52 protein-coding genes and 2 pseudogenes are annotated in these 55,278 nt (G+C 75.0%); 27 read left to right on the top strand and 27 right to left on the bottom strand.

What is annotated here, in order from left to right; translation table 11 throughout:
- The 4 genes and pseudogenes from AB0N76_RS23985 to AB0N76_RS23970 all read right to left on the bottom strand — a co-directional run.
- A pseudogene (locus tag AB0N76_RS23985) lies at positions 1 to 579 on the bottom strand (hypothetical protein); the annotation flags it as partial.
- A gap of 237 nt (positions 580 to 816) precedes the next feature.
- Complete coding sequence (locus tag AB0N76_RS23980) at positions 817 to 1,263, bottom strand: DUF6113 family protein (protein WP_363560090.1); 447 nt, start codon at positions 1,261 to 1,263, stop codon at positions 817 to 819.
- On the bottom strand, positions 1,260 to 2,234 hold the full coding sequence (mshB, locus tag AB0N76_RS23975) for an N-acetyl-1-D-myo-inositol-2-amino-2-deoxy-alpha-D-glucopyranoside deacetylase (protein ID WP_363560088.1): 975 nt from the start codon (positions 2,232 to 2,234) through the stop codon (positions 1,260 to 1,262). The genes AB0N76_RS23980 and mshB overlap by 4 nt, the downstream gene beginning before the upstream one ends.
- 31 nt (positions 2,235 to 2,265) lie before the next feature.
- On the bottom strand, positions 2,266 to 2,460 hold the full coding sequence (locus AB0N76_RS23970) for a DUF2304 family protein (protein ID WP_344344199.1): 195 nt from the start codon (positions 2,458 to 2,460) through the stop codon (positions 2,266 to 2,268).
- 360 nt (positions 2,461 to 2,820) lie between these two features.
- Between AB0N76_RS23970 and AB0N76_RS23965 the strand changes: the two genes are divergently transcribed.
- From AB0N76_RS23965 to AB0N76_RS23945, 5 genes are all read left to right on the top strand, one after another.
- Positions 2,821 to 4,974, top strand: coding sequence for a prolyl oligopeptidase family serine peptidase (locus tag AB0N76_RS23965; protein ID WP_363560086.1), 2,154 nt, complete (start codon positions 2,821 to 2,823; stop codon positions 4,972 to 4,974).
- Between the two features lie 159 nt (positions 4,975 to 5,133).
- Positions 5,134 to 6,084, top strand: coding sequence for an ABC transporter ATP-binding protein (locus AB0N76_RS23960; RefSeq protein ID WP_363560084.1), 951 nt, complete (start codon positions 5,134 to 5,136; stop codon positions 6,082 to 6,084).
- A complete protein-coding gene (locus tag AB0N76_RS23955; RefSeq protein WP_363560082.1) occupies positions 6,084 to 6,806 on the top strand; it encodes an ABC transporter permease in 723 nt (240 codons plus the stop codon). Before AB0N76_RS23960 ends, AB0N76_RS23955 begins: the two co-directional genes overlap by 1 nt.
- 8 nt (positions 6,807 to 6,814) lie before the next feature.
- Positions 6,815 to 8,071: a histidine kinase gene (locus tag AB0N76_RS23950; RefSeq protein ID WP_363560080.1), complete on the top strand. Its 1,257-nt coding sequence runs from the start codon at positions 6,815 to 6,817 to the stop codon at positions 8,069 to 8,071.
- Between the two features lie 49 nt (positions 8,072 to 8,120).
- On the top strand, positions 8,121 to 8,303 hold the full coding sequence (locus AB0N76_RS23945) for a hypothetical protein (RefSeq protein WP_363560078.1): 183 nt from the start codon (positions 8,121 to 8,123) through the stop codon (positions 8,301 to 8,303).
- Here the strand turns inward: AB0N76_RS23945 and AB0N76_RS23940 are convergent.
- Together AB0N76_RS23940 and AB0N76_RS23935 are read right to left on the bottom strand one after the other, a co-directional pair.
- Positions 8,263 to 9,012 (bottom strand): GNAT family N-acetyltransferase, encoded by a 750-nt coding sequence (locus AB0N76_RS23940; RefSeq protein WP_363560076.1) that lies wholly within the window; start codon positions 9,010 to 9,012, stop codon positions 8,263 to 8,265. The two genes, AB0N76_RS23945 and AB0N76_RS23940, sit on opposite strands and share 41 nt — an antisense overlap.
- A gap of 257 nt (positions 9,013 to 9,269) precedes the next feature.
- A complete protein-coding gene (locus AB0N76_RS23935; protein ID WP_363560074.1) occupies positions 9,270 to 10,217 on the bottom strand; it encodes a MerR family transcriptional regulator in 948 nt (315 codons plus the stop codon).
- A gap of 76 nt (positions 10,218 to 10,293) precedes the next feature.
- On the opposite strand from AB0N76_RS23935, the gene AB0N76_RS23930 reads away from it, so the two are divergent.
- Positions 10,294 to 10,926 (top strand): response regulator transcription factor, encoded by a 633-nt coding sequence (locus AB0N76_RS23930; protein WP_363560072.1) that lies wholly within the window; start codon positions 10,294 to 10,296, stop codon positions 10,924 to 10,926.
- A gap of 13 nt (positions 10,927 to 10,939) precedes the next feature.
- Here the strand turns inward: AB0N76_RS23930 and AB0N76_RS23925 are convergent, their stop codons facing one another.
- On the bottom strand, positions 10,940 to 11,818 hold the full coding sequence (locus AB0N76_RS23925; RefSeq protein ID WP_363560070.1) for a transglutaminase-like domain-containing protein: 879 nt from the start codon (positions 11,816 to 11,818) through the stop codon (positions 10,940 to 10,942).
- A 96-nt stretch (positions 11,819 to 11,914) separates the two neighbouring features.
- Positions 11,915 to 12,937: a GNAT family N-acetyltransferase gene (locus AB0N76_RS23920; protein WP_363560068.1), complete on the bottom strand. Its 1,023-nt coding sequence runs from the start codon at positions 12,935 to 12,937 to the stop codon at positions 11,915 to 11,917.
- 130 nt (positions 12,938 to 13,067) lie between these two features.
- Here AB0N76_RS23920 and fdxA point away from each other — a divergent pair, with 130 nt between their 5' ends.
- Complete coding sequence (gene fdxA, locus AB0N76_RS23915; protein WP_030459925.1) at positions 13,068 to 13,394, top strand: ferredoxin; 327 nt, start codon at positions 13,068 to 13,070, stop codon at positions 13,392 to 13,394.
- Between the two features lie 20 nt (positions 13,395 to 13,414).
- Entirely contained in the window at positions 13,415 to 14,572 is a 1,158-nt protein-coding gene (gene dapC, locus AB0N76_RS23910) for a succinyldiaminopimelate transaminase (protein WP_363560066.1), read from the top strand.
- Between the two features lie 759 nt (positions 14,573 to 15,331).
- Here the strand turns inward: dapC and AB0N76_RS23905 are convergent.
- Positions 15,332 to 15,448: pseudogene (locus AB0N76_RS23905) on the bottom strand (ATP-binding protein); the annotation flags it as partial.
- 384 nt (positions 15,449 to 15,832) lie between these two features.
- Positions 15,833 to 16,846, bottom strand: coding sequence for a hypothetical protein (locus AB0N76_RS23900; RefSeq protein WP_363560064.1), 1,014 nt, complete (start codon positions 16,844 to 16,846; stop codon positions 15,833 to 15,835).
- A gap of 145 nt (positions 16,847 to 16,991) precedes the next feature.
- Between AB0N76_RS23900 and dapE the strand changes: the two genes are divergently transcribed.
- Positions 16,992 to 18,065, top strand: coding sequence for a succinyl-diaminopimelate desuccinylase (gene dapE / locus AB0N76_RS23895; protein ID WP_363560062.1), 1,074 nt, complete (start codon positions 16,992 to 16,994; stop codon positions 18,063 to 18,065).
- A gap of 112 nt (positions 18,066 to 18,177) precedes the next feature.
- A complete protein-coding gene (locus AB0N76_RS23890) occupies positions 18,178 to 18,987 on the top strand; it encodes a TIGR00730 family Rossman fold protein (RefSeq protein ID WP_363560060.1) in 810 nt (269 codons plus the stop codon).
- A gap of 14 nt (positions 18,988 to 19,001) precedes the next feature.
- On the opposite strand, the gene folP is transcribed toward AB0N76_RS23890, so the two are convergent.
- Entirely contained in the window at positions 19,002 to 19,814 is an 813-nt protein-coding gene (gene folP / locus AB0N76_RS23885) for a dihydropteroate synthase (protein ID WP_363560100.1), read from the bottom strand.
- 156 nt (positions 19,815 to 19,970) lie between these two features.
- Here folP and AB0N76_RS23880 point away from each other — a divergent pair, with 156 nt between their 5' ends.
- Both AB0N76_RS23880 and AB0N76_RS23875 read left to right on the top strand, forming a co-directional pair.
- A complete protein-coding gene (locus tag AB0N76_RS23880; RefSeq protein WP_363560058.1) occupies positions 19,971 to 20,426 on the top strand; it encodes a DivIVA domain-containing protein in 456 nt (151 codons plus the stop codon).
- Entirely contained in the window at positions 20,423 to 21,040 is a 618-nt protein-coding gene (locus AB0N76_RS23875; RefSeq protein ID WP_363560056.1) for a DNA-3-methyladenine glycosylase I, read from the top strand. Before AB0N76_RS23880 ends, AB0N76_RS23875 begins: the two co-directional genes overlap by 4 nt.
- Before the next feature lie 66 nt (positions 21,041 to 21,106).
- On the opposite strand, the gene AB0N76_RS23870 is transcribed toward AB0N76_RS23875, so the two are convergent.
- Positions 21,107 to 21,907: an enoyl-CoA hydratase-related protein gene (locus AB0N76_RS23870; RefSeq protein ID WP_363560054.1), complete on the bottom strand. Its 801-nt coding sequence runs from the start codon at positions 21,905 to 21,907 to the stop codon at positions 21,107 to 21,109.
- Between the two features lie 299 nt (positions 21,908 to 22,206).
- Between AB0N76_RS23870 and AB0N76_RS23865 the strand changes: the two genes are divergently transcribed.
- Positions 22,207 to 22,374 carry a DUF3117 domain-containing protein gene (locus tag AB0N76_RS23865; protein WP_014137929.1) on the top strand — a complete coding sequence of 56 codons (168 nt, stop codon included), beginning with the start codon at positions 22,207 to 22,209 and terminating at the stop codon, positions 22,372 to 22,374.
- Between the two features lie 114 nt (positions 22,375 to 22,488).
- Here the strand turns inward: AB0N76_RS23865 and AB0N76_RS23860 are convergent, their stop codons facing one another.
- Entirely contained in the window at positions 22,489 to 23,121 is a 633-nt protein-coding gene (locus AB0N76_RS23860; RefSeq protein ID WP_363560098.1) for an O-methyltransferase, read from the bottom strand.
- A gap of 240 nt (positions 23,122 to 23,361) precedes the next feature.
- Between AB0N76_RS23860 and sigE the strand changes: the two genes are divergently transcribed.
- The 4 genes from sigE (at position 23,362) to AB0N76_RS23840 (ending at position 26,739) form a co-directional block, all read left to right on the top strand.
- Positions 23,362 to 24,216 (top strand): RNA polymerase sigma factor SigE, encoded by an 855-nt coding sequence (gene sigE, locus AB0N76_RS23855; protein WP_363560096.1) that lies wholly within the window; start codon positions 23,362 to 23,364, stop codon positions 24,214 to 24,216.
- On the top strand, positions 24,213 to 25,253 hold the full coding sequence (locus AB0N76_RS23850) for a zf-HC2 domain-containing protein (protein ID WP_363560052.1): 1,041 nt from the start codon (positions 24,213 to 24,215) through the stop codon (positions 25,251 to 25,253). Before sigE ends, AB0N76_RS23850 begins: the two co-directional genes overlap by 4 nt.
- A gap of 132 nt (positions 25,254 to 25,385) precedes the next feature.
- Positions 25,386 to 25,859 (top strand): sec-independent translocase, encoded by a 474-nt coding sequence (locus AB0N76_RS23845; RefSeq protein WP_363560050.1) that lies wholly within the window; start codon positions 25,386 to 25,388, stop codon positions 25,857 to 25,859.
- 202 nt (positions 25,860 to 26,061) lie between these two features.
- A complete protein-coding gene (locus AB0N76_RS23840) occupies positions 26,062 to 26,739 on the top strand; it encodes a hypothetical protein (protein ID WP_363560048.1) in 678 nt (225 codons plus the stop codon).
- Positions 26,740 to 26,811: 72 nt separating this feature from the next.
- On the opposite strand, the gene AB0N76_RS23835 is transcribed toward AB0N76_RS23840, so the two are convergent.
- The 4 genes from AB0N76_RS23835 to AB0N76_RS23820 form a co-directional block, all read right to left on the bottom strand.
- Positions 26,812 to 27,972 carry an Mrp/NBP35 family ATP-binding protein gene (locus tag AB0N76_RS23835; RefSeq protein WP_363560046.1) on the bottom strand — a complete coding sequence of 387 codons (1,161 nt, stop codon included), beginning with the start codon at positions 27,970 to 27,972 and terminating at the stop codon, positions 26,812 to 26,814.
- A gap of 56 nt (positions 27,973 to 28,028) precedes the next feature.
- On the bottom strand, positions 28,029 to 28,574 hold the full coding sequence (locus AB0N76_RS23830) for a DUF1003 domain-containing protein (protein WP_363560094.1): 546 nt from the start codon (positions 28,572 to 28,574) through the stop codon (positions 28,029 to 28,031).
- A gap of 90 nt (positions 28,575 to 28,664) precedes the next feature.
- A complete protein-coding gene (locus tag AB0N76_RS23825; RefSeq protein WP_363560044.1) occupies positions 28,665 to 29,960 on the bottom strand; it encodes a CBS domain-containing protein in 1,296 nt (431 codons plus the stop codon).
- A gap of 148 nt (positions 29,961 to 30,108) precedes the next feature.
- Entirely contained in the window at positions 30,109 to 30,690 is a 582-nt protein-coding gene (locus AB0N76_RS23820) for a hypothetical protein (RefSeq protein WP_363560042.1), read from the bottom strand.
- A gap of 261 nt (positions 30,691 to 30,951) precedes the next feature.
- On the opposite strand from AB0N76_RS23820, the gene AB0N76_RS23815 reads away from it, so the two are divergent.
- Entirely contained in the window at positions 30,952 to 31,797 is an 846-nt protein-coding gene (locus tag AB0N76_RS23815; RefSeq protein WP_363560092.1) for a DMT family transporter, read from the top strand.
- A 22-nt stretch (positions 31,798 to 31,819) separates the two neighbouring features.
- Here the strand turns inward: AB0N76_RS23815 and corA are convergent, their stop codons facing one another.
- A complete protein-coding gene (gene corA / locus AB0N76_RS23810; RefSeq protein ID WP_363560040.1) occupies positions 31,820 to 32,944 on the bottom strand; it encodes a magnesium/cobalt transporter CorA in 1,125 nt (374 codons plus the stop codon).
- Positions 32,945 to 33,436: 492 nt separating this feature from the next.
- On the opposite strand from corA, the gene AB0N76_RS23805 reads away from it, so the two are divergent.
- Positions 33,437 to 34,078, top strand: coding sequence for a suppressor of fused domain protein (locus AB0N76_RS23805; RefSeq protein WP_363560038.1), 642 nt, complete (start codon positions 33,437 to 33,439; stop codon positions 34,076 to 34,078).
- A gap of 224 nt (positions 34,079 to 34,302) precedes the next feature.
- Here the strand turns inward: AB0N76_RS23805 and AB0N76_RS23800 are convergent, their stop codons facing one another.
- The 5 genes from AB0N76_RS23800 to AB0N76_RS23780 all read right to left on the bottom strand — a co-directional run bounded on the left by AB0N76_RS23800 (position 34,303) and on the right by AB0N76_RS23780 (position 39,932).
- Positions 34,303 to 35,163 carry a PHP domain-containing protein gene (locus tag AB0N76_RS23800; protein WP_363560036.1) on the bottom strand — a complete coding sequence of 287 codons (861 nt, stop codon included), beginning with the start codon at positions 35,161 to 35,163 and terminating at the stop codon, positions 34,303 to 34,305.
- 146 nt (positions 35,164 to 35,309) lie between these two features.
- On the bottom strand, positions 35,310 to 35,948 hold the full coding sequence (locus AB0N76_RS23795; protein ID WP_363560034.1) for a DUF6758 family protein: 639 nt from the start codon (positions 35,946 to 35,948) through the stop codon (positions 35,310 to 35,312).
- Positions 35,949 to 36,303: 355 nt separating this feature from the next.
- Positions 36,304 to 36,450 (bottom strand): hypothetical protein, encoded by a 147-nt coding sequence (locus AB0N76_RS23790; protein ID WP_350563393.1) that lies wholly within the window; start codon positions 36,448 to 36,450, stop codon positions 36,304 to 36,306.
- Between the two features lie 390 nt (positions 36,451 to 36,840).
- A complete protein-coding gene (locus tag AB0N76_RS23785; RefSeq protein ID WP_363560032.1) occupies positions 36,841 to 37,797 on the bottom strand; it encodes an alpha/beta hydrolase in 957 nt (318 codons plus the stop codon).
- Positions 37,798 to 38,090: 293 nt separating this feature from the next.
- The gene (locus tag AB0N76_RS23780) at positions 38,091 to 39,932 is read right to left on the bottom strand and encodes a DEAD/DEAH box helicase (RefSeq protein ID WP_363560030.1); all 1,842 of its coding nucleotides are present in this window, start codon (positions 39,930 to 39,932) and stop codon (positions 38,091 to 38,093) included.
- A gap of 706 nt (positions 39,933 to 40,638) precedes the next feature.
- Here AB0N76_RS23780 and AB0N76_RS23775 point away from each other — a divergent pair.
- On the top strand, positions 40,639 to 41,370 hold the full coding sequence (locus AB0N76_RS23775) for a ferritin-like fold-containing protein (protein WP_363560028.1): 732 nt from the start codon (positions 40,639 to 40,641) through the stop codon (positions 41,368 to 41,370).
- A 30-nt stretch (positions 41,371 to 41,400) separates the two neighbouring features.
- Here the strand turns inward: AB0N76_RS23775 and AB0N76_RS23770 are convergent, their stop codons facing one another.
- From AB0N76_RS23770 to AB0N76_RS23760, 3 genes are all read right to left on the bottom strand, one after another.
- Positions 41,401 to 41,718: a hypothetical protein gene (locus AB0N76_RS23770; RefSeq protein ID WP_363560026.1), complete on the bottom strand. Its 318-nt coding sequence runs from the start codon at positions 41,716 to 41,718 to the stop codon at positions 41,401 to 41,403.
- Between the two features lie 204 nt (positions 41,719 to 41,922).
- Positions 41,923 to 42,150, bottom strand: a complete 228-nt coding sequence (locus AB0N76_RS23765) for a DUF3107 domain-containing protein (protein ID WP_363560024.1) — start codon at positions 42,148 to 42,150, stop codon at positions 41,923 to 41,925.
- 176 nt (positions 42,151 to 42,326) lie between these two features.
- Complete coding sequence (locus tag AB0N76_RS23760; RefSeq protein WP_363560022.1) at positions 42,327 to 42,968, bottom strand: TetR/AcrR family transcriptional regulator; 642 nt, start codon at positions 42,966 to 42,968, stop codon at positions 42,327 to 42,329.
- Positions 42,969 to 43,213: 245 nt separating this feature from the next.
- Here AB0N76_RS23760 and AB0N76_RS23755 point away from each other — a divergent pair, with 245 nt between their 5' ends.
- The 5 genes from AB0N76_RS23755 to moeZ all read left to right on the top strand — a co-directional run bounded on the left by AB0N76_RS23755 (position 43,214) and on the right by moeZ (position 50,262).
- The gene (locus AB0N76_RS23755; protein WP_363560020.1) at positions 43,214 to 44,158 is read left to right on the top strand and encodes an alpha/beta hydrolase; all 945 of its coding nucleotides are present in this window, start codon (positions 43,214 to 43,216) and stop codon (positions 44,156 to 44,158) included.
- Positions 44,159 to 44,546: 388 nt separating this feature from the next.
- Entirely contained in the window at positions 44,547 to 46,547 is a 2,001-nt protein-coding gene (locus tag AB0N76_RS23750) for a DUF3492 domain-containing protein (protein WP_363560018.1), read from the top strand.
- Positions 46,547 to 47,707, top strand: coding sequence for a hypothetical protein (locus AB0N76_RS23745; protein ID WP_363560016.1), 1,161 nt, complete (start codon positions 46,547 to 46,549; stop codon positions 47,705 to 47,707). The genes AB0N76_RS23750 and AB0N76_RS23745 overlap by 1 nt, the downstream gene beginning before the upstream one ends.
- A gap of 123 nt (positions 47,708 to 47,830) precedes the next feature.
- Positions 47,831 to 48,832 (top strand): NAD-dependent epimerase/dehydratase family protein, encoded by a 1,002-nt coding sequence (locus AB0N76_RS23740; protein ID WP_363560014.1) that lies wholly within the window; start codon positions 47,831 to 47,833, stop codon positions 48,830 to 48,832.
- Positions 48,833 to 49,083: 251 nt separating this feature from the next.
- Entirely contained in the window at positions 49,084 to 50,262 is a 1,179-nt protein-coding gene (gene moeZ, locus AB0N76_RS23735; RefSeq protein ID WP_363560012.1) for an adenylyltransferase/sulfurtransferase MoeZ, read from the top strand.
- Between the two features lie 58 nt (positions 50,263 to 50,320).
- Here moeZ and AB0N76_RS23730 read toward each other — a convergent pair whose 3' ends face one another.
- On the bottom strand, positions 50,321 to 53,092 hold the full coding sequence (locus AB0N76_RS23730) for a lysylphosphatidylglycerol synthase transmembrane domain-containing protein (protein ID WP_363560010.1): 2,772 nt from the start codon (positions 53,090 to 53,092) through the stop codon (positions 50,321 to 50,323).
- A 134-nt stretch (positions 53,093 to 53,226) separates the two neighbouring features.
- Here AB0N76_RS23730 and AB0N76_RS23725 point away from each other — a divergent pair, with 134 nt between their 5' ends.
- Both AB0N76_RS23725 and AB0N76_RS23720 read left to right on the top strand, forming a co-directional pair.
- Positions 53,227 to 53,583, top strand: coding sequence for an MGMT family protein (locus AB0N76_RS23725; RefSeq protein ID WP_363560008.1), 357 nt, complete (start codon positions 53,227 to 53,229; stop codon positions 53,581 to 53,583).
- A gap of 115 nt (positions 53,584 to 53,698) precedes the next feature.
- Positions 53,699 to 55,278, top strand: a 1,580-nt coding sequence (locus AB0N76_RS23720; RefSeq protein ID WP_363560006.1) for a UvrD-helicase domain-containing protein, incomplete at its 3' end; no start/stop codon positions are given.

Raw genomic sequence — 55,278 nt, 5'->3', positions numbered from 1 at the left:
CTTGGCGCCGGCCGGGGCGGCGGGTCCGGCACCGGCGGCGGGGGCGGCCGGAGCGGCCGGGGCGGCCGTCGCGCCGACCGGGGCCGGGGCGGGGCCGTCGGCCGGGCCCTTCTTCTGCCGGGGGCGGAACCACGCGCCGGTCGACTCGGCCTCGGAGGTGGCCGGCGGGATCTCCCACTCCGGCGGCAGGTTCGGCGGAGTGGCGGCGCGCGCGCCGCCGTCCACCACGCCGAGCACCGGGGAGGTGGGCGCGGCGGAGCGGTGCCGGGGGCCGGCCGGCTCGGCGGGCGCCGGGGCGTCCTCGGCGGTGCCGTCCTCGTTCTTGACCGTGCTGCGGACCACCACCGGGGGGATCGGGCGCGAGCCGGGGATGTTGATCCGGACGCGGGTGGTGAGGGTGGTCTCGGTCTTGGGGGCGTCGTCCTCGCCCTCCGGAGCCGAGCCGTTGGCGGTGCCGGCACCCGTCCGGTCGCCGTCGGCGAAGCCCGGCGTGCCGTAGGGCGGGGTGCCCGACGGGTAGGCGTCCGGGCCCGTGCGCCGAGGCGTCGGGTGGGCGTTCTCAGATTCGCGGCTGCTCAATGCTGCTCTGCTCCGGGTTCGCGGGCCGGGCCGTGCGGCGCGACCGCGGTTCGTCGGCGCCGGGCCTCACGGGCGGCGTCGGGTACGGCGTTCTGCGGCACCACCATACTGGGAAGAACCGAGCGGTGAACCGGTTCGGATAGAACCCGATACGTCCGGTTCTTCCGGTATGAGAGTACGACCGGGTGGTCCTGACTGCTCGTCGTACCGGCCACCGTACGCGGCGGCCGGTACGGGTCAGCGCGGCGGGCCCGGCACCCCGGGGAACCAGCTGGTCCGGGTGGGCAGGGTGGCGCAGATCACGCCCAGGATCGAGCCGACGAACAGCCAGGCGAGCGACGTGGCATTGGTCCAGAGCACGTTGTCCCCCTCCGGGCGGGGGACCATCACCAGCAGCAGTGCCAGGAACCAGCCGGCCGCGGGCACCGCCGCGCCGAGCCGGGTGCCGGTCACCCGCAGGCCGCCGTAGAAGGTGGCGGCGGTGGCGGCGAGCGCCAGCAGTACCCCCACGGGTGGCCACAAGGCCTGCACAAATGCTCCGCATACCGACACCGCGATGCCGAGCAGGAAGAACAGGACATAAGCCGCGATCCGTGCGAGGCGCGGGGGCTGGGGCTCGTTCAGCCGCTCGTCCCGGGTGCCGAGGACGGCCGCCGGGATCGAGCGGCGCGCGGGCGGGGTCATCGGGCGTGCTCCTCGACGGTGTCGGTCGGCGCGGTGCCGGTCGGCGCGGTCCTGTCCGGGGCCGTCCCGGCCGGGACCACCTCGTCCGGGGCCGCCTCGGCCAGGCCGGCGAACAGGTCGGTCTCCGGCAGCTCCGGCCCGGCCTGGCCGTGCACCAGCTGGTAGTACTCGGTGCCGAGCAGCGGCTGGCCGAGGTGGTTGGAGAGCCCGAACGACGCCCCGCGCACGGTGATCTGGGTGGCGTGCGCGGCCATCGCGGCGGCCTTGCGGTCCGCGTACGCCTCGCCGTCCAGCACGGTGGTGACCACCTCGTCGGCGACCACCCCCGGGATGTCGGCGGGCCGGGCCACCCCCGGGAACGCCGCCTGCGCGGCGGTGGCGGCGAGCGCCCGGTCGAGCACCGAGCGGGGCATCCGGTTCCAGTACACCTTGGCGATCCGCCAGGCCGGGCCCAGCTCGGGCCGGTACGCCGGATCGGCGGCCAGCTCGTGGGCGCGGGTCGCGACCCGGTGTGCCTGGATGTGGTCGGGGTGCCCGTAGCCGCCGTCCGGGTCGTAGGTGACCAGCACCTGCGGGCGCACCTCGCGGACCACCGCGACCAGCCGGCCGGCCGCCTCGTCCACGTCGGCCCGCCAGAAGCAGCCGGGCGCGTCGTTCTCGGGCACGCCCATCATCCCGGAGTCGCGGTAGCGCCCCGGGCCGCCCAGGAAGCGGAAGTCGGCGACCCCGAGCTCGGCCATCGCCGCCGTCAGCTCGCCGATCCGGTGCCCGCCGAGGGTGTCGTCCCGATCGGCCGTCAGATGGGCCAGCTCCGGCGGGATCACCTCGCCGCCCTCGCCGAGGGTGCAGGTCACCAGGGTGATCTGGGCGCCCTCGGCGGCGTACCTGGCCATGGTGGCGCCGTTGTTGATCGACTCGTCGTCGGGGTGCGCGTGCACCAGGAGCAGGCGGCGGCCGGTAGTCGAGGTCATGGGGGGAAGCCTAACGACCGGCCGGGGAGGGTCAGAGCCTCAGACCGTTGATCATCCCGGCCAGGTTGCTGGTGACCTGGCTGATCGAGGGAGCGATGGAGCTGGACGCCAGGTAGAAGCCGAGCAGCGCGCAGACGATCGCGTGCGCGAGCTTCAGGCCGGAGCGGCGGATCAGCACCACCACGATGACCAGCATCAGCATGGCTGCGGAGATGGACAGGGCCATGGCGGCTCACACCCCTTTCCGGGTGCACCGCCCTCCGGCGGAGGGACGGCGGTCGGACCGTGCGGGACTCGCGGTCGGGTGACGGGGTCGCGTCGGGTGACGGTCTTCGCGTCGGGTGACCGTTTCGCTTCGGGTGACCGGGGCCCGGGACGGGGCCTGGCGATCACTCGTGCACCAGTCATACCCGATGGGTGAGGGTGTCATTACGGTCGGTGAGTCCGCACACCCCGGGGCACGGTGGCACCGGTGGGGCGCATGGGCCGGTCGGAGGGGGTGCGGACCCCTTCCGGGCGTACTTGCGCCCGATGCTCCGAACGAGTGATCACCATCGGCCGACCCCGGGTCGTAGGGTCTGGTGCCATGACCACCCACACCTCAGCGGACACCTTCCCGAGGCAGTACGCGCGCACCCTGCGCTACACCGTCGGCGCCCCCCGGTCGTTCTCCGTCACACCCGACGGGGCCCGGGTCGTCTTCCTGCGTTCGCGGTCGGGCAGCGACCGCGCCAACCTGCTCTGGACCCTCGACACCGCCACCGGCGAGGAGCGGATCGCCGCCGACCCGGTGGCCCTGCTCGGCGGCGGCGAGGAGGACCTCTCCCCGGCCGAGAAGGCCCGCCGCGAACGCAGCCGCGAGGGCTCGGCCGGCGTCGTCGGCTACGCCCTGGACGGCACCGGCACGCTCGCCGCCTTCGCCCTGTCCGGCCGCCTGTTCACCGCCGACCTGGTCGCCGGCACCAGCACCGAGCTGCCCGCCGAGGGCCCGCTGCTCGACCCGCGCCCGTCCCCGGACGGCACCCACGTGGCGTACGCCAACACCGCCGGCGAGCTGCGGCTCACCCGGACCGACGGCACCGCCGACTGGGCCTTCGCCCAGCCCGACGGCCCGGGCGTGACCTGGGGTCAGGCCGAGTTCATCGCCCAGGAGGAGATGGGCCGCGACCGGGGCTACTGGTGGTCCCCGGACAGCGACCGGCTGCTGGTCGAGCGGGCCGACGACACCCCGGTGAACCGCTGGTGGATCGCCGACCCGGCCAACCCGGACCGCGAGCCCGCCGAGGTCGCCTACCCGGCCGCCGGCACCGCCGACGCCGAGGTCGGCCTCTGGGTGCTCGGCCTGGACGGCACCCGCACCGAGGTGCAGTGGGACCGCGCGGCCTTCCCCTACCTGGCCCGGGTGCACTGGTCGAAGGGCGGCGTGCCGCTGCTCCTCGTCCAGGCCCGCGACCAGCGCGCCCAGCGGATCCTCGGCTTGGACGTCGCCACCGGCGCCACCGAGGTGCTGCACGAGGAGCACGACGACACCTGGCTGGAGCTGTTCCAGGGCGTGCCGGCCTGGACCCCGGACGGCAAGCTGGTCCGGATCTCCGACGAGTCCGGGGCCCGCTCCCTGGTGATCGGCGACCAGACCGTCACCGGGGCCGACCTGCACCTGCGCTCGGTGCTCGCGGTCACCGCCGACGAGGTCTTCTTCACCGCCTCCGGCGGCACCGCCGAGACCGACCCCGAGCCTGGCTGGGTCGCGGTCGGCCGGATCGGCCACGACGGCAAGCGGCTCGGCTGGGAGGCCGCCAACGGCCGCCCGTTCACCTCCGTCACCACCGCCGTGCACGCGGCCGGCATCACCGTCCGGGCCACCGCCGAGCCGGACCTGCCCGGCACCCTGGTCCAGGTCGCCCGGGACCTCCCGGAGGGCGTGGTGGTGGACGACATCGCCACCATCGCCTCGTACGCCGAGACTCCGGTGATCACCGCCCGCCCGGTGTTCCGGTTCGCCGGCGAGCGCCGCATCCCCGCCGCCGTCTTCCTGCCCACCGGCTACGACCGGGAGCGGGACGGCCTGCTGCCGGTCCTGATGGACCCGTACGGCGGCCCGCACGGCCAGCGCGTCGTCCAGGCGCACAACCCGCACCTCAACTCGCAGTGGTTCGCCGACCAGGGCTTCGCGGTCGTCGTCGCCGACGGCCGGGGCACCCCCGGGCGCGGCCCGGCCTGGGAGAAGTCGATCGCCTTCGACTTCGCCGGCGCCACCCTGGACGACCAGGTCGACGCCCTCCGGGCGCTCGCCGGGGAGTTCCCGCTCGACCTCGGCCGGGTCGCCATCCGCGGCTGGTCGTACGGCGGCTACCTGTCGGCGCTCGCCGTGCTGCGCCGCCCGGACGTGTTCCACGCGGCGGTCGCCGGCGCGCCGGTCACCGACTGGCGGCTGTACGACACCCACTACACCGAGCGCTACCTGGGCCACCCGGCCGAGAAGCCCGAGGTGTACGACGCCAACTCGCTGACCGGCATGGCGCCCGGGCTGGAGCGGCCGCTGATGATCATCCACGGTCTGGCCGACGACAACGTGGTGGCCGCGCACACCCTGCGGCTGTCCTCCGCGCTGCTCGCCGCCGGCCGCCCGCACACCGTCCTGCCGCTCTCCGGCGTCACCCACATGACGCCGCAGGAGGAGGTCGCGGAGAACCTGCTGCTGCTCCAGGTCGACTTCGTGAAGCGCTCCCTGGGGATCTGACCTGCGGTTTCGGTGGCCGGTACCCGTGACACGGGTACCGGCCACCGGCATGACATCCGTCATGCCGAAGGCAGGACGGCGGCCACTGCCGCCGCACCCCGGCCGGGCGGGACCCTGAGGTGGCACGAAGGACACCACCACGGGGAGAGGACCGGGACGATGGGCGCGGAGGTAGCCGCCTTCCGGGGCGTCAGCAAGAGTTACGGACGGGTGCGGGCCGTGGACGGCCTCGACCTCGTCCTGCGGCCGGGCGAGACCGTCGCCCTGCTCGGCCCGAACGGGGCCGGCAAGTCCAGCAGCCTCGACCTGCTGCTCGGCCTGCGCGAGCCCGACCGGGGCAGCGTCACGCTGTTCGGCGGCAGCCCGCGCGCCGCGATCGCGGCCGGCCGGGTCGGCGCGATGCTGCAGAGCGGCGGCCTGATGGCCGAGGTCAAGGTCCGCGAGCTGGTCAAGCTCGCCTGCGCCGTGCATCCGCGCGGCCGGTCGGTCACGGGGGTGCTGACCGACGCGGGGATCACCGAACTCGCCGAGCGGCGGGTCGACAAGCTGTCCGGCGGCCAGGAGCAGCGGGTCCGCTTCGCCCTCGCGATCGCCGGCGCCAACGACCTGATCGTCCTGGACGAGCCCACCACCGGCATGGACGTCACGGTCCGGCAGTCCTTCTGGGCGAGCATGCGGGCGCAGGCCGACGCCGGCCGCACCGTCCTGTTCGCCACCCACTACCTGGAGGAGGCCGACTCGATCGCCGACCGCGTCCTCGTCCTGCACCGGGGCCGGCTGATCGCCGACGGCAGCTCCGCCGAGATCAAGGCCCGGGCCGGCGCCCGCCGGATCACCTTCGAACTGCACGAGGCGGACGGCCCGTTCGACGAGGCGCCGCTGCGGCGGCTGCCCGGCGTCCAGGCGCTGGAGGTCTCCGCCCGCGTCCCCGGCGTCCGGACGGTGCGGATCCGCACCGCCGACGCGGACGCCGCGGCGGCCGCCCTCTACCGGGCGGGCCTGTACCCGCGCGGCCTGGAGGTCACCGGCCTCGGCCTGGAGCAGGCCTTCCTGACCATCACCGGCGAGCAGGACGCCGCCGTCGCCGATACCGCGCTGGAGCGTGTGTGATGACCACCCTGATCCTGCTGGAGATCACCCGGACCCTGCGCAACCGCAGGTACCTGCTGTTCACCGTGCTCTACCCGGCGCTGATGTACCTCTTCTTCATCCACGCCTACGGCACGAGCCAGCTGGCCGGCGGACTGCCGGTGAAGACCTACTTCATGGTGTCGATGGCCACCTTCGGCGCGGTCGGCGGGGTGCTGACCGGCAACGCCCAGCGGATCGCGCTGGAGCGCAAGAGCGGCTGGGTGCGGCAGCTGCGGCTGACCGCGCTGCCCGGCCGGGCGTACACCGCCGCCAAGATCGCGGCCACCGCGGTCACCACGCTGCCGGCGATCCTGGTGGTCTTCGCGGTCGGCGCCGGCCAGGGCGTCCGGCTGTCGGCGGCGCAGTGGGCCGGCCTGGCGCTGGCGCTCTGGCTGGGCAGCTTCGTCTTCTCCGCGCTCGGTGTCGCGCTCGGGTACGCGGCCGCGCCGGACTCGGTGCAGACCGTCGTGATGATCGCCTACATGGCGATGGCGCTGTTCGGCGGCACCTGGTTCCCGGTGACCGGCTCGCTGGAGCGGTTCGCCCGGTTCAACCCGGTGTACCTGTACAACCAGCTGGGCACCTTCACCCAGCCCGGGCACTCGCTGGACACCGTCGCGGTCGCCGGACTCGCCGCCTTCCTCGCGGTGTTCGTCGCCGCCGCGGCGACGCTGTACCGGCGCGACACCCGCCGGGCATGATGATCGACATGACCGACCCGCGCCGCACCCACCGCCCCGACGAGCAGCCGGAGGTGGGTGTGGCGCGCGCGTCCTTCATGAACGTCCCCGGCTCCCCGGTGGAGACCCGGCGCCAGCTGCTGGTCAAGATCGCCTGGATGATGCTGTGGATGATCTACCTGGGCTACCCGGTGGGCGACCTGCTGAACGGCGACCACGGCCCGGGCGCCCGGGTGCTCGGCTGGAGCTGCCTGGCCTTCTTCGTGGCCGGCTACATCCTGCTGGTGATCTTCCGCTCGACCGCGGGCATGCGGCCGCGGGCCTGCCAGGCGGTCGTCGCCCTGATGGTGGTGCTCGCGGTCACCGCCGCCTTCGTCCTCGGCGCGTCCTTCCTGAGCATGCTCATCTACGCCTCGGTCTGCGTCGCGATCATCACCCCGGCCCGCTACGCGCTGGCCGCGCTCGGCGGGATGGCCGCGCTCACCGCGGTGACCGGCGTGCTCAGCCACGCCGGCGTCGACCTGATCTCGACCTTCACCCTCAGCGCCTTCCTCTCCGGCCTCGCGATGGTCGGCCTCCAGCGGCTGGTCGCCACCATGAAGGAGCTGCGCGAGGCCCGGGCCGCCGTCGCCCACCTGGCCGCCTCGGAGGAGCGGCTGCGGCTCGCCCGCGACCTGCACGACCTGCTCGGGCACTCGCTGTCGCTGATCACCCTGAAGAGCGAGCTGGCCGGGCGGTTCATGGACGCGGGCAAGGACGAGGCGGCGCGGGCGCAGGTCGCCGACATCGAGAACGTCGCCCGGCAGTCGCTGATCGACGTCCGGGAGGCCGTCACCGGCTTCCGCCGGCCCACCCTGCCGGTCGAACTGGCCGCCGCCCGGACCGCGCTGGCGGCCGCCCAGGTCACCCTGGAGGCCTCGCCCGACCTGGTCGACGCCTGGCCGGGACTGGCCGCCGAGGAGGCCGGCGCGCTCGCCTGGGCGCTGCGCGAGGCGGTCACCAACGTCGTCCGGCACGGCGAGGGCGCCACCGTCTGCACCGTGCGCGCCGACGAGACCTGGGAGCACGACGGCGAGCGCTACGCCGTCCTGGAGATCACCGACGACGGGCGCGGACCGGGCAAGTCCCAGCCGGGCAACGGGCTCTCCGGGTTGGGGGAGCGGCTGGCCCTGGTCGGCGGCCGGCTGGAGACCGGACCGGGCGAGCGCGGCAAGGGCTTCCGGATCCGGGCCGCGGTGCCGCTGCGGACGGCCGCCGTCGCCCCGGAGTCATCCAAGGCCCCGTAGGGCGTGTCTTCCGCGTCGGCGGGAACGGACGGCGGGCAGCATGACGGCCATGTCGAAGCCTGCCGTGCTGGTGCTCGCCGTCCTGCTCCTGTCGCTGCTCCCCTGCGCCGCGCTCACCAAGGCCGGCGGTGCGCGCGCGGGGGCGCCGCGGGTGACCGGCTACTTCGCGCCCGCGCCGCTCGACGACCCCGCTACCCGCGCTCGAACCGGGCCCGCCGACCGACCTCGGTGAACCCCAACCCGCGGAAGAGGGCGGCCGAGGCCGGATTGTTCACGTTGACGTCCAGGAACACCTCCGCGTCCCCGCCCGCCCGCAGCCGCTCCAGCGCCGCCACGGCCAGCGCCCGGGCCAGACCCCGGCGCCGCCACGCCGGAACCGCCCCGACCTGCACCAGGAAGCCCTCGGCGCAGGCCACGAACCCGACCGCCGCCCCGCTTCCATCGAGGGCCACCAGCGAGGCGCCGGGCCGGAAGTCGTCCTCGACCAGCCAGTCCACCCACTCCTCCCGCGTCCACCCCGGGAAGCCGGGCCGGTCCGCGAACGACGCCCGGTACGCCTGGTAGAACGCCTCTTCCGTCGCCTCCCCCCACTCCTCGACCCGCACCCCCTCCGGCAGGGCGACCGCCTCCACCGCCTCCCTCAGCCGGAACACGTCCTCCGCGAACACCATCCGCAGCCCCCGCGACCGGAACAGCTCCTCGGCGGCGGGCGTCAACGCCTCCGTCTCCACCCGCACCCGGCCCTCGGCCGCCGCCAGCAGCCGGTCCAGCAGCGCCCCGCCGACCCCGCGCCCGCGCCACCGCGGATCCACCACCCCCACCACGGCCGACCCGCCGTCCACCGGCCGCACCGCCCCGCAGGCCACCAACCGCCCGCCCTCGTACGCCCCCACCCCGCCCGAGCCGTACCGCCGCCCCAGGAACCCCACCTCCCCGGTCACCGGCAGCCCCCCGTCCACCACCAGAGCACGCCGCACCACCCCCCGCACCGCCCCGAGCTCCGCAACCCCCAACTCCCGCCACTCCACACCCGTCTCCCTCGCACCCGGAAAGCCCGCCCACCCGAATGCCACCCCCCGGAGCGGACGAACGCAAGCGAGTTACCGCCCCCCGGAGTAGGAAGTCGGCCGGTCCGACTTCCTACTCCGGCGAAAGCGATTCGGGGCGGTTTTCGGGCCGAATTCCCGGTCCGACGGCGTCAGACGCGGGTGCGGAGGGCGGTGGTGAGCCAGGTGAAGACGGCGTGCAGGCTTTCGGGGCGGGGCCAGCCGTTGATCACCGACAGCAGGTGCCAGTAGCGCTCGGCGCGGGGGTCGTCGGCGGTCTCCAGGCGGCCGAGGAGCCAGGTCCGCAGGGCGGTGTCGTCCGGGCGGGCGAAGGTGGCGGCGTACGCGGCGGTGAGGGTGTCGACGACGGCGTCGGCGGCCGGGGAGTCGGGGGCGACGCCCGCGTCGAGGGCGGCGGTGACGGTGCTGCGGACGGTCTCGGTGAGGGCGCCGTGCAGGCCGGTGTCGTCGCCGGCCGCGCGTTCGGTGGCCTGGTGGACGGCCATCCGGCGGATCGCGGCGCGGAAGTCGGCGTCCTGCACGAGCTCGCCCAACTCCACCCAGGCGTCGACCTGTTCGGCGCTCGGATCGTCCGGTAGCTCGGGCATCGCGGAGCGCATCATGGCGACGAACTCCGGGTTGGCGTCCAGGCCGCCGAAGGTGGCGTCGATGAAGTCGTGGACGAGGCGCCGGCGTTCGGCGTCGGACAGCTTGGCGAGCTTGTGCATGAGTCTCATCTCCTCGGTCGTGGAACCGCGTTCGGCCACCGTCCGCAGCACGGCCCGGCGCAGCCGGAGCGTGCGGATCTGCACGTCCAGCGCGTCGGCGTGCGCGGCGGCGACCTCGCGCAGCGGGGCGGTGCGGTCCAGCACCCGCCCGATGGTGGCCAGGTCGAGCCCCAGCTCCCGCAGCGTGCGGACCAGGTCGAGCCGGGCCAGGGCGTGCACGTCGAAGCGCCGGTACCCGGCCGCCGTGCGGTCGGTGGGCGGGACGAGCCCGCTGTCGGCGTAGAACCGGACGGCCTTCACGGTCAGCCCGGTGCGCCGCGCCAGCTCTCCGATGGAGTACAGGGAGTCCAGGGTGTCGTCGTCGTCCCGCATGGGACCAGCCTGGCGTCTCCCCCCACGGGAGACTCAAGGGGGTTCCGCCGGGCGGGACGCCTTAGGGTCGGGCGCTATGAGTGAGAATCAGGGCGGTCCGGGGTCCGTGCGCGTGCTGCTGGCGGAGGACCAGGGGATGGTCCGGGAGGCGCTGGCGGCGCTGCTCGGGCTGGAGGGGGACATCGACGTCGTCGCCCAGGTGGGGCGCGGCGACGAGGTGGTGGACGCGGTGCTCGCGCACGACGTGCAGGTCGCGGTGCTGGACATCGAGATGCCCGGGATGACCGGCATCGAGGCCGCCGCCGAGCTGCGCCGGCGGGCGCCGGGGACCAGGGTGGTGATCGCGACCACCTTCGGCCGGCCGGGCTACCTGCGGCGGGCGATGGAGGCGGGCGCGGACGCGTTCCTGGTGAAGGACGCCCCGGCGGCCGAGCTGGCCGAGGCGATCCGCCGGGTGCTGCGCGGCGAGCGGGTGATCGACCCGGCGCTGGCGGCGGCCGCGCTCGCGGAGGGGGCGAACCCGCTGACCGCCCGGGAACGGGACGTGCTGGCGGCCGCGGCGGACGGCGCGGTGAACGCGGACATCGCCAAGCGGCTGCACCTGTCGGAGGGGACGGTGCGCAACTACCTGTCGATGGCGATCCAGAAGACCGAGGCCCGCAACCGCACCGAGGCGGTCCGGATCGCCCGCGAGAAGGGCTGGCTGTAGACCCCGGGCGGCCCTAGTTCAGCCGGTGGCGGGCCGCGCGGGCGTCCTGGCGGACCTTGGCGGCGGTGTCGGGGTCGAAGGCGTCGAGGATCTCGGCGTAGCCGTCCATCTCCTCCGCGCCGCCCAGGAAGTCGCCGGTGCGGACCAGGAGTTCGGCCCGTTCCAGCCGGAGCTGGGCGGGGTGGCGGGGGAGCAGCAGGGCGAGTTCGGTGGCCCAGAGCTGGGTGCGGGCGTGTTCGGGGCGGTCGGCGGCCCAGGCCCGGATGTTGCCGAGGACCCGCAGGACGAGGTCCAGGGGCTGGGCCGGGGTGAGCATCTCGGGGGTGAACTCGTGGCCGGCGGCGCGCACGAGTTCGGTGGTGTCGTCGAGGTCGAGCAGCCGGCCGCCGTGGAACGGGTCGGCGAGCACGTACTCCTCGCCCTCGCCGGGGCCGCCGACGGCGACGACGACGTGGCCGGGCAGGGCGATCGCGTGCACGGTGAGCCCGGCCCGCCGGCCGACGGCCGTCCAGACCAGCGCGAGCATGATCGGCAGCCCGCGCCGGCGCCGCAGCACCTCGGGCAGCAGCGAGGACTCCAGCCGCCGGTAGTCGGACTGCTGCCCGTGGAAGCGTTCGCGTCCGCCGAGGACGGCGGCGAGCAGCGCGGCGGTCTCCTCCGGTCCGGCGGGGGCCCGTTCGGCGACCGCGGTCCGGACGGCGGCGGCGTGCCGGGCCAGGGCGGCCTCGCAGGCGGCGAGGAGGGCGTCGACGGCGGGCGGTTCCTCCGGGCCGTCCGGGCCGGGGACGGGTTCGGGGACGTGCTCGGCGGCGGCGAGCAGGCAGAGCAGCACCGGATCGGGGTGCTCGGCCCGGGCCTCGGTCCGGAAGCGTGCTCTGCTCTGCTCGGTCACGGCGGTGGCGGCGGCTTTCGTACGGTCGGACAGACGGCAATTCAGACAAACGGGAAATCGGTAAAGCGCAAGAATGGCGGAAAACGCCGGTGCCCCCTACCCCTGGGGCAGGAGCGCGTAGTGGTAAGTGTGACTGGTCGTGAAGCCCAGTCCGTCATAGAGCGCGATCGCGCCCGCGTTCTCGGCCTCCACCTGCAGGTAGCCGCCGATCGCGCCCTCCTCGGCGGCCCGGGCGGCCAGCACCGCCATCACCGCCGTGGCCAGCCCGGCCCGCCGGGCGTACGGGGCGACCTCGACCGCGCCGAAGCAGGCCCACGGTCCGTCGACGACGCAGCGTCCGATCGCCAGCGGCGGCTGCCCGGCCTCCCCGGGCACGCTGGCGAACCAGACCGACGGCCCGCCGTGGATCACCGCGCGGGCCGCCTCCTCCACCGCCGGGTCGTCGGTGACCCGCCGGTACAGCGACAGCCACGGCGCCCCGGCGGTCCGGGCCAGCCGGACCCGGTCGACGGCCGTCGGCAGCCCGGCCCGGACCAGCCCGCCCAGCGGCGCGACCCGGACCAGGGTGGGCGAGTACGCGGCGCCCAGCCGGTCGAGCTCGGCGACCAGCGCCTCCGGCGAACCGGGGGTGCTGACCTCCACCCAGGCCGGCAGGCCGCGCGCCGCGTACCACTCCCGCACCGCCGCCAGCGCTTCGTCGAGCGGCCGCCCGGGGTCGCCGAGCGCCTGGACGGAGTTGGCCCGCCGGGTGAACCCGGCCGCGGCGCGCAGCGTCCACCCGCCCAGCGGCGCCTGCTCGACGGCCGGCCAGCCGCGCGCGGCGATCCGCTGGAGCTCGGCCGGGCCGGTGTCCGGCAGCGCCGCCCGCCGGGCCGGGAACAGCGGCACGGCCTTGCCGGCGACCAGCAGCCGCTCGTCGAAGGAGACCGGGTCACCGGTCCGCGGGGCCACCGTCAGCCCCCGTTCGTCCCAGGAGGTGAGCACGCCGATCAGGTCGCGGAACACCGGACGGCCGTCCCCGGCGAACCCGTCGAGGCGCCGGACGGAGACCCGCCGGCCCACATCGGAGCGGTCCACCCGGACCTCCGGACGGTCCTGAACCGGCCCTTCGACGGCCATCTGGGCACCTCCTGTGCATTTGCGGTCTCCGACCCGCGATACTAGGGGCGGGCATCGACGACGCCGCGCTCACCCGCGCACGCGAAGAAACAGAATGGGCCGCCGAGCCCTTCCGAGGAGGAACGACAGCGTGACCTACGTCATCGCGCAGCCTTGTGTCGACGTCAAGGACAAGGCGTGCATCGAAGAGTGCCCGGTTGACTGCATCTACGAGGGCGAGCGATCGCTCTACATCCACCCGGATGAGTGTGTCGACTGTGGCGCTTGCGAGCCGGTCTGCCCGGTCGAGGCGATCTTCTACGAGGACGACACGCCGGAGGAGTGGAAGGACTACTACAAGGCGAACGTCGAGTTCTTCGACGACCTCGGTTCGCCCGGTGGTGCCTCGAAGCTCGGCCTGATCGAGCGGGACCACCCGTTCATCGCCGCCCTGCCGCCGCAGAACGCCGAACACTGACGATCGGTGGCAACTGAGCTGTGAGTACCAAGAACAGCACGCACGCGCCGTTCCCGGGCCACCCGGGAGCGGCGCGCCGCGTTTCCGACCTCCTGCCGGTCTTCCCCTGGGACAAGCTGGAGCCGTACAAGAAGACCGCGCTGGCCCACCCCGGCGGGCTCTGCGACTTCTCCGTGGGCACCCCGGTCGACCCGGTCCCCGAGGTGATCCAGAAGGCGCTCGCCGCCACCACCGACACCCCGGGCTACCCGACCGTCTGGGGCCCGCCGGTGCTGCGCGAGGCCATCGCCGGCTGGCTGCACCGCCGGGTCGGCGCCGACATCGGCCCGCAGGCCGTGCTGCCGACCGTCGGCTCCAAGGAGCTGGTGGCCTGGCTGCCGACCCAGCTCGGCCTCGGCCCCGGCGACCAGGTCGCCTACCCGCGGCTGGCCTACCCGACCTACGAGGTCGGCGCCCGGCTGTGCGGCGCCGAGCCGGTCGAGTACGACTCGGTGGACGAGCTGGACGGCTCCCGGGTCCGCCTGATCTGGGTCAACTCGCCGTCCAACCCGACCGGCCGGGTGCTCGGCAAGGACGAGCTGCGCCGCGCCGTCGCCTGGGCCCGCGAGCACCGGGCGCTGCTGGTCAGCGACGAGTGCTACCTGGAGCTGGGCTGGGAGGCCGAGCCGGTCTCGGTCCTGCACCCGGACGTCTGCGGGGGCGACCACGACGGCCTGCTGGCCGTGCACTCGCTCTCCAAGCGCTCCAACCTGGCCGGCTACCGGGCCTCCTTCGTGGCGGGCGACCCGGTGGTGGTCAAGGAGCTGCTGGAGGTGCGCAAGCACGGCGGGATGATCGTGCCGGCCCCCGTCCAGGCGGCGACCGTCGCGGCGCTCGGCGACGACGCGCACGTGGCCGAGCAGCGCGAGCGGTACGCCGCCCGCCGGTCGGCGCTGCGCTCGGCGCTGGAGGCGTACGGCTTCCGGATCGAGCATTCCGAGGCCAGCCTCTACCTGTGGGCGACCCAGGACCGGCCGTGCTGGGAGACCGTGGCCGAACTCGCGGAGCTGGGCCTCCTGGTGGCGCCCGGCGACTTCTACGGTCCGGCCGGCGAGCGCTTCGTCCGGGTCGCCTTCACGGCGACCGACGAGCGGGTCGCCTCCGCCGTCGAGCGGCTGCGCGCGGCGGCCGGCAGGTAGCGGACACCGCGCGAACGAGGGGCCGGCGTCCTGGTCGTACCACCAGGACGCCGGCCCCTCGGCACGGCGGGGGAGCGGGGATCAGCCGATCGGCAGGCCGCTGAGCGAGCCGCCGTTGATGCCGCCCAGCAGGCCGCCGACCGGGCCGAGCGCGCCGGTGAGGCCGGCCAGGCCGTTCAGCGGGCTGTTCGGGCCGAGGTCGGTGCCGCCGAGGCGGTTGGCGGAGCCGTGCTCGGCCAGGCCGAGGACGTCGGCGCCGGGCAGCTCGGGCAGGCCGCCGGGGAGCGCGCGGGTGACGGAGCCGATCGGCAGCGCGCCGGTGACGGCGTCGGTGCTGGGGACGGCCTGGGTCAGGCCGCTCGCGCCCGGGACGGCCTGGGTGACGGCGCCGGCCTGGGAGAGCCCGCCGACCGGGTTGGCGCCGGCCAGCGCGCTGCGCTGCGGGCCCGCGCTGTGGCCGGTGACGGCCTCGCCGAGCTTGCCCGCCAGGGTCTTGGTGACCTTGGGGGTGACCCCGGCGAGCTGGCCGGTGGTGGCGGCGGTCTGGTCCACCGGGGCGGTCAGCGAGCTGGCCTTCTCGTTCGCCTCGGGGAGCTGGTGGGCGACGATGTTGCCGGTGGCGTCGGCGGTGGCGGGCACGCCCGCGGCGACGGTGGCGGCGCCGGTGTTCCCGGCGGCCTCACCGAGCTGGTGGGTGGTGTGCTGCAGGGTGGAACCCGCGTCGGTGTTGGTCAGCTGACCGAGCGGCGCGGCGAGGTCGCTCTTGGGCAGCAGGGCGTCGGCTGCGGACGCGGAGCCGGCCGCGACCAGCGGGGTCGCGCCGGCCGCCACGAGCAGCGCGGCCTGGGCGATCCGGCGCGTGAGGGGGTGAGACATGGGGCTCCTCGAAGGGGTCTGGGTCCGTCCCGTCCGCCGGGCGGACGACGTTGTTACCGCTTGAGAAGCCAGAAGGTTTCGGTCGGTGCAAGGAAAACGTCGGTCCGACCATCGGATCGTCGGACCAGCGCCGGGGCGGATCCGGGGCCCCGGCCGGGGGTGTGCGCGCGGGACGGGCCAAGGGAAGTGACGGTTCTGCACCCGCCCCGGTCCGGTCGGACCGCCGTCCACCCCGGTTGACGGGAATCACTCGTCCGGCGGCAACCCGGACACCAGTGCGTCAACCGGCCGGGTAAGCCCGGCCGGGCGCGGATTCAGCCCCCCGTTCGGCTCCCCGCGAGGTCCCCCGTTCGGCCCCCGTCGGATCCCCCGTCCGGTCCCCGCTCAGCCCTTCCCGGGGGCCGCCAGCGCGACCAGCACCAGCTTGGTCGAGGTCCCGGTCGGCTGCGGCTTCCAGCCGTCCTCGGACTTCGCCTTCCGCCAGACCTTCCCGTCGTACGCGACGGTCTCGATGCCCAGCTTCTGCGCCTGGGTGACCGCCCAGTGCGCCACCGCCCAGCCGCTCTGCCGCTCGGCGTCCGGGCCGGCGTCGGTGGACGCGGTCGGGTCCGGGGTCAGCGAGACGGCGTTCTCGGCGCCCTTGACCGTCGAGGTGTAGCCGGTCGCCGGGGTGACCGTGCGGCCGAACTCGCGGCGCACCCGGTCGCTCAGCACCTGCGCCCGGTCCTGGGCGGCGGCCGGCGTGGCACCGGCCGCGGCCGGGGGCGAGGCGCCGTCCTCGTCGGCGTCCGGCGCGGCGAAGTCGTGCACCACGCAGTTCAGCGCGGCCGCCTCGCGGCCGGTCAGCGCGGAGGCCAACAGGGTCGCCTTGGTCTCGTGCTTGGCGTAGGCCTGCGGGTAGCCGCTCTTCTGCACCTGCTGGGCCGCGTCGGTCAGCGGCAGCCGGGTGTAGCCGGGCACCTTGACCAGGCCGTCCAGGAACTTGTTGGTCGCGTAGACCGGGTCCATGATCTGCTGCACCGTGCCCCAGCCCTGCGAGGGGCGCTGCTGGAACAGGCCCACCGAGTCCCGGTCGCCGCCGGCCAGGTTGCGGATCTTGGACTCCTGCATCGCGGTGGCCAGCGAGATGGTCACCGCGCGGTCCGGCAGGGCGCGGGCGTGCGCGACCGCGGCGATGGTCGCCGCGTTGGCCGCCTGCGGGATCTCCAGCGTCCCCTCCCCGGCCGGGGTCTTCACCGAGCAGCCCTCGGGGGTCAGCAGCTTCTGGTCCCGCAGCCAGTACAGGCCCACCGCGACCACGGCCAGCACCAGCAGGCCGATCAGCACCGCCCGCAGCGGCCGGCGACGCTTCCGGGGCGCCGCGTCCGCGCCCTCACCACCGCTCCTCCGCCGTGCCACCGTCGCCCCTCTCCGCCGAGCTCTCCGAACCGACACCGTACCCACTCGGACGGTTGTGCGGTGACGCCAGGTTGCCGCTCCGGTGTCACAGCACCGCTACGGGGAAGCCTGCCCACGGCACCGGGCAGGACTAGGCTGGGCGACCATGAGCAGCCCGAAGACGCCCCTGGACCTCACCCTCGACGGCGGCGCGCTGACCGCCCAGCTGGTCGACTTCCCCTCCGTCAGCGGCGACGAGCAGGCGCTCGCCGACGCCGTGGAGGCCGCCCTGCGCGCCCTGCCGCACCTGACCGTCGACCGGTACGGCAACAACGTGGTCGCCCGCACCGACCTCGGCCGGTCCGAGCGCGTGGTGCTCGCCGGCCACATCGACACCGTGCCGATCGCCGACAACCTGCCCTCCCGGGTCGAGGGCGACCTGCTCCACGGCTGCGGCACCTCCGACATGAAGTCCGGCGTCGCCGTCCAGCTCCGGCTCGCCGCCACCCTGCCCGAGCCCAACCGGGACCTCACCTTCGTCTTCTACGACTGCGAGGAGGTGGAGGCCCACCGCAACGGCCTCGGCCACCTCGCCAAGGCCCACCCGGACTGGCTGGCCGCCGACTTCGCGGTGCTCATGGAGCCCAGCGGGGCGGTCGTCGAGGGCGGCTGCCAGGGCACCCTGCGCGCACAGGTCCGGCTCACCGGCGTCCGCGCCCACGCGGCCCGCGGCTGGCTCGGCGACAACGCCATCCACCACGCCGGCGAGGTGCTGCGCCGGCTCTCCGAGTACCGGGGCCGACGGGTCGAGATCGACGGGCTGGAGTACCGCGAGGGCCTCAACGCGGTGCGCATCGACGGCGGCGTGGCCGGCAACGTCATCCCCGACGAGTGCGTGGTGACGGTCAACTTCCGCTTCGCGCCGGACCGCGACGAGGCCGACGCCGAGAAGCACGTGCGCGAGGTCTTCGACGGCTTCGAGCTGACCGTCACCGACTTCGCCGAGGGCGCCCTGCCCGGGCTGAACCAGCCGGCCGCCCGGGACTTCCTGGCCGCCACCGGCGGCACCGCCCGCGCCAAGTTCGGCTGGACGGACGTGGCCCGGTTCAGCGCGCTCGGCGTCCCGGCGGTCAACTACGGCCCGGGCGAGCCGAACATGGCGCACAAGCGGGACGAGTACTGCTCGCTGAGCGCCATCGCCGAGACCGAGGAGCGGCTGCGCGCCTGGCTGACCAGCTGAGCCGGGCCGCCGGGGCGACTGTCCTACCAGCGGCTGAACGCCATCTTCCGGTTGCCCAACCGACCTTCCACCGTTGCCTGAAAACGGGGATCGCCGGGCGTAGGGTTTCGTCATGACAGGCACTGGAGACGAAAAGCACTACGGGCACGGTCCTGAGCGGGTGGGCGAGCCGCGCCCGAAGAAGGCGTGGCCCGAGAAGCAGAAGGGCCCGGTGCTGGTGCGCCGGGACCAGGTCGGCGAGAGCACCACGGACCAGCGCCTGCTGGACACCACCGGTCCCACCGACTGGCTGCACACCGACCCGTGGCGGGTGCTGCGGATCACCTCCGAGTTCGTCGAGGGCTTCGGCGCGCTGGCCGAACTCCCGTCCGCGATCAGCGTCTTCGGCTCCGCCCGGACCCCGGTCGACTCGCCCGAGTACGCGGCGGGCGTGGCGATCGGCCGGGCGCTGGCCGAGGCCGGCTACGCGGTGATCACCGGCGGCGGCCCGGGGGCGATGGAGGCGGCCAACCGGGGCGCCTCGGAGGCCGGCGGGCTCAGCGTCGGCCTCGGCATCGAGCTGCCCTTCGAGCAGGGGCTCAACGAGTTCGTCGACCTCGGGCTGAACTTCCGCTACTTCTTCGTCCGCAAGACGATGTTCGTGAAGTACGCCGAGGGCTTCGTGGTGCTGCCCGGCGGCCTCGGCACGCTGGACGAGCTGTTCGAGGCGCTCACCCTGGTGCAGACGAAGAAGGTCACCCGCTTCCCGGTCATCCTGTTCGGCAGCGAGTACTGGGGCGGGCTGGTCGACTGGCTGAAGAACACCCTGGTCGCGCAGGGCAAGGCGGCCCCGCACGACCTGGAGCTGTTCCACATCACCGACGACATCGACGAGGTCATGAAGATCCTCGCCGACGCCCGCCGGCCGGCGCACGAGATCTGATCCCGGGCGTCCGCTTACGCCAGGCCCCGGCGGGCGACCGCCGGGGGGCGGGTGCCGCGGATGGACGCCACCATGTCCAGCACCTGCCGGGTCTCCGCCACCTGGTGCACCCGGTACACCCGGGCGCCCAGCCAGGCGGAGACCGCCGTGGTCGCCAGCGTGCCCAGCAGCCGCTGGTCGACCGGCAGGTCCAGGGTCTCGCCGACGAAGTCCTTGTTGGAGAGCGAGACCAGCACCGGGAACCCGGTCGCGGTCATCTCCGGCAGCCGCCGGGTCGCCTCCAGCGAGTGCCGGGTGTTCTTCCCGAAGTCGTGCCCCGGGTCGATGATCACCGCGTCCCGCCGCACGCCCAGCTCCACCGCCCGCTCGGCCAGCCCGACGGTCACCCGCAGGATGTCCGCCATCACGTCCTCATAGCCCACCCGGTGCGGCCGGGTGCGCGGCTCGGCGCCGCCCGCGTGGGTGCAGACCAGCCCGGCGTCGTACCGGGCGGCCACCTCGGCCAGCCGCGGGTCCACCCCGCCCCAGGCGTCGTTCAGCAGGTCGGCGCCCACCTCGCAGACCGCCTCGCCGACCTCGTGCCGCCAGGTGTCGACGCTGATCACCGCCTCGGGGTGGCGCTTGCGCAGCTCGGCGACGAACGGCACCGTGCGCCGCAGCTCCTCCTCGACGGTCACCTCGTCGCCCGGCCCGGCCTTCACCCCGCCGATGTCCAGGATCGCCGCGCCCTCGGCCACCGCGCGGTCGGCGGCGGCGAACGCGGCCTCGTCGGCGAACGTGGCGCCCTTGTCGAAGAACGAGTCGGGGGTGCGGTTGACGATCGCCATGATCACCAGCTCGTCGTCACCGAATTCCCGTGGTCCCAGGCGCAGTGCCACCGATGTCTCCTCCACAGCTGCCGCGGGTGCAATGATGGCCACCGGCCCATCGGGACCATGATCCCACTCCTGTCGGGGCCGGCCGGAAAATCGGGAGGACCGCTCGTGTTCTGGGTGATCGTGGTGGCGATGGCCGTGGTGGTCGGCGGCGCCGCGCTGGTGGCGCTGGGCGGCGGCGGCTCGCTGCCCGAGGCGGTGCAGGACCGGATCTCGGCCCGGCTGCCGCAGGACCGCCCGCTCGACCAGTCCGACGTGGACGCGATCCGCCTGCCGATGGCCGTCCGCGGCTACCGGATGGACGAGGTGGACGACGTCCTCGACCGGCTGGGCGCCGAACTCGCCCACCGCGACGCGCGGATCGCCGAGCTGGAGGCGCTGGCCGCCGTCCGCGGCGCCGTCGAGGCGGTCGACCGCCCCGAGCCCGGCGCCGAGCCGCTGCCCGGCCTGGAGGCGTTCGCCAAGGTCGTCGAGCCCGCCGTCGCCCTCGGCAAGGCCCCGGCGGCCGAGCGGGGCCCGGCCGACCAGGGCCCCGAGGACGCCGAACCGGCGGCCGAGCAGTGAGCGCCGAGCCCGCGGCCGAGCCCGCGCCCGCGGCCCGGCCCACCGGTGCGGTGACCGGCCCGGACGGCCTGCTCCGCTGCGCCTGGGGCGACTCGGCGGACGACTACCGGGTCTACCACGACACCGAGTGGGGCCGCCCGGTCCACGGCGACGACGCCCTGTTCGAACGGGTCTGCCTGGAGGCCTTCCAGTCCGGGCTCTCCTGGATCACCATCCTGCGCCGCCGCGAGGGGTTCCGGGCCGCCTTCGCGGGCTTCGAGATCGCCCGGGTCGCCGAGTTCGGCCCGGCCGACGTCGAGCGGCTGCTCGGCGACACCGGGATCATCCGCAACCGGGCCAAGATCGAGGCGGCGATCGCCAACGCCCGGGTCGCCCGCGAGCTCGACGGCGGCCTCGACGCGCTGATCTGGGGCTTCGCCGGCGACCCGGACCGGCCGGCCCCCCGCACGCTGGACGAGGTGCCGGCCGTCACGCCCGAGTCCACGGCGCTGGCCAAGGCGCTGAAGAAGGCGGGCTTCCGGTTCGTCGGCCCGACCACCGCGTACGCGCTGATGCAGGCCTGCGGGCTGGTCGACGACCACCTCGCCGACTGCCACGTCCGCACCGCGCGCTGAGCCCGCGCCGGGCCCCGTGCCCGGCCCTGTGTCCGCGCCCGGCCCTGCGTCCGCGCCCGCCCTGGGTCAGCGCCCCAGGTACTCCGGCTTCTCCTTGGCGATGAAGGCGCGGACCGCGATCTTGTGGTCCTCGCTCTCGCCCGCCAGCGTCTGCAGCTCGTCCTCCTTGTCGAGCAGCTCGCTCAGCGAGTGCGACGCGCCGTACGCCAGCGACTCCTTGATCGCGCCGTACGCCACGGTCGGACCGGCCGCCAGCTCCTGGGTGAAGGCCCGGGCGGTGGCGGCCAGTTCGGCGGCCGGCACGACCTTGGTGGCCAGGCCCAGCTCCATCGCCTCGGCCGCCTTCACGGTGCGCGGCAGCATCAGCAGCTCGGTCGCCTTGGCGTGCCCGACCAGCCGGGGCAGCGTCCAGGACGCGCCGGAGTCGGCGGTCAGCGCGATCCCGGCGAAGGCCGTGTTGAAGCCGGCCGTGTCCGCGACGATCCGGAAGTCGCAGGCGAAGGCCAGCGAGGCGCCCGCCCCGGCCGCCACCCCGCCGACCGCCGCCACGGTCGGCTTGCGCATCCCGGCCAGCGCCCGCAGCAGCGGGTTGTAGTGCTCGGCGACGGTCTTCAGCGCGCCCTCGCCGGTCTCCTCGGCCCGCTTCAGCAGGCCCAGGTGCTCCTTGAGGTCCTGCCCGACGCAGAACGCCCGGTCGCCCGCGCCGGTCAGCAGCACCGCCCGCACCGCCGGGTCCTCGGCGGCCGCGGTCACCGTGTCGCGCAGCGCCACCTTGGTCGGCACGTCCAGCGCGTTCATCGCCTCGGGGCGGTTGACGGTGATGACGGCGAGGCCGCCGTCCAGCTCGTACAGCACGGAATCGGACATGGGCGAGGGCTCCCTTGCTCGTGAGCGTCGGCTCGTGATCGTCGGCTGTCAGGATGCCGGAGCACGGGGCCGCCTGGGGAGTGTGAGGTATCGCACCTTCCGGTGGCGTACGGAGTGCCACCGCGCCGGGGCTTATGCCGGGAAATGTGCGGGAATGGGTCGGTCCGGCCGATGTTGCACCGAGAGTGATGTTGGTCATCAGGCCGTGGCATGCGGGATAATGGCTTCCGATCAATGCGTTCGATACCGGCGGTGGACGGACTGCCGGTGCGTAAGCGGTTGCAGGAAGGGGAACGAGCATGGCGGCCATGAAGCCGCGGACGGGTGACGGCCCGCTCGAAGTCACCAAAGAGGGGCGGGGCATCATCATGCGCGTTCCGCTCGAAGGCGGCGGACGCCTTGTGGTGGAGCTCACGCCTGACGAGGCCGACGCCCTGGGCGAGGCCCTGAAGAAGGCCTGCGGCTGACCGCAGCGGGAGCTCGCCATCTCCTGGAGATGTGCCGACCGGGCCCGGGTACGACGATCACGTCGGCCCGGGCCCGCGTGGTTCCGCGGGACGGCTCCCCGGAGGGCCCCGGGGTCAGCGCTTGACGGCGCAGAGCAGCCCGTCCGAGACCGGCAGCAGCGCGGGCAGCAGCTCGTCGCTCTCCCGGACGTCCCGGACCAGGTCCCGCACCGACTGCGTCTGCGGGTCCTGCACCTCCGGCTCGGCCAGCCGGCCCTCCTGGAAGACGCCCTCGAAGCAGACCATCCCGCCCGGCCGCAGCAGCCGCAGCGACTCCCACAGGTACTCCCGGGACTCCGCCGGGTCCCCGTCGCAGAACACCAGGTCGTACTGGCCGTCGGCGAGCCGCGGCAGCACCTCCAGCGCCCGGCCCGGTATGAACCGCGAGCGGTTGGCCGCGAACCCGGCCGCCTGGTACGCCTCCTTGGCCAGCTGCTGGCGCACCGGCTCGGAGTCGACGGTGGTGAGCACGCCGTCCGCCCGCATGCCGCGCAGCAGGTACACCCCGGAGACGCCCGTCCCGGTGCCGATCTCGGCCACCGCCTTGGCGCCCAGCGCGGCCGCCAGCAGCCGCAGACAGGCGCCGCCGCTCGGCCCGATCGCCCGGATCCCGGTCCGCGCGGACTGCGCCCGGGCGTAGGTCAGCACCGCGTCCTCGCCGACGTAGGTGTCGGCGAGCGCCGCGCGCGCGGGCCCGAACTCGCTGATGGCTGCCTCTTTCGGAGCCCCGGGTGGCGGCCCGGCGCCGAGCGGATGTCGAGGTGGATGTCGATATTTCCTGGCACAGATTACTGGCCGGGCGGGAACCGCGTACGGCGGCGGGCCGTTGGGTGGGCAGGGAGCGGGGGAACGGGACGCTCCGGGAAGACCTCCGGGCCCCTCGATCGGGCCGGACGGGCCGGACGGGACCCCGGACACTTTTATCCGGGCTTGACGGGCGAGGTGGATATGGTGGTGGCCCTGCTGGGCAGAAGAGCCGACCGAGGAGGTGTGGCCGAGGGCGACGTCCCCGTGCGGCGGCACCCCCGCGGCACCGCGTCGATCCGTACGCCGAAGCCCGTGATGAACCAGCCTGCGCACTCCACCCTGGACCAGCCGACCGCCGCGCACGAGACGCCGGCCGCCGGTACCGCCGAGGCCCCCGCCCTCGCGACCTTCGCCGAGGGCCCCGACGCGCAGACCTGGACTCCGCCCAGCTGGGAGGAGATCGTCGAGGCGCACAGCGCCCGCGTCTACCGCCTCGCCTACCGTCTGACGGGCAACCAGCACGACGCCGAGGACCTCACCCAGGAGGTCTTCGTCCGGGTGTTCCGGTCGCTGTCCACCTACACCCCCGGCACGTTCGAGGGCTGGCTGCACCGGATCACCACCAACCTCTTCCTGGACATGGTCCGCCGCCGCCAGCGCATCCGCTTCGACGCGCTCGGCGAGGACGCGGCCGAGCGGCTGGCCTCCCGCGAGCCCAGCCCGGCCCAGCACTTCAGCGACACCCACTTCGACGCCGACGTCCAGCAGGCGCTGGACACCCTGGCGCCCGAGTTCCGCGCCGCCGTGGTGCTCTGCGACATCGAGGGCCTCTCCTACGAGGAGATCGCCGCCACGCTGGGCGTCAAGCTCGGCACCGTCCGCAGCCGCATCCACCGCGGCCGCTCGCACCTGCGCGCCGCCCTCAAGCACCGCGCCCCCGGCTCGGCCCCCGGCCGGGAGCGGCGCGGCGGCGGCGCCGAGGAGCAGCCGGTGCCGGTCGGCGCCACCGCCGGCGAGGCCGCCGCCCCGGCCGGGCGCGGGCGGAGGCGATCGTGAGCGCAACCGGCCGGTCAGGGCCGGGCCACCCCGACCCGTCCGGCCATTCCGGGGCGTCCGGCCGGACGGCCGCCCGCCGCGGCGGCTGGTCCGCGCTCGGCCGGCGCGGCCACGACGGGCCCGAGCCCGGCGCCGAGCCGCACCCCGCGCCGCCCGGTGAACCGGCGCTGCGCGCCGTCGCGGTCCGGTCCGTCGAACCCGCCGTGGAGGAGCACCACCTCGGCGAGCGGCTCTCCGGCTTCGTCGACGGCGAACTCGGCCACGACTCGCGCGAACGGGTCCAGGCCCACCTGGCGACCTGTCCGCAGTGCCTCGCCGAGGCCGACGAGGGCCGCGCCGTCAAGCACCTGCTGACCCGCACCGGCACCCCCGGCCCGTCCTCGGCGCTGATGGCCCGTCTGATGGCCGTCGGGGCGCTCCCGGAGGACGAACGGCAGCCGCCGGCCCCCGTCGACCGGCCGCGCCGGGACGACGACGACCTGCCCGGCGGCGGCGTGCCGTCCGCCGGGACCCTCGGCGGCAGCCGGCTGGACGGCGGCTCGTTCGGCCGCGGCGCCGGGGCCTCCTTCGGCGCGGGCGCGCTCGGCGCCGACGCGCCGGTACCCGGCGTCGACCCGCGCGCCTTCGGGCGCGGCGGCTCGGTGCTGCGCCCGCTGATCGGCCGGCGCGCCGCCCGCCCGGCCGTCCCGGCCCACCCGCAGCCGCTGGCCGCGGCCGCGGTCCCGGTGGTCCGGCCGGCCCCGCCGCGCGGGCGCCGCTTCGTCTTCGCCGCCGCCGGCGCCTTCTCGGTCGCCGCGGTGACGCTCGGCGGGGTCGGCGGCCTGGCCGGCCCGGGCGACGAGCAGCACGGCACCACGATCAGCCCGGCCGGCGGCACCGGCCGCAACGGCGGGATGGTCCCGATGAACGCCCAGGTGCCGGCCGTGGACCTGCCGGTCCGCCCGGTGGCGGTCACCCGGGGCGCGACCCCGCCGCACGACGTCCCGGAGCGCACCCCGAGCTCCGGCGTCGCCGGCCTGCACCACGAGAACAGATAGACCTCACCGGCCCCCGCGGCCGGGGTCATCGGCGGGTCTTCACCACGGCTTCATCACACCGGGGGTCACGGACCCGCCGATGGCCATTACGCTGTGGGGGACGTTGTCCGATCGCGAGCTTAGGGAGCTTTGGTGTTCAGCGACGTGGGCACACTGGAGATCCTGACCCTGGCCATCATGGCCATCGTGATCTTCGGTCCGGACAAGCTGCCGAAGCTGATCCAGGACACCATGGGCTTCATCAAGAAGATCCGTTCCTTCGCCGACAACGCGAAGGAGGACATCCGCAGCGAGCTCGGCCCGGAGTTCCAGGACTTCGAGTTCGAGGACCTCAACCCGAAGACCTTCGTCCGCAAGCAGCTGATGGGCGGCGACGAGGACCCGCTGGGCATCAAGGAGATGCGGGACAGCCTCGACATCCGCTCGGTGCTGGACGACAAGCCGGCCGCCGCGACCGCCGCGACCGCCGCCGCCGGGGTCAACGGCCAGGGCCGCAGCGGCAGCGTCTCCTTCGACAAGTCCGCCGCCCCGGCGGCCGCGACCGCCGCCACCGGAGCCCCGCTCCAGGCCGGCGAGCGCCCCCCGTTCGACCCCGACGCGACGTAGTCCGGTGGCGACACCCCGCCCCGCCCGGCCGCACGGCTGAGCGGGGCGGCGGCGTGTGCGCCGCTATTGTGCTGATTGTTCCCGCTGTGCCGTCCGTCACTTTCCGGCCCCTTCCGGCCCGAAGGCGGCCGGTGGGGACGCCGCGGTGCGCCACGATGGGAGCGCGCCACGGCAGGCACACGTGTGTTGAGGAGGCCCGGGGATGGACGCGACGAGTCAGGCGGTGGGGACGACGGCGACGGCCGGCGGACCGGTGGTCGGCGGGCAGGCGGGCCCGGCGGACCCGCTGGTGCCCTACCTGTCCGCCGACTTCCCCTGGTACGGCCTGGACGAGGGCTGGACCGGCCGCCGCCACCTGCTGCCCAGCGGCTTCGGCGGCCCGCGCGCCGGCGCCCACGGCACCGTCGACTACGGCAGCCTGGGCCACGGCGAGGAGCCGGCCCGCCAGTACGAGCCGCGCGACGTGCGCAAGTTCGCCGTCGTGGTCACCGTCGCCCGCCGGGACAGCCGGCGCAGCGCCGACAACACCGGCACCCTGGAGGCGACCTCCGCCTCCTCCGCGGCCTGGCTGGCCGGCTCCGGCCTGCTCGCCGCGACCTGGCCGGGCCAGCTGGACCGCGCGCTGCGCCAGGACTGGCTGGACCAGCAGTCCGCGCTCGCCTGGGACCTGGCCGACGACCTGGCCGGCCCCGGCTGGTCCACCCTCAGCCTCCCGGTGAACGGCCTGCCGCAGCCGTTCCGCTACCGCGAGTCCGAGTACGGCTGGGTGCTCGCCGGCGAGGCCCCCGGCGTGCTGCTGGGCGCCTACGGCCGCGGCGTCAGCGCCTACGGCGCCGGCTTCGCCACCGTCCCCGACCTGACCGCCTACACCCGCCCCTGAACCACCCGCCCCCGAACACGCCGACGGGCCGGCCGGTGGACACATCCACCGCCCGGCCCGTCGCGGGGTCCGTCAGAACTTGTTCTTCGGGGTGAGGCCGAGGGAGAGGCCGGAGAGGCCGCGCTGGCGGCCGCCGAGCTTGCCGGCGACGGCGCGCAGGGCGGCGCCGGCCGGGGAGTCGGGGGCGGCCAGGACGACCGGGCGGCCGTCGTCGCCGCCCTCGCGCAGCCGGACGTCGATCGGGATCGAGCCGAGCACCGGGACGGTGGCGCCGACGGTGCGGGTGAGCGCCTCCGCGACGGTCTGGCCGCCGCCGGTGCCGAACACGTCGATCATCTCGTCGCAGTGCGGGCACGGCATGCCGGACATGTTCTCGATCACGCCGACGATCTTCTGGTGGGTCTGCACCGCGATGGTGCCGGCCCGCTCGGCGACCTCGGCGGCGGCCATCTGCGGGGTGGTGACGATCAGGATCTCGGCGTTGGGGACCAGCTGGGCCACCGAGATGGCGATGTCGCCGGTGCCGGGCGGCAGGTCCAGCAGCAGGACGTCCAGGTCGCCCCAGTACACGTCGGCGAGGAACTGCTGGAGCGCGCGGTGCAGCATCGGGCCGCGCCAGACCACCGGGGCGTTGCCCGGGGTGAACATGCCGATCGAGATGACCTTCACGCCGTTCGCCTGCGGCGGCATGATCATGTCCTGGACCTGGGTGGGCTTGCCCTCGACGCCGAGCATGCGGGGCACGCTGTGGCCGTAGATGTCGGCGTCCACCACGGCGACCTTGAGGCCGTCCGCGGCCATCGCCGCCGCCAGGTTGACGGTCACCGAGGACTTGCCGACGCCGCCCTTGCCGGAGGCGACCGCGTAGACCCGGGTCAGCGTGCCGGGCTTGGCGAACGGGATCTCCCGCTCGGGGGCGCCGCCGCGCAGCAGCTGGGACAGCTCCTTGCGCTGCTCGTCGCTCATCACGTCGAGCTCGACCTCGACGCCGGTCACACCGGGGACCTTGCCGACCGCCTCGCGGACCCGGCTGACGATGGTCTCGCGCATCGGACAGCCGGAGACGGTCAGGTAGACCGCGACCCGAACGGCGCCGCCCTCGCCGATCCCGACCGATTTCACCATGCCGATCTCGGTGATCGGGCGGTTGATCTCCGGGTCGTTGACGGTCGCGAGCGCCTGGCGTACGGACTCCTCCGTGACGCCGGCCGCGACCTCTGTCTCGTTGGCCATGCCTTGATGGTACGGCGCCGCGGAGGGTGCTTAACCGGTCGGTAGCGTGCCGCCGGTCACAGCATCTCGGGGGCCTCCCGGCGGTCGTCGATCTCCTTGAGCAGCGACTGGAGTTCGGAGCGGACGAAGTCCCGGGTGGCGACCTCGCCGAGGCCCTGGCGCAGGGCGGCCACCTCGCGGGTGAGGTACTCGGTGTCGGCGATGTTGCGGTCGCTGCGGGCCCGGTCCTGCTCCATGTTGACGCGGTCCCGGTTGTCCTGCCGGTTCTGCGCCAGCAGGATCAGCGGCGCCGCGTAGGAGGCCTGGAGGGAGAGCATCAGGGTGAGGAAGATGAAGGGGTAGTCGTCGAAGCGGACGACGTCCGGCAGCAGGGTGTTCCAGACGACCCAGAGGATGATGACGACCGTCATCCAGACGATGAAGCGGCCGGTGCCGAGGAAGCGGGCGATCCGTTCGGAGAGCTTGCCGAAGGCCTCGGGGTCGTAGGCCGGCAGGGTGAGCAGGCCGGGGCGGGCGGTGCGCGGCAGGTCGAGCCGGGTGCGGGCCGGGCCGGTGGCGGCGGGCTCGGCGCGGCGGTCCCGGGCGCCCTCGCGGGTGCGCAGTTCGCGCAGCTGGCGCAGTTCCCGCAGCTCGCCCTGGAGCCGCTGGCGCGGGGACTCGTCCCGCCGGCCCTTGCGGTCAGCGTCCACCGGTCACCTCTCTCCGGTCGTCTCTCGTGGGTCGTCCCGGACGTCGGCCAGGCCGTGCAGCGCGGCCTCGCGCCAGTCGTCGGGCAGCAGGTGGTCGAGCACGTCGTCGACGGTGACCGCGCCGACCAGGTGGTCCGCCTCGTCGACGACCGGCGCGGCGACCATGTTGTAGGTCGCCAGGTAGCTGGTGATCAGCGGGAGCGGGGTGTCCGGCGGCAGCGGGTCGAGGTCGTCGTCGACCAGTGAGCCGACCAGCGTGTACGGGGGCTCGCGCAGCAGCCGCTGGAAGTGCACGGTGCCCAGGTACTTGCCGGTCGGGGTCTCGTTCGGCGGCCGGCAGACGTAGACCTGGGCGGCCAGCGCGGGCTTGTGGTCGGAGACCCGCACCCGGGCCAGCGCCTCGGCGACGGTGGCGTCCGGCTCCAGCACGATCGGCTCGGTGGTCATCAGACCGCCGGCGGTGTTCTCCTCGTAGGTCAGCAGGCGGCGGACCGGTTCGGCCTCGTCCGGCTCCATCAGCTGGAGCAGCCGCTCGGCCTCGTCGCCGGGCAGCTCGGAGAGCAGGTCGGCGGCGTCGTCCGGGTCCATCGCCTCCAGGACGTCGGCGGCCCGCTCGTCCTTCAGCTTGCCGATGATCTCGACCTGGTCGTCCTCGGGCAGCTCCTCCAGGACGTCGGCGAGCCGCTCGTCGTCGAGGGCGGCGGCGACCTCGGCGCGGCGCTTGGCCGACAGGTGGTGCATGACGTTGGCGAGGTCGGCGGGGCGCAGCTGGTCGAAGGTGGCGAGCAGGTTGGCGGCGCCCTGGTCCTCCTCGGGGAGGGCGAAGCCGGTGACGTCCTGCCAGTCCAGGGTGAGCGTCTCGCCGCGCGCCTTGCGCAGCCGGCCGACCCGGCCGACCTGCACGAAGACCTTGCCGATCTCCCACTCGCGCAGCCGGGTCTGGGTCATCGCGACGTCCAGGACGGTGACCTGCTGGCCGGTCTTGGTCCAGGTGACGGTGCGGTCGAGCAGTTCGGCGAGGACCAGGGTCTCGGCGGGGCGCTGTTCGAAGCGGCGCATGTTGATCACGCCGGTGCTGATCACCTGGGCGGACTCCAGGCTGGTCACCCGGGTCATCGGCAGGAAGATCCGGCGCCGGCCGACCACCTCGATCACCAGCCCGAGCACCCGGGGCGGGCGGCCGCCGATCCGCAGCGCGACCACGACGTCCCGGACCCGGCCGACCTGGTCGCCGTTCGGGTCGAAGACGGCGATGCCGGAGAGGTGCGAGATGAAGACCCGGTTGCCTGGCCCTGCCATGGACTGTGGACTCCCTCGCCTCGCTCGACGCCCGGTCGGGCGCGGCGGGCACGCCCCGCGGCTCAGGCTACCCGGGCGAACGTGGACGAGCCCGGTGAAAGCAGGGCGAATCGGGCGTCAGGGGGACGGTGGAGCCGGCGGAGGGGCCTCAGCCCTTGCGGCGCTTGAACACCAGCTTCGGCAGACCGGCCGGGATCGGGCGGCGGGTGGTCGCCGTGGTGGGCATCGGGGCCGTGGCGTGCGAACCGTCCGGCATCGCGCCCGGGCGCTCGGTGAGCGGGCCGCCCGCCGCGCCGCCCGCCGTACCGTCGGCGCCGACCGGCTCCAGCCGCAGCACCCGGCACTCGCGGGCCCAGCGGTCGGCGATGGTGTCGGTGTCGGGCGCGTTCAGCCGCTTGCCCTTGAGCTCCTCGACGGCGCCCAGCCAGGCCTCGCCCCGCGGGGCCAGCTCGACCACCCGGGCCGGCCAGCCGGTCAGCCGGCCGCCCTTGTCCTTGCTGCGGACGGTCACCGTCGCGCCCGCCCCGCCGGCCAGGCCGTGCAGCGGCTGCTCACCGCCGTCGCCGACCACCACCACCGCGCCGTCGTGCCAGGCATGCCAGAGCGCGCGGGCGTGCTGCTGGCCGTCGGCCCGGACCCAGAGCAGGCCGGACTTCTTCGCGGCCTCCTCCAGCAGGGCCCGGTCGAGGAAGTCGTCGGCGGTCGCGGCTGCGGCAGGCGTACGGTCCATGGCGCACAGCGTATGCCCTGGGGTGCGCCCGGCGTGTCTCGCGGTTCGGGCGACAGTTCCGTGACCGGCGCACGGGCCTTACCGTAGGAGCGGCCCGACCCCGGACCCGCGGCCCGACCCCGGACCCGCCCCGCAGCACCGACCGACCAGAGGAGCGCCGTGCCCGCCGCCCGGTCCGAGACCGCCCCCGCCGCCCGACCGGCGACCGCCGCCCCCGCGCCGCTCGACGGCGCCCCCGCGCGTCCGCTCCCCAGGACCGACCTGCTGCTGCTCGCCGTCTCGGTCGCTGGCATCTCGCTCTCCGCGCCGCTGATCAGCGCCACCGCCGCGCCCGCCCTGGCCATCGCCTTCTGGCGCAACGTCATGTCGGTCGGCGTGCTCGGCCCCTACGCCCTGCTGCGCCACCGCGCCGAACTGCGCGCCATCCCCCGGCGCGCCCTGCTGCTGGCGATGGCGGCCGGCGCGCTGCTGGCCGTCCACTTCGCGCTCTGGATGCCCAGCCTGCGGATGACCTCGGTGGCCTCGGCGACCGCCCTGGTCACCACCACCCCGCTCTGGACCATCCTGCTGATGCGGCTGCTCGGCGTCCGGGCGCCCCGGCTGGTCTGGGCCGGTACGGCGGTGGCCTTCACCGGCGTCCTGGTGCTCACCGGCGTCGACCTCACGCTCTCCCCGCGCGCCCTGGCCGGCGACGCGCTGGCGCTCGGCGCGGGCCTCGCCGCCGCCGGGTACATGCTGCTCGGCGCCGAGGTCCGGCGCACCGTCAGCACCACCGCGTACACGCTGGTCTGCTACGCGACCACGGCGGCGGTCCTGCTCGCGGTCTGCCTGGTCGCCGACGCGCCGCTGTCCGGCTGGCCGGCCGGCGTCTGGTGGCAGATCGTGCTGCTGATGGTCACCGCCCAACTGCTGGGCCACTCGCTCAGCAACCGGGTGGTGCGCACCCTCGGCCCCTCGGTCACCTCCACCGCGATCCTGCTGGAGACGCCGGGCGCCGCGCTGATCGCCGCCCTCTGGCTCGGCCAGTGGCCCCCGGCCGCCGCCTACCCGGCGGTGGTGCTGATCCTGCTCGGCCTGGTCCTGGTCGCCCGGGCGGACCGCCGCTAGCGGGCCGCCGGGCGGGGTGGGCTCAGAGCCAGCCGTTGCGGCGGAAGCCCCGGTACATGCCGACGCAGATCAGCACCACGCTGCCGAGCACCATCGGGTAGCCGTACTTGTGGTGGAGCTCCGGCATGTAGTCGAAGTTCATCCCGTACACGCCGGTGATCATGGTCGGCACGGCGAAGATCGCCGCCCAGGCGGTGATCTTGCGCATGTCCTCGTTCTGCGCCACCGACACCTGCGCCAGGTTCGCCTGGAGCAGCGAGTTCAGCAGCTCGTCGAAGCCGTGCACCTGCTCGGTGACCCGCGCCAGGTGGTCGGCCACGTCCCGGAAGTACTTCTGGATCTCCGGGTCGACCAGCCGCTGCAACGGCTCCGAGAGCTGCTGCATCGGCCGCAGCAGCGGCGCCACCGCCCGCTTGAACTCCAGCACCTCGCGCTTGAGCTGGTACACCCGCCCGACGTCGGTGCCCCGGCCGCCCCGGTTGGAGAACACGTCGAACTCGATCTCGTCGACGTCGGTCTGCAGCCGGTCGGCGACCAGCAGGTAGTTGTCCACCACCTGGTCGGCGATCGCGTGCAGCACCGCCGACGGGCCCTTGGCGAGCAGCCCGGAACCGTCCGCGTCGGCCTCCAGCCGGTGCCGCAGCTCCTTCAGCGAGCTGTGCCCGCCGTGCCGCACGGTGATCACGAAGTCCCGCCCCGCGAACACCATCAGCTCGCCGGTCTCCACCACCTCGCTGGTCGGGGTGAGCTGGTCGTGGTCGACGTACCGGATCGTCTTGAAGACGGCGAACAGCACGTCGTCGTACCGCTCGACCTTCGGCCGCTGGTGCGCGTGCACCGCGTCCTCCACCGCCAGCGGGTGCAGCCCGAACCGCTGCGCGATGCCCTCGAACTCGGCCTCGGTCGGCTCGTGCAGCCCGATCCAGCTGAACGAGCCGTCGCCCTCCGGCAGTTGCTTCGACGCCTTGACCAGCCGGGCCGCGTCGCGCGGGCTGCACGTCTCGCCGTGCCGCCGGCCGTGCTGGTAGACCGCGCAGTCGACCACGGCCGACGGCGTCTGACCCGGGTGGATGGTGTCGAACACCGCCGCCGCGGAGCGACGGCGGTTGGTGCGGACGGCTGCGCGCAGGCTGTTGATCATCGACATGGCAGGCTCCCTTGGGCAGGAACCGCCGCACGGCGGCGCGGTGACAGGTGGCCGTGGTGCGACGGCGGAGGAACACCGATGGAATCCGGCGCCTGCGGTCGGTCCTCGGCCTTGCTGGGGCACGCGGAACGGAACGACCGGACGTCGGTGAGGGTGCTCTCCCGGCCGGACCGGAAACCGCCGTGCCGACTGCACGGGGCGGCTGGTCCAGGTGGTGCCGAAACATCCCGGCGATCGCCGAGGTTTCTCAGGCCCGCTGTTTCAGCCCGTGTGACGAGGGGTACGGGGAAGGCGTCCGGGCCGGGTAGAGCTGCCGGTACTGCATGGTCGGCTGGTATCCACCGCAACCACCTCCTTCGCGCCGCTGCCCCGGGAGTGTGAGGATCCCCGGTAGCCAGTCGCTCACACTAACATCCGACCGGCCTTTGCCGCGCCCGCGTTCGCGTAAAGGCCGTGCCAACAGCGCGGATGCCGCGGGTTACGCTCACCGGCATGGCCCACGACTTCCCGCTCTTCGGCGACCCCTCCGGCAGCAGCCCGCACGGCCCCTCCCGGGACGCGGTGCTGGCCGCCGTCGAGGCCCGGCTGCTCACCACCTTCGGCGAGCCGAGCGGCCGCGCCGCCGTCACCTTCCTCGGCACCGACCGGATCGAGGTGCTGCGCTTCGGCCCCGACGCCGAGGGCCTGGTCCGCTACGCCACCCTCGGCATGGCCGCCGCGCCGATGGCCGACCCGACCGCGACGGTCGCCGACCAGGTCCGGGGGCCGCGCGTCGAACTGGTCCTGACGGTCCGTGGGGGCCGGGACAGCGTGCTCCGCTCGCTCGCCACCTTCGCCGCGACGCCGCAGGTGGAGGGGCTGGTGGTGGCGCCCGGCGGCTCGCTGGACCTCGGCGCCCCGCTCTGGGACGGCGCGCCGTTCACCTCCGTCCTGGCGGCGGAGCCCGGCGGCCTGGTCGAGGACCTGGCGCTGGACGAGCCGGCCGACCCGGTCCGCTTCCTGCCGCTGCTGCCGATGACCCCCAACGAGGCCGGCTGGAAGCGGGTGCACGGCGCGGCGGCGCTGCAGGAGCGCTGGCTCCAGCACGGCACCGACCTGCGCGACCCGGACCGGCGCGGCGTCCGGCTGGACTGAGTCGGTGTCAGGGCGGCGGGGGTGACCCTGGGCGGCTGGTTGCGGTGCTCGGGCGCGCGTCCGCCGGCCCGCGACGCCGGGCGCTCCCGCGGGCCCGCGTGCGCCCCGTCGGCGTGCTCCGGGCGGCCGGGCGCGCTCCGGGGGTGAGCACCGGAGCGAGCACCGGGGCGAGTGCCGGCAGGGGTTGCCCGCCGACGCTCCCCCCGGAGGCTCCCCGGCCGCGCTCAGCCGCCGATCGGCTTCGCGCCCGTCGCCTGCCCCACCAGCGCCTCGTAGACCGCCGGGTCGGTGGTGTGCTCACCGAGCCGGACCGTCTTGCGGGCGCCGTGGTAGTCGCTGGACCCGGTGGTCAGCAGCCCCAACTCGGCCGCCAGGCCGCGCAGATGATCGCGGGCGGCCTCGTCGTGGTCGATGTGGTCGACCTCCAGCCCGGCCAGCCCGGCCGCCGCGAGGTCGGCGATGACCTGGTCGGAGACCGTCCGCCCGCGCTTCACCGCCCCCGGGTGGGCGAAGACCGGCACCCCGCCGGCCGCCCGGACCAGCCGGACCGCCGTCACCGGGTCGGTCTCGTGCTTGCGCACGTCCGCCCGCCCGCCGTTGGCCAGCCAGTCCGCCGTGAACGCGTCCGACACCGTGGCCACCACGCCCGCCTCGACCAGCGCGCTGGCGATGTGCGGGCGGCCCACCGAACCGGCCCCGGCGATCCGCTCCACCTGCTCCCAGCTGATGTCCGCGCCCAGCTCGCGGCAGCGCTCGACGATCGCCCGCCCGCGCCGGAACCGGTCGGTGCGCACCAGCTCGCGCTCCGCCGCGAAGGCGGGCTCGGCCGGGTCGAACAGGTAGGCCAGCAGGTGCATCGAGACGTCGCCCACCACGCAGGAGAGCTCGGCGCCCGGGACCAGGGTCAGCCGGGTGCCGGCCGGCAGCGCGTGCACCGCGTCGGCCGCCTCGGTGTGGCCCGCCACCGTGTCGTGGTCGGTCAGCGCCACCACGTCCAGACCGGCCGCGACCGCCGCCGCGACCAGTTCGGCCGGGCTGTCCGTGCCGTCGGAGGCGTTGCTGTGGGCGTGGAGGTCGATGCGCACGGGCGGTGCTCCCTGGATGGCCGGCGCCGGGACGGCGCACCGGAGCGGCGCCGGGTCGGCCGGGTGCCGCCCAGGATAGTGCGGCGCGCGGCCCGGCCCGGGCGGTCCCGGCGGCGCGGGTTCGGACGGGTCCGGGTCGTGGGCGGTCAGCCCAGCAGGCGGGGGGAGAGCGCCCCGCAGGGCAGCAGGTCCAGTTCGGCGCCGGCCTCCCGCAGGTCGGTCAGCACCAGCTCGTCGTACATCACCAGCGCCGACTGCTCCGGCCAGGCCACCGCCCAGAGCCAGAGGCCGCGCGCCTCGCCGACGAAGACGGCGCGGTCGGCCGGGGCGTCCGGCACGTGGAACATCGGGGTGGGCCGGCCGGCCGCCAACAGCTTGGCGTCGGCGGGCTTGTAGAGGGCCACCGACTCGCCCGGATCGGGCCCGGACAGCCCCGCGTACCGGGCGCCGAGCCCCACGCCCAGCTCCTCGGCGACCAGCACCAGCTCACCGAAGCCGCCCAGTGGCGCCGGACCGGAACAGGCGACGGCGGTCGCCCGGGCCCCCGAGACGTCGTCGCCGACGTGCGCGATGCCGGTGTAGAGCCAGCCCACCGGGAGCGGCCAGGGCATCCAGACGGGCACCTGGGAACGGGCGACGGCCACGCCCAGCGCCTCCACGCTCGGGGGCAGTACCGGTTGCATCGGGTGCACGGCGCCGTGCCGGTCGCACTGCCAGGTGTCTGAGAACAGACCGGGGGCGCGGACCCGACCGGCGCACCTCGGGCAGCTTGGCTCGCCCCTCATAGCCGACAACGCTCCTCCCTCCGGACCGCCGCGTCAAGGACGATCACCCGTACGGAGGGCGGCTCGGCGGCACCTGTCGGTGGCGGGCGCGTCCGTCCGGCGCGGGGTGGGCGCGGTGCGGGCGGCTCTCGTTGGGGGATGTCCAGCGACGGGCGGCGGCAAACGTCGAGGGCCGCGCGCCGGGGTGCGCCGGGGTGTTCCGGGCGGGGCGCCGACGTCCGCGCCCGAACAGACTGACGCCCCGTTGTCGCTGGTGCGATGACGGGGCGTCAGTCGGGTATCGGGACGTCCGGATCGGACGCGCCGGGATCGTCGGCGGCGGGGGCGGGCTCGTGGTCCCGGGCGCCGCGCCTGGTCAGACGGTCGGGCACGGACGGATGAGCAGGCGTTCGCCGGTGCGGGCGGCGGCCTGGACGAGCTCGCGGACGGTTTCGGCGTCGGCGATCAGGCGGTCGGTGGCGGTGCCGTGGGCGTCGTCCAGTCGGAGAATCTCGAAGCGCATGGGCCTCTCCTTTCCTGGCCCCGCCGTGCGGGGCGTCCGTGGCTGAGTCGGTATCAGCCCTTTCGGGGTCTGTCGGGTCGAACGGTCGACCAGCTGTCGCGGCAAAGAGGGCTCCCCCCTGCTTGCCAAGGGCGTCTGGGTCCCTCGTGAACCACCATGCGGTGGCGCTGCTACCGGGCCGTTGCCCGTCCGTAAAGTCCTGGTTTCGGAGGTGTCGCGTCGATGGCACCGCGACGTCACTGTCGACGATGCTTCCAGGACCGAATCAAATATTACCGCAACTAACGAATTTTGTCGCGCCCCCTTGTACCAGGTCGCTCCGGGAGGTGCCCTGGTGGGGGTGGGGGGAACGGGTGGAGTGGGCGGGTTGGGCGGGGCGGGCGGGCCGGATCAGGCCCAGAAGGCCAGCAGCGCCTCGGCGGTGGCGGCGGGCCGCTCGGCGTTGGGGGAGTGGCCGGCGTCCGCGACCACCACCCGGCGGGCGCCCAGCCGCTCCGCCATCGCGGTCTGCTCCGGCACCGGCCAGGCGTAGTCCCGCACGCCGGAGAGCACCAGGGCGGGCAGTCCGGCGGCCACCGCGGCGGCCAGCTCGTCCACCCGGTCCGGTGCGGCGATCAGGTGGCCGCCGGTGGTGATCAGCGACTGCGGGACGTTGGCCAGCCAGCGCCGGTGCAGGAACGCGGCCACCTCGGGGGAGGGGCGGCGCGCGCGGTCCCCACTGGCCTCCTCCATGTCCTGCATCACCTGCCAGATCTGCTCCAGACTCATCGACGGCAGCACGTCGACCAGCAGTTTGGTCTTCTCCGCCTCGCCCGGTTCGATCGTCCCGGGGCCGGTGGACATCAGCGTCAGCGACGCCCACGGCAGTACTCCGGCGGCCCCCGCCGGCGCGGCTCCGCCCGGGACGTCCCCGCTCGACGCGGCCCCACCCGATGCGGCTCCACCCGATGCGGCCTCGGCCAGGACGGCCTCGCGGACCACCTGGCCGCCGAAGGAGTGGCCCAGCAGGTGCAGCGGCCCGGTGCCGTCCTCGCGCAGCAGCGCGGCGGTGAGCGCCCGCACGTCCGCGCCCAGCGCGGCCACCGCGTAGGCGGCCGGGTCGTCCGGCCCGCCGGTGTCGAGCTGTCCGCGCTGGTCGACCGCCGTCACCCGGTAGCCGGCCGCGGCGAGCGGCTCCAGCAGCGCGATGAAGTCCTCCTTGCTGCCGGTGAAGCCGGGCACCAGCAGGGCGGAGCCGCGTACCGCCCCGGCGGGCTCCGCCCGCAGCGCGGCGAACTCCCCGCGCGCCGTCGTCACCCGCAGCGCACGCGCGCAGGCGGGAAGGGTGAGGAACGGCGGCGTGCTCATGGACGGACCTCCGACGGCCGGGCGCGGTGAACTGACGGGTAACCCCGAGCCTACGGCCTGTCAGTCCCGCCGAATATGTCGACCGGTCTACTTAAACGGCTGCTCAGGGCCGGTTCTCTGTAGACCGGTCTACTGATTTCGAGCCGCCCAGCCAAGAATATGTAGACCGGTCCACAGAATTATGTAGACCGGTCTACAGAACGCCGGAGGGGCGGCCCGTGGAAACCGGGCCGCCCCTCCGGGCGGTGCTACGTGCAGCGCTGTGCGGCGCTGCGTGCGGTGCCGCGTGCGGATCAGCTCTCCGGGGTCGCCTCGGGGGCGGCCGCCGGGCGGCGGGTCCGGGTGCGGCGGCGCGGGGCCGCGGCCTCGGCCGGGGCGTCGGCGGTGCCCTCCGCGGGAGCGGCGGCGGCCTCGGCCGGAGCCTCGGTCTTCTTCGCCCGGGTCCGGGTGCGCTTCGGCTTCTCCGCCGCGGCCGGCTCGGCGGCGACGGGCGCCTCGGCGGCCGCGGCCTTGCTGGCCGCGGCCTTGGTGGCACCGGTCTTCGCGGCCGGGGCCTTGGCGGCCGGAGCCTCGACGACGGCGGCGGCCTCGACGGTCACGGCCGCCTCGGCGGCCGCGCCCTCACCGGACGCCGCACCGCGCGAGCGGCGGCGACGGCGGCGCGGGGCCGCGCCCTCGCCCTCGGCGGCCTCGACCGCCGGAGCCTCCGGACCGGTCGGAGCGGCGGTGCGGGTCGCCGCCTCGGCGACGACCTCCCCGGCCGTGCCCTCGACCGTGCCCTCGACAGCCCCCTCGACCGACGAGCCGCGGCGGGTGCGCCGACGCTCGCGGGTCTTGCGGGCCGGCTTCTCCTCGGCGACGACGGCCTCGGCGGCACCGGACCGGCCGGAGCCGCTCCGCCCGCCCCGGCCACGCCCGCCGGCCGGACGCGAACCGCGCCCGCCGGTCTCGCCGAGGTCCTCGACCTCCTCCGCGCCGAGCCCGGCCCGGGTCCGCTCCGAGCGCGGCAGCACGCCGGTGGTGCCCTTGGCGATGTGCAGCAGCTCGTACAGGTGCGGCGAGGTGGAGTAGGTCTCCTCCGGCTCGTTGAACGACAGCTCCAGCGCCTTGTTGATCAGCTGCCAGCGCGGGATGTCGTCCCAGTCGACCAGGGTGACGGCGGTACCCGAGGCGCCGGCCCGGCCGGTGCGGCCGATCCGGTGCAGGTAGGTCTTCTCGTCCTCCGGGCACTGGTAGTTGATGACGTGCGTGACGCCCTCGACGTCGATGCCGCGGGCCGCGACGTCGGTGCAGACCAGCACGTCGACCTTGCCGTTGCGGAACGCCCGCAGCGCCTGCTCGCGCGCGCCCTGGCCCAGGTCGCCGTGGACGGCGCCGGACGCGAAGCCGCGCTGGGTCAGCTGGTCGGCGACGTCGGCGGCGGTCCGCTTGGTGCGGCAGAAGATCATCGCCAGCCCGCGGCCGTCGGCCTGCAGGATGCGCGAGACCATCTCGACCTTGTCCAGCGAGTGGGCGCGGAAGATGTGCTGCTCGATGTTGGCGACCGTGGTGCCGGTGTCGTCCGGCGCGGTGGCCCGGATGTGGGTCGGCTGGCTCATGTACCGGCGGGCGAGGCTGATGACCTGGCCCGGCATGGTCGCCGAGAACAGCAGGGTCTGCCGCTTGGCGGGCAGCATGGTGATGATCTTCTCGACGTCCGGGAGGAAGCCGAGGTCGAGCATCTCGTCGGCCTCGTCCAGGACCAGCGCGCGGACCTTGGAGAGGTCCAGCTTCTTCTGGCCGGCCAGGTCGAGCAGACGGCCCGGGGTGCCGACGACGATGTCGACGCCCTTCTTCAGCGCCTCCACCTGCGGCTCGTAGGCGCGGCCGCCGTAGACGGCGAGCACGCGGACGTCGCGGACCTTGCCGGCGGTCTGCAGGTCGTTGGTGACCTGGGTGCACAGCTCGCGGGTCGGGACGACGATCAGCGCCTGCGGGGACTCGGAGAGCTGCTCCTCGTCCGCGCGCCCGGCGTCGATGTCGGCGCGTACGACGACCCGCTCGATCAGCGGGAGGCCGAAGCCGAGCGTCTTGCCGGTGCCGGTCTTGGCCTGGCCGATGACGTCGTGGCCGGTCAGCGCGACCGGCAGGGTCATCTCCTGGATGGGGAACGGGTGGACGATGCCGACGGCCTCCAGGGCCTCGGCGGTCTCCGGGAGGATCCCCAGGTCCCGGAACGTGGTCTTCGTGGGTTCAGCGGTGGTGGACAGGGTGCTGCCTCTTCCGTGTGGGAGGGGCCGAGAGCGAGCGACGGGCGGGCAGCCGCGCGGCTGCGAACGGGCCTGGGCGGCCCCGAATACAGCTGCGCGGACGCACAACCGCGCCGGTCCCTGCGGCCGGCCGGTGCGCGCGGCCCGGTCAAGGGGCGCGTCGCCGGCGGCGTCGGGGAGGATTCCCGTGAGGGACCTGCGCGGGACCATGCGCCGGGATGGCGCGGTCTCGGCGGCCCTCGCTCGGCCACTGATGCGGTGCCAAGGCTTGAAGTCCAAGCCCTGGTCGGAGCCGATCGGCTCTCCGACCGGGCATCCGCGTACGTTGAGAACCCGTGCTTCCGGTGCGACAGTCCTGACGGACGGAACCGCTTCGGAGCGGGCTTGCCCGGCACACCGAGACGGCGGTGACACCGTGCGAGCACGACGGGCCTCCGTACCACCATACAGTCACCCGACGACTCGAACACGTGACGCGGACGACATCGCAGGTCGGAGGGGTGGCGGCGAGACCGTCACGGAGGCGGCCGGGCCGGGCGCGGGGCGTGTGCGGGGCGCGGCCCGGGACGGACCGGGACTAAGGTGGCGGGTCATGGAGAACCGTGGTGAGACGCAGGACGACGTGGCGGCCGGCTCGATCGGCGACTGGGCGACCCGCGCGGCCGACCCGGGCTACCGGGCCGCCGTGCTGGACCTGCTCGGCGCCCTCGCGTACGGCGAGCTGAGCGCCTTCGAGCGGCTCGCCGAGGACGCCAAGCTCGCCCCCGACCTGGCCGACAAGGCGGCGCTGGCCCGGATGGCCTCCGCCGAGTTCCAGCACTACCAGCGCCTGCACGACCGGCTCGCCGAGATCGGCGCCGACCCGGAGGAGGCGATGCGCCCCTTCGTCGAGCCGCTGGAGCTGTTCCACCGGATGACGGCGCCCTCGGACTGGCTGGAGGGCCTGGTCAAGGCCTACGTCGGCGACGCGATCGCGACCGACTTCTACCGCGAGGTGGCCGTCCGGCTGGACGACGACACCCGCGAGCTGGTGCTCGGCGTCATGTCGGACACCGGTCACGCGCAGTTCGCGGTGGACAAGGTCCGCCAGGCGATCGAGGCCGACCCGCGGGCCGGCGGCCGGCTGGCGCTCTGGGGCCGACGGCTGATGGGCGAGGCGCTCAGCCAGGCCCAGCGGGTGGTGGCCGAGCGGGACGCGCTGTCCAACCTGCTGGTCGGCGGCGTCCAGGTGCAGGGCTTCGACCTGGTCGAGGTCGGCAAGATGTTCAACCGGATCACCGAGGCGCACACCAAGCGGATGGCCGCCCTCGGCCTGGCGTCGTAGCGCCTCCCGGCCGCGGGAGGCCCCGAGCCGTCAGGCGGGCCGGTGCCGCCGGTGCGCGCCCGCCCGGTGCGGGCGGTGCCGGTGCGCCGGCTGGCGGCCGGCGGCCAGGTCGGGCCGGGCCAGCACCGAGGTGAGCAGCGCCGAGGCGACCGCCGAGATCGCGATGCTCGCCGCCGGGTACCCGCCGTTCAGCGTGAAGTGCGCGACCACCCCGGTGAGCAGCGCCGAGCCGAGGGCGGTGCCCAGGGTCAGCGCCGGCCCGGACGGGAACAGATCGCGCATCGACACCAGCGCGGTGGCGCCGACGATCAGGCCGACGAGGGCGAAGGCGAGCGTCTCGACCAGCAAGGGAGCCTCCCCGGGGGTGCGGGCGCGCGGCGCACGGTCGGCCGCACTGTCGCCGTACCCCGGCAGTCCCACCCGTACACCCCGGACCCCCGCCGACGGCCGGTAGCGGCCACGACGGGCCCCGGCCCGGACGGCCCCGGACGCGACGGTGCCCCGCCCCCTCGACGGAGGGGACGGGGCACCGGGGGTACCGCGTGTTACAGCTCAGAGCGTGCCGAAACCGACCTTGCGGACGGCCTGCTCGCCGATCTCGACATACGCCAGGCGATCGGCCGGGACGATGACGCGGCGGCCGTGCTCGTCGGCCAGCGTGAGGAGCTTCTCGGTGCCCTCCAGCGCCTTCGCGACCGCGCTCTGGACCTCATCGGCAGTCTGCGAGCTCTCGATCACGATCTCTCGCGGCGCGTTCTGCACGCCGATCTTGACCTCCACGGCTTCCGTCCCTCCGGGGTTGCAGCCATCCACGCGCGGGCACCGGACCGCCTGGGACAAGCGTTCGCGACGACCGCGCCGTACGGCTTCACCATAGAGCACCGGATCGGCGCCGAGGCCAAGGTCGAACGATCACCGATCGACCACCCGCCTGGTCACCGCCCGGGGGCGGGGGTCTACGGCGCGTCGGTGTTGGGGTGCATCGGGAAGCCCTTCAGCCCGCGCCAGGCCAGGCTGGCGACCAGCCGGACGGCCTCGTCGCGCGGGATCTCCAGGCCCTGCGAGAGCCAGTACCGGGCGGTGATCTGGGCCAGGCCGCAGACGCCCGCGGCGAGCAGCTTGGACTCCGACTGCGGCAGGTCGGTGTCCTCCTGGATCACCCGGCTGACCAGCGTCGCGCTGGCCTCGGCGGCCCGCTCGACCCGCTCGCGCACGGCCGGCTCGTTGGTCAGGTCCGACTCGAAGACCAGCCGGAACGCGCCGGACTCGCTGGACACGTAGTTGAAGTACGCCTCCATCGTCGCGGCCACCCGGAGCTTGTTGTCGGTGGTCGTCTCCAGCGCCTCGCGGGTCGACTCGACCAGGGCGTCGCAGTGCTTGTCCAGCAGCGCCAGGTAGAGCTCCAGCTTCCCGGGGAAGTGCTGGTACAGGACCGGCTTGCTCACCCCGGCGCGGTCGGCGATGTCGTCCATGGCGGCCGCGTGGTAACCCTGCGCGACGAACACCTCCTGGGCGGCACCGAGCAGTTGTTCACGGCGGGCGCTTCGCGGCAGGCGGGCACCGCGCGGGCGCTCCTGCGCCTCCTGGATGGCCGTCACGGCGCTCCTCACTTCACGGGTCGTACGGGGTCGGCAAGATGACCGATTCTACTTTCGGGTAACCGCCTTCGCGCTTGGCGGGCGCGAGAAAAGTGACGATCCCCCTTGTCAGGAGCCCACAATACGGCGCCCACCACGGCCATCGGCAGTGCTGCGGACGAGGGAATGGGACGACCTCCCGGCAGCGGTCCGGCACCGGCCCGGGCGCGGGACGCCGCGGTACCGGCTCACTACCATCGTCCACCATGAACAGCGCTGAGCAGCAGATACTCCCGGAACCGGCCGCCCCGGCGCCGTTCCGCACCGTCGAGGTGCCCGGCGCCGTACTGGCGGTGCACCGGCCCGCGAGCGCGTCCGAGGGCGCCCCCGCGGCGGCCGACGGACGGGCGCCGGCGCTGTTCGTGCACGGGCTCGGCGGCTCGGCGGCCAACTGGACGGCCCTGATGGACCGGCTCACCGGCGAGGTCGACGCCGAGGCCGTGGACCTGCCCGGCTTCGGCCACTCCGCCCCGCCCACCGACGGCAACCTCAGCCTCTCCGGACACGTCCGCGCCGTCATCGGCTACCTGGAGGCGGCCGGCCGCGGCCCGGTCCACCTGTTCGGCAACTCGCTCGGCGGCGCCGTCTCGGTCCGGCTCGCCGCGCTCCGCCCCGACCTCGTCCGCAGCCTCACCCTGGTCTCGCCCGCGCTGCCGGAACTGCCCCCGCAGCGCACCGCCTGGCCCACCGGGCTGCTCGCCGTCCCCGGCGTCCCCGGGCTGCTGCGCCGGCTGCCGGCCGGGGAGCGGGACGTCGAGCGGGCCACCGACGAACTGCTGCGACTGGTCTACGGCGACCCGGACGGCCTGCCCGCGGCCACCCGGGCCGAGGCGGTCGCCCAGTACCGGCGGCGGCTGGAGCTGCCGTACGCGATGCAGGCGCTGGTCGGCTCGGCGCGCGGGATCGTCTCCGCCTACACCGAGCGCGGCGACCAGGCGCTCTGGCGGCAGGCCGCCCGGGTGACCGCCCCGGTGCTGCTGGTGTACGGGCTGCGCGACCGGCTGGTCTCGTACCGCTCGGCGCGGCGGGCCTGCGCGGCCTTCGCGGACTCCCGGCTGCTGGTGCTGCCGGACTCCGGGCACGTGGCGATGATGGAGCACCCCGACGCGGTCGCCCGGGAGGTGCGGGAGCTGCTGAGCCGCACGCCCTGAGCCGCGAAGCCGCGAAGCCGCGAAGCAGGGCACGACGGATACCCCGTGATCGGCCGCCGTTAACGCCAAGATCGGGAAGAGGTCACTCCGGTTCACTCGTTCAGGTGGCAACCAGGCATGTGACCGATGGATTGCCGTAGGCCGGTCCTACCTTTCTGCTGTCGGACCGAACAGGTGTGGGGGAGACACGGCCGCCGGAGGACCCGGAGGGCGGCCGCGGGCGGTACCGGCCCGGGCCGCGGGGTCCGCGGCGGGCCGCCGCCGTGCCGCCCCCGGGCCGGACGTGTCGAACGCGAGGCGGCCGGGCGCCGATCGAACCGCCCGGTTCCACCCGGTCCGCCCAGCCCGCCCAGCCATCCGTCGATCCGCTCTGCTCTGGAGGTCTCCCGTGCGCGTTGCACTGCTCACCGAGGGTGTGCGCCCGCACGCCCGGCGTGGCGCCGGCGGCTGGTGCGACCGGCTGGTGGACGGCCTGGGCGAGCACGAGTTCACCTGGTACGTCCTCGCCGGGACGGCCGGACAGGCCGGGGCCGCCCCCGCCCCGGACCCCGACGGCCGGCGGCCCGCGTCGTACGAACTCGCCCTCTGGGGGCGCCGCCCGGCCGGCCGCGCGCCCGGCGCGCTGCGCAGACGCCAGTACGCCGACGCCTACGAGCAACTGGTCCGGTCCCTGCTGCGGCCCGGCGAGCGCACCGCCTTCGGCCCCGGCCTGTACCGGCTCGCCGAACTCGCCCGGGCGGACGGCGCGCTGCCCGCCTTCCTGGTCTCCGACCGGGCCCGGCGCGTCCTGGAACGGGTCTGGCGCTCGCCCGGCGCCGACACCTCCGCCGGACAGCCGCTGGTCTGCGACGTCCTGGTCGCCGCCGACCTGCTCGAACAGTGCCTGCGACCGCTCACCGCCCCCTGGTACGGCACCGCGCCCGGCGGCCTCGGCGCCGCCGACCTCTGCCACGTCGTCGGCGGCGGCCCGGCCGCGCTGCCCGCGCTGGTCGCCAAGCAGCTGCACGGGGTGCCGTTCGTGGTCACCGAGCACGGGCTGCACCTGCGCGAGCAGTACCTCGGTTACCGCGAGGCCCCCTACCGGTGGCCGGTCCGGGCGCTGCTGCTCGCCTTCTTCCGGGCGCTCACCGAGGAGACCTACCGGCAGGCCGCCGTGCTGACCCCCGGCAGCGCCCACGACCAGCAGTGGCAGCAGCGCTGCGGAGCCGACCCGGCGCGCACCCGGGTGGTGTACGAGGGGACCCCGGCGGTCGACCGGCCCGCCGCGGGCGCCGAACCGGCCGTCCCGACCCTGGTCTGGGCGGGCGCCCTGGAACCCGGCCGCGACCCCGAACTCGCCCTGCACGCCTTCGCCCGGGTCCGCGCCGAACTGCCCGCCGCGCGGCTGGTCGTCCACGGCGAGGAGGGCGTCCCCGGCTACCGGGCGCACTGCGCGGCCGTCGCCGAACGGCTCGGGATCGGCGGGGCGGTCGAGTTCGCCGGGCGGCCGCGCGCGGCGGCGGACGCCTGGGCGGACGGCACCGTCGTGGTCTTCTCCGCGCTCTCCCAGCGCCGGCCCCGGCTGCTGGCCGACGCGATGCTGAGCGGCCGGGCGGTGGTCGCCACGGACGTCGGGGTGGCCCGCGAGGTGGTCGGCCCGACCGGGCTGCTCGTCCCGCCGCGCGACCCGCAGGCGCTGGCCGGGGCCTGCCTCGCCCTGCTGCGCGACGAGGAACGCCGGGCCCGGCTCGGCCTGGCCGGCCGCCTGCGGGCGCAGGAACGCTTCGCCGTCGAACCCGTGATCGGCGCCTTCCGGGAGATCTACCTGGAGCTGGTCTCGCACTGGCCCGCCTTCCCGGCCGCCGCCCCCGGGCCGCGCGCCGGGCGGCCCCAGCCGTTCGCCCGCCCGGCCGAGTACTGGCTGACCGACCGCCGGACCGCCGCCGCCCCGGGCCCGGACGGCACCGTCGAGGACCAGGCGGACGACTCCCCGGACGGCACCCCGGCAGCCGGGACCGACGCGCCCGCGGCGGGTGGCTGTGCGTCGCCCGGGGGCGCGGTGGGGGCGTCCGGTCGCCTGACGGCCGGGGCGGCGGGTGGTGCAACGGGTGGTGCGGCGCGGTCCGCGGCTGCGGTGGACGGTGTGGGGCCGGAGGGCGCGGTGGGGCTGCTCGACGCCGATCGCGGGGCGGCTGGTGCCGCGCGGTCGGTCGCCGCGCCGGGCGGTGCGGATGTGGTGGGGCTGCCCGAGGCCGGGTGCGTGGTGAGTGGTGGCGCGGACGGGGCTTGGGGGACGGTGGTGCCGCTCGGGGGTGAGCGGGCCGGGGCGGGTGGCGGGCGGGGGGAGAGCCGGGCGGCGGGTCCGGACGGGGCGTCCGACCGCTCCGGTGCGCTCGCGGAGGCGGTCTGATGGCGACCGGTGGAGGCGTGGCCCCGGGGTCGGCGCCGCTGGCCGAGGTCCCCGGCGGCCGCGAGCCGTCCGGGGACCCGGTGCGCGAGCTGATGGCGGAGCACCGGGTGCTCTGCGAGCGGGCCGTCGACCCGCTGGAGATCGCCGCCGGGCTGGAGGAGGCCGGGCTGGGCCGGTCCGCCGCCGCCCGCTGCCGGCACGCCGACCTGTTCTCGCTCGCCGAGGAGCTGTACGCCCGGGTGCCGCCCCGCCCGCCCGGGGCGGAGCCGGCCGCGCCGGTGGAGAGCTGGCAGCGGCGGTGCGGGGTGGCGCTGCGGACCTCGGCGCTGGCCGCGCTCCCGTGCGCGGCGGCGGCCGCCCTCGGCGGGGGCCGGCCCGTGCTGCTGGCGGCGGCCGTCCCGCTCGCGCTCGTCCCGGCGGCGTCCGGCACACCCGGGGAGCCCGGACCGACCGGCTCCCCGTGGCGGACGGCGGCGGCGGGTGCGGACGCGGCCCCGGACGGCCCGACTGCGGACGCCCCGACCGCGGACGCCCCGGACCGGCGGACCGACCGGCGCCGCCGCTGGACGCCGGGGGCGCAGGGCGCCGGGGTGGCCGGGCTGCTGCTGGTGCCGCTGGCCGTGGCCGCCGACGGGCCGGGGGAGTGGCGGGTGACCGCCGCGCTGGTGCTGGCGGCGGCGCTGTCGGCCGGGTCGGCGGAGTGGGCGGCCCGGTGGCTGCGGCACGTCGGCCGGGGCCACCTGGGCGCGGCGGCGACGCTGGCCGAGTTCCGGTCCCGGATGCGGCCGGTGCTGCCGGTGGCGCTGGCGCTGCACCTGGCGGTGCTGGCGGTGCTGACCTTCGCCGCGCTCGCCGTGCTGACCGCGGTCGCCCCGCGCCCGGGGCCCGGGCACGGCGGCGGGCTGCTGCACCTGGCGGCGGAGCGGGCCGGGCCCGTGCAGTGGGCGGCGCAGGGCGTGCTCGGCCTGCTGCTGGTGCTGGTCGCGCTGCTGGCCCGGTGCGGCCGGGCCGGGGCCGCCGCGCTGGGCGCGCTGGCCGGGGCGGCGGGTACCGCGGCGCCGCCCGGGCCGCTGGCCGGGCTGTGCGGCGGCGGGGCGGTCGCGCTGGCGCTGCTCGCCTACGCGTGGCCGGTGCTGGGCCGTCCCGATGCGTACCGCTGACCGCGCGCCGGCCGCCCGCCCGCCCGTACCTCCGGCCCTCCGGGCCGCTCGATTTCCCGTTGTTCACGTTCACTCGGACCCGCCAGGCCGTACCCGGTCTGGCTTCGTGGAAGGACGCCCCCGATGAGGGTGCTGCTGCTGGGCGCCGACGGCTTCATCGGCCGTCGGGTCACCGATCGCCTGCTCGTGGATCCGGAGTTGCAGGTGACGGTGCTCGGCCGGCGTGACTCCGCCGACATCCGTTTCGACCTGACCACCGGCAGTCCGGGCGCGCTGGCCCGGTTCCTGGACGCGGTCGCGCCGCAGGTGGTGATCAATTGCGCGGGTGCCACCTACGGCAGTTCGCGCACGCTGATCCGGGCCAACACGCTCGCGGTGGCGACCGTCTGCGAGGGGATCCGGCGCAGCCGGGAGCCGGCCCGGCTGGTGCACGTCGGTTCGGCGGCCGAGTACGGGCCGGTGCCGGGCGGGGTGCCGGTGTCGGAGAGCGCCGAGCCGCGCCCGGTGGGCCCGTACGGGGTGTCGAAGCTGGCCGGGACGGAGCTGGTGCTGGCCTCGGGGCTGGACGCGGCGGTGCTGCGGGTGTTCGACGTGGTGGGGCCGGGGGCGCCGACCGCCTCGCTGTTCGGCCGGCTGGCCGAGGGGCTGCGGCGGGCGCTGGAGCGGGAGGAGTCCCAGGTGCGGATGCCGGACCTGTCCGGATACCGGGATTTCGTGGACGTCCGGGACGTCGCGCGGGCGATCCAGGCGGCGGCGGTGTCGGCCGCGACGGGCGTGATCAACGTCGGCAGCGGGCACGCCGTCCGGGCCCGGGAGGCGGCCCAGCTGCTGGTCCGGGCGTCCGGCTTCGAGGGGTCGATCGTGGAGGAGAACCGGCAGGTCCTGCTGCCCGCGCAGGCCGGCGGGACGGTCGAGCACCTGGCCGGGCACGGGGTCGGCCACCACCTGCCGGGCCACCGTCCGGTGGAGCCGCGGCCGGTGGAGGGCCGGGTCGCGGCGGGGGAGCCGGTGCCGTGGCGGCAGGCGGACGTGCGGACCGCCCGGGACCGTCTCGGCTGGCGGACACAGGTGCCGCTGGAGGAGTCGCTGGGGGACGTCTGGCTGGAGACGGCCTGCCGGGTCTGACCCGGCGGCGGGGCCCGGTCCGGGCCGTGACCAGGCCCGGACCGGGCCCGGAGCGGCCGCGGACCGGGCCTTCGCCGTGGTCCCACCATCCGGCGCGGCCCGTCTCGCCCATCGGACGAGCTGTCTCGGAATACCGGGGCGGCATGACACTGTTGGCGTAGCAGAGCCACCTCGGTGGCGGAGCAACACGCCCCTTGCACGCCCCTAGAGGTTGGCCCTGGCCACCCGAACTGACGACCATCGGAGTCCCCGTGTCGCTGCCACCCCTGGTCGAGCCGGCCGACGAGCTCACCGTCGACGAGGTCCGCAGGTACTCCCGCCACCTGATCATCCCCGACGTGGGCATGGCCGGGCAGAAGCGGCTGAAGAACGCCAAGGTGCTGTGCGTCGGCGCCGGCGGCCTCGGCTCGCCCGCGCTGATGTACCTGGCCGCGGCCGGCGTCGGCACGCTCGGAATCGTCGAGTTCGACGTGGTCGACGAGTCCAACCTGCAGCGGCAGATCATCCACGGCCAGTCCGACATCGGCCGCTCCAAGGCCGAGTCGGCGCGGGACTCGGTCAAGGAGATCAACCCCTACGTCGACGTGATCCTGCACGAGGACCGCCTCGACAACTCCAACGTCATGGAGATCTTCGCCGGCTACGACCTGATCGTGGACGGTACCGACAACTTCGCCACCCGCTACCTGGTGAACGACGCCGCGGTGCTGCTCGGCAAGCCGTACGTGTGGGGCTCGATCTACCGCTTCGACGGCCAGGCCAGCGTGTTCTGGGCCGAGCACGGCCCGTGCTACCGCTGCCTCTACCCGGAGGCGCCGCCGCCGGGCATGGTCCCGTCCTGCGCCGAGGGCGGCGTGCTGGGCGTGCTGTGCGCGTCGATCGGCTCGATCCAGGTCACCGAGGCGATCAAGCTGCTGGCCGGGGTCGGCGACCCGCTGGTCGGCCGGCTGATGATCTACGACGCCCTGGAGATGAACTACCGCCAGGTGAAGGTCCGCAAGGACCCGGACTGCGCGGTCTGCAGTGAGAACCCGACCGTCACCGAGCTGATCGACTACGAGGCCTTCTGCGGCGTCGTGTCGGAGGAGGCGCAGGCGGCGGCCGCCGGTTCGACGATCACCTCGAAGCAGCTCAAGGAGTGGCAGGACGAGCAGGAGGACATCTTCCTGATCGACGTCCGCGAGCCCGGCGAGTACGAGATCGTCAGCATCCCCGGCGCGGTGCTGATCCCGAAGAACGAGTTCCTGATGGGCAACGCGCTGGAGCAGCTGCCGCAGGACAAGAAGATCGTGCTGCACTGCAAGTCGGGCGTCCGCTCGGCCGAGGTGCTGGCCGTGGTGAAGTCGGCCGGCTTCGCCAACGCCGTCCACCTGGGCGGCGGCGTCCTCGGCTGGGTGAACCAGATCGAGCCGCACAAGCCGGTGTACTAGGTCGTACGAACGCAGGAAGGGCCCGCTCCGGCGGGCCCTTCCGCGTTTCCGCCCTGAACTACAGCGCGCCCTTGCGCTGGAGCACGTTGTAGGAGATCCAGCCGGGCAGCACCGGCAGCCAGAAGGTGAGCGCCCGGTAGAGGAACACCGCCGGGGTGGCGACGGTCGGCGGCACGTCGGCGACGGTGAGCGCGCCGATCAGCGCGACCTCGACCGGGCCGATGCCGCCCGGGGTGGGGATGGCCGAGCCGGCCGCGTTGGCGGTCAGGAAGACCACCGCGACCGCCGAGAACGAGATCGAGCCGCCGAAGGCCTGCACCGAGGCGTCCAGGCAGGCGGTGAAGGACAGCGTCAGCAGCAGGATGCCGCCGAAGCCGGTGATCAGCTTGCTGGGCGTCTGCATCAGGTCGAGCATCCGGGGCACCACCCCGAAGAACAGCGAGCGCAGCCGGTTCAGCACGAACCGGCGCAGCGGGGCGACCGCCGCGACCACCAGGGCCAGCACGGCGGCGCTCAGCACGCCGATGATCACCGCGCGGGAGGCGGAGAGGTCGCCGTTGGTCTGGCTGCCGGTGATCAGACCGAAGCTGAACAGCAGCAGCAGGTGCCCGGCCAGGCCGGCCAGCTGCGAGGCGCCGACCGAGGCGACCGCCTGGCCGGAGCGGATGCCCGCCTTCTGCAGGTAGCGGGTGTTCAGCGCGATCCCGCCGATCGCGGCGGGCGCGACCAGCTTCACGAAGGACCCGGCGAGCTGCGCGGCCACGGTGCGGCGGAACGGCAGCTTCTCCGGGACGAAGCCGGTCAGGCTCATCGAGGCCGCGATGTAGCTGAAGCCGGCCGCCGCGAGGGCCGCCGCCGCCCAGGCCCAGTTCATCTCGGAGAGCTTGAGCTGGGCCGGCTTCAGGGTGGTCAGCGCGAGGTAGGCGGCGAAGGTGAGCGCGATCACCATGATCAGCGTCTTCGGCTTGAGCCGCTCCAGCCTGGCCGGCTCCATCGGCGCCTCGGGGGCGATCTGCAGGATCTGGCCGCGGATCCGGCTGAGCAGGTCCTCGCCCGCGACCGCGATGTCCTCCTCGGCCTGCTGCTGGGTGCGCTCCCCGGCGGCGACCTGCTCCAGCGCCTTGGCCTGCGCGGAGGCCTTCCGCTCCTTGCCGGCCCGCTTCAGGTCGACGCGGGTGGAGCGGCTCATCCCGACCGGCTGGAGCAGCGGCAGCGCCTGGGCGACCCGGTCGGCGCCGAGCACCGCGTTGGCGGTGGCGACGGTGCGCTCGGGCCCGACCCGCAGGGCGAAGGTGGTGAGCAGCTGGGCGACGTCGATGCGCAGCGTCAGGTCGGTGGCGGCGATGTCCCCGCCGGACAGGTTGACCAGACAGGCCGTCTTCTCGTCGACGACCAGCAGCGACTCGCCGGTGAGCCGGCGGTGCGCGATCCGGCGCTCGTGCAGGGCGGCGACCGACTCCCACAGCGAGGCCATCACCTGGTCGGTGACCTCCTCGTCGGCGAGGTCGTCGAGGGGGCGGCCCTCGACGTTCTCGTAGACCAGGATCGCGGCGTCCGGGCCCAGCTCGGAGGTGGCGACCAGCTGCGGCGCGCGGGCGCCCGAGGCGGCCGCCGCGTAGGCGATCAGCGCCTCCTGCTCCAGCGCCTGGCGCAGCGACTGGGGGCTGCGCCGGACGGCGACCGAGCGCAGCCGCAGCCGTCGCCAGGCCCGGTAGAAGAAGCCGGAGGCCTGCTGCTCGCGGTCGACGATGTGGACGTCCAGCGGCGGGCCGCTCTGCTGGGCGACCAGGTAGCGGCGGGTGCCGCCGGGGGCGTCCGGGGCGCGGTGGGCGCTGGCCGGGGTGAAGCCGACCTTGCGCAGGCCGATCATCAGGTGCTGGCCGGTGGGCCGGATGTTCGGCGAGCCGATCGCGTACAGCGTGCCGTAGGCGACGGACCAGCCGATCAGCACGGTGAGCAGCAGGGACAGCGGGGTGGTGTAGCCGCCGAGCAGTTCGGTGATGCCGCTGAAGACCACGACCACCCAGAGCGCGACCCGCCAGCGCGGGCGGCTCGACATGCCGACGGCGGTCATGTAGGCGATCACCGGGGCGAGGTAGCCGTGCACCGGGTCGGTGAGGGTGGCGACGGAGTCCAGCGGGAACCGGGTCAGGGCGTCCCGGATGTGGTCGGAGGCGCCCTCGGCGACCCACCAGTCGATGCCCAGCGAGACGCCGTAGGCCAGCACCGAGGCGAGCACGCCGTCGGCGACCCGCAGGCCGTCGCGTTTGATCAGCCGCTCGACCGCGAAGGCGAGCGGGACGGCCAGCACGGCGACGTTGGAGATCAGACCGGTGATGGTGGAGAGCACCGGGGAGAAGCGGGGGGCGTTCTCGGCGATGTCGATCTCGATGCCGGTGGTGGTCGAGGTGGCCACCCCGGCGAGGACGAACACCGCGATGATGCCGAGCACGCCGGCCAGGAAGCGGATCAGGTCGGAGGGCCGGTGCGCGCGGGCGGCGAGCAGCGGCTCGTCGACGTCCAGGTGCGGGGCGTCGTCCAGCGGGTCGTGCGGCTCGGACCCGTCGGGCCCGGTCGCGGCCAGCGCGGTCGCCCCGGGCCCGGTCTCGGCGAGCGCGGCGGCGGGTGCGGGTGCGGGCGGCTGGGCCGGTACGGCGGCGGGCGCCCCGGGTCCGGGGTCGGTCGGCTGCGGGGTCTTGATCGTCCGGTCCTTGATCAGGGAGACTTCCGGGGACGGCGCGGCGGCGGGCTCACCGCCGGGACCTGCGGGCATGCTGTCGGAGGACTCGTCGGAGCCCTCGTCCACGCCCACGTCAGCCGTCCCGGTCATCTGGTCTTGTCCTCGTATCACCACTCACCGCCCCGAAGATGGTGGCATGCCGCGGCGCCCCGTGCTGGACAGGGGCCGGATCGGGCGCGGCGGATCGTTCGCACGACTCCCGCCGCCCGGCCGGATGCGGAAGAATGCCGCAGGTGACGGACGCCACCGACGACGCCGACCGCGGCGAGCTGCCGCCCTTCGCCGAACTCGTGCTCGACCTGACCGAGCGGATTCCACCCGGCCGGGTGATGACCTACGGCGACGTCGCCGAGTACCTCGGCCAGGGCGGCCCCCGCCAGGTCGGCCGGGTGATGGCCCTGTACGGCGGCGCGGTGCCCTGGTGGCGGGTGATCCGCGCCGACGGCCGGCTGCTGCCCGGCCACGAGCACCGCGCCCTCGCCCACTACGGCGAGGAGGGCACCCCGCTGCGCGAGCTCGCCGATCCGCCCCGGGTCGACCTGCGGCGCGCCCGCTGGGACGGCGGGCCGGCCGGGGACTGATGTCCCGGAATCCCGTGCGCGGACGGGAATGACGGGGCAGGATCGTAGGCTCGATACGGCGGGCCCCTCGGCGGGGCCCGCCCGCAGTTGCCCGAGCACGACCCCCAGGACACCCGTGAGCTCCCCCTACCGTCTGGTGCGCAGCCCCCTCGTGCCGCCCGCCCCGCCCCAGCTGGACGAGTACCAGCGCGCGGTGGCCGAGCACGCGGGCGGCCCGCTGCTGGTGCTCGCCGGACCGGGGACCGGCAAGACCACCACCCTCGTCGAGGCCGTCGCCCGGCGGATCGAACGCGGCGCCGACCCCGAGCGGATCCTCGTCCTCACCTTCAGCCGCAAGGCCGCGATGGAGCTGCGCGACCGGATGGCCGGCCGGCTCGGCGCCACCGCCGCCGGCGCCCGCGCCGCCGCCCCGCAGGCCACCACCTTCCACTCCTTCTGCTACGCCCTGCTCCGCGCCCACCAGGACCCGGCCGACTACGCCGAGCCGCTGCGCCTGCTCTCCGGCCCCGAGCAGGACGTCATGGTCCGCGAGCTGCTCGCCGGCGGCGCCGAGGACGCCAAGCGCGGCCGCTCCCGGATCGCCTGGCCGCTCGACCTGCGCGCCTGCCTCACCACCCGCGGCTTCGCCGACGAGGTCCGCGCCGTCCTCGCCCGCAGCCGCGAGCTCGGCCTCGGCGAGGCCGAGCTGGCCCGCTTCGCCGAGGGCGTCCAGCGCCCCGACTGGGCCGCCGCCGCGCACTTCCTCGCCGACTACCTCGACGTCCTCGACCTGCGCGGCGTCCTCGACTACGCCGAGCTGGTCCACCGGGCCGTGCTGCTCGCCGAACGCCCCGAGGTCGAGCAGAAGCTGCGCGCCCGCTACGACGCCGTCTTCGTCGACGAGTACCAGGACACCGACCCCGCCCAGGTCCGGCTGCTGCGCCGGCTCGCCGGGGGCGGCCGCGAACTGATCGCGGTCGGCGACCCCGACCAGTCCATCTACGCGTTCCGCGGCGCCGACATCAACGGCATCCTGGAGTTCCCGCAGACCTTCCGGCACGCCGACGGGCGCCCCGCCGACGTCAAGGTGCTGCGGGTCTCCCGCCGCTCCGGCGCCGTCCTGCTCGCCGCCGCTCGGGAGCTCACCCGCCGGATGCCGATGGGCCGGCTGCCCGCCGACAAGCTCGCCCAGCACCGCGCCCCGCTGCCCGCCCGGGAGGGCGGCCGGGTCGAGGTCTACACCTACCCGACCCCCGGCGCCGAGCTGGACTCGATCGCCGACCTGCTGCGCCGCGCCCACCTGGAGGACGGCGTGCCGTGGGGCGAGATGGCGGTCCTGGTCCGGGCCGGTGCCCGTTCCATCCCCGGGGTGCGGCGGGCGCTCGGCGCGGCCGGGGTGCCGCTGGAGATCGACGGCGACGACCTGCCGCTGCGCGAGGAGCCGGCCGTCGCCCAGCTGCTGCTCGCCCTGCGGGTCTGCGCCGAGCAGGCCGTCCGCTCCCGGCACGACCTCGCCGCCGACGACCCCGCAGCGGCGGACCGCCGGCCCGACCCGCTCACCACCGACCTCGCCCACACCCTGCTCACCGGCCCGCTCGGCGGCCTGGACGGCGCCGACCTGCGCCGGCTCGGCCGCGCGCTGCGCGAGGAGGAGCGCGCCGCGCTGCGCGCCGAGGCCCGCGCCGCCGCCGCGGCCGCCGACGCCGATGACGCGGG

This window comes from Kitasatospora sp. NPDC093806 (assembly GCF_040683335.1).
Classification (GTDB): Bacteria; Actinomycetota; Actinomycetes; order Streptomycetales; family Streptomycetaceae; genus Kitasatospora.
This window is presented reverse-complemented; position numbering and strand designations above follow the sequence as displayed.

Bases quoted from the DNA above. Each gene is read 5' to 3' on its own strand.
- AB0N76_RS23980 (WP_363560090.1), bottom strand. From the start codon at position 1,263: ATGACCCCGCCCGCGCGCCGCTCGATCCCGGCGGCCGTCCTCGGCACC.
- mshB (WP_363560088.1), bottom strand. From the start codon at position 2,234: ATGACCTCGACTACCGGCCGCCGCCTGCTCCTGGTGCACGCGCACCCC.
- AB0N76_RS23970 (WP_344344199.1), bottom strand. From the start codon at position 2,460: ATGGCCCTGTCCATCTCCGCAGCCATGCTGATGCTGGTCATCGTGGTG.
- AB0N76_RS23965 (WP_363560086.1), top strand. From the start codon at position 2,821: ATGACCACCCACACCTCAGCGGACACCTTCCCGAGGCAGTACGCGCGC.
- AB0N76_RS23960 (WP_363560084.1), top strand. From the start codon at position 5,134: ATGGGCGCGGAGGTAGCCGCCTTCCGGGGCGTCAGCAAGAGTTACGGA.
- AB0N76_RS23955 (WP_363560082.1), top strand. From the start codon at position 6,084: ATGACCACCCTGATCCTGCTGGAGATCACCCGGACCCTGCGCAACCGC.
- AB0N76_RS23950 (WP_363560080.1), top strand. From the start codon at position 6,815: ATGACCGACCCGCGCCGCACCCACCGCCCCGACGAGCAGCCGGAGGTG.
- AB0N76_RS23945 (WP_363560078.1), top strand. From the start codon at position 8,121: ATGTCGAAGCCTGCCGTGCTGGTGCTCGCCGTCCTGCTCCTGTCGCTG.
- AB0N76_RS23935 (WP_363560074.1), bottom strand. From the start codon at position 10,217: ATGCGGGACGACGACGACACCCTGGACTCCCTGTACTCCATCGGAGAG.
- AB0N76_RS23930 (WP_363560072.1), top strand. From the start codon at position 10,294: ATGAGTGAGAATCAGGGCGGTCCGGGGTCCGTGCGCGTGCTGCTGGCG.
- AB0N76_RS23920 (WP_363560068.1), bottom strand. From the start codon at position 12,937: ATGGCCGTCGAAGGGCCGGTTCAGGACCGTCCGGAGGTCCGGGTGGAC.
- dapE (WP_363560062.1), top strand. From the start codon at position 16,992: ATGAGCAGCCCGAAGACGCCCCTGGACCTCACCCTCGACGGCGGCGCG.
- AB0N76_RS23890 (WP_363560060.1), top strand. From the start codon at position 18,178: ATGACAGGCACTGGAGACGAAAAGCACTACGGGCACGGTCCTGAGCGG.
- folP (WP_363560100.1), bottom strand. From the start codon at position 19,814: ATGGCGATCGTCAACCGCACCCCCGACTCGTTCTTCGACAAGGGCGCC.
- AB0N76_RS23870 (WP_363560054.1), bottom strand. From the start codon at position 21,907: ATGTCCGATTCCGTGCTGTACGAGCTGGACGGCGGCCTCGCCGTCATC.
- AB0N76_RS23865 (WP_014137929.1), top strand. From the start codon at position 22,207: ATGGCGGCCATGAAGCCGCGGACGGGTGACGGCCCGCTCGAAGTCACC.
- sigE (WP_363560096.1), top strand. From the start codon at position 23,362: ATGGTGGTGGCCCTGCTGGGCAGAAGAGCCGACCGAGGAGGTGTGGCC.
- AB0N76_RS23840 (WP_363560048.1), top strand. From the start codon at position 26,062: ATGGACGCGACGAGTCAGGCGGTGGGGACGACGGCGACGGCCGGCGGA.
- AB0N76_RS23835 (WP_363560046.1), bottom strand. From the start codon at position 27,972: ATGGCCAACGAGACAGAGGTCGCGGCCGGCGTCACGGAGGAGTCCGTA.
- AB0N76_RS23825 (WP_363560044.1), bottom strand. From the start codon at position 29,960: ATGGCAGGGCCAGGCAACCGGGTCTTCATCTCGCACCTCTCCGGCATC.
- AB0N76_RS23820 (WP_363560042.1), bottom strand. From the start codon at position 30,690: ATGGACCGTACGCCTGCCGCAGCCGCGACCGCCGACGACTTCCTCGAC.
- corA (WP_363560040.1), bottom strand. From the start codon at position 32,944: ATGTCGATGATCAACAGCCTGCGCGCAGCCGTCCGCACCAACCGCCGT.
- AB0N76_RS23805 (WP_363560038.1), top strand. From the start codon at position 33,437: ATGGCCCACGACTTCCCGCTCTTCGGCGACCCCTCCGGCAGCAGCCCG.
- AB0N76_RS23795 (WP_363560034.1), bottom strand. From the start codon at position 35,948: ATGAGGGGCGAGCCAAGCTGCCCGAGGTGCGCCGGTCGGGTCCGCGCC.
- AB0N76_RS23790 (WP_350563393.1), bottom strand. From the start codon at position 36,450: ATGCGCTTCGAGATTCTCCGACTGGACGACGCCCACGGCACCGCCACC.
- AB0N76_RS23785 (WP_363560032.1), bottom strand. From the start codon at position 37,797: ATGAGCACGCCGCCGTTCCTCACCCTTCCCGCCTGCGCGCGTGCGCTG.
- AB0N76_RS23780 (WP_363560030.1), bottom strand. From the start codon at position 39,932: ATGACCCTGCCGGTCGCGCTGACCGGCCACGACGTCATCGGCCAGGCC.
- AB0N76_RS23775 (WP_363560028.1), top strand. From the start codon at position 40,639: ATGGAGAACCGTGGTGAGACGCAGGACGACGTGGCGGCCGGCTCGATC.
- AB0N76_RS23755 (WP_363560020.1), top strand. From the start codon at position 43,214: ATGAACAGCGCTGAGCAGCAGATACTCCCGGAACCGGCCGCCCCGGCG.
- AB0N76_RS23745 (WP_363560016.1), top strand. From the start codon at position 46,547: ATGGCGACCGGTGGAGGCGTGGCCCCGGGGTCGGCGCCGCTGGCCGAG.
- AB0N76_RS23740 (WP_363560014.1), top strand. From the start codon at position 47,831: ATGAGGGTGCTGCTGCTGGGCGCCGACGGCTTCATCGGCCGTCGGGTC.
- AB0N76_RS23730 (WP_363560010.1), bottom strand. From the start codon at position 53,092: ATGACCGGGACGGCTGACGTGGGCGTGGACGAGGGCTCCGACGAGTCC.
- AB0N76_RS23725 (WP_363560008.1), top strand. From the start codon at position 53,227: ATGCCGCAGGTGACGGACGCCACCGACGACGCCGACCGCGGCGAGCTG.